The 57,671-nt window shown below is 64.4% G+C and carries 50 protein-coding genes; 17 read left to right on the forward strand and 33 right to left on the reverse strand.

All coding sequences use genetic code 11. The features are described from left to right. Nucleotides 1-74: 74 nt before the first annotated feature. Together ltrA and BM341_RS17250 are read right to left on the reverse strand one after the other, a co-directional pair. The gene (gene ltrA / locus BM341_RS17245) at nt 75-1,463 is read right to left on the reverse strand and encodes a group II intron reverse transcriptase/maturase (RefSeq protein ID WP_245784247.1); all 1,389 of its coding nucleotides are present in this window, start codon (nt 1,461-1,463) and stop codon (nt 75-77) included. Between the two features lie 605 nt (nt 1,464-2,068). After that, nucleotides 2,069-2,887, reverse strand: coding sequence for a PRC-barrel domain-containing protein (locus tag BM341_RS17250; protein ID WP_089797300.1), 819 nt, complete (start codon nt 2,885-2,887; stop codon nt 2,069-2,071). A gap of 274 nt (nt 2,888-3,161) precedes the next feature. Between BM341_RS17250 and BM341_RS17255 the strand changes: the two genes are divergently transcribed. Next, nucleotides 3,162-3,803 carry a hypothetical protein gene (locus tag BM341_RS17255; RefSeq protein WP_089797301.1) on the forward strand — a complete coding sequence of 214 codons (642 nt, stop codon included), beginning with the start codon at nt 3,162-3,164 and terminating at the stop codon, nt 3,801-3,803. Next, nucleotides 3,800-4,552 carry a DUF3307 domain-containing protein gene (locus BM341_RS17260; protein WP_089797302.1) on the forward strand — a complete coding sequence of 251 codons (753 nt, stop codon included), beginning with the start codon at nt 3,800-3,802 and terminating at the stop codon, nt 4,550-4,552. The genes BM341_RS17255 and BM341_RS17260 overlap by 4 nt, the downstream gene beginning before the upstream one ends. Before the next feature lie 151 nt (nt 4,553-4,703). Here the strand turns inward: BM341_RS17260 and BM341_RS17265 are convergent, their stop codons facing one another. Beyond that, nucleotides 4,704-5,030: a four-helix bundle copper-binding protein gene (locus BM341_RS17265; RefSeq protein WP_089797303.1), complete on the reverse strand. Its 327-nt coding sequence runs from the start codon at nt 5,028-5,030 to the stop codon at nt 4,704-4,706. 274 nt (nt 5,031-5,304) lie between these two features. On the opposite strand from BM341_RS17265, the gene BM341_RS17270 reads away from it, so the two are divergent. Both BM341_RS17270 and BM341_RS17275 read left to right on the forward strand, forming a co-directional pair. Further along, nucleotides 5,305-7,026, forward strand: coding sequence for a proline--tRNA ligase (locus BM341_RS17270; RefSeq protein ID WP_089797304.1), 1,722 nt, complete (start codon nt 5,305-5,307; stop codon nt 7,024-7,026). A 73-nt stretch (nt 7,027-7,099) separates the two neighbouring features. Continuing rightward, nucleotides 7,100-7,672, forward strand: a complete 573-nt coding sequence (locus tag BM341_RS17275; protein WP_425432010.1) for a lytic transglycosylase domain-containing protein — start codon at nt 7,100-7,102, stop codon at nt 7,670-7,672. Nucleotides 7,673-7,786: 114 nt separating this feature from the next. On the opposite strand, the gene ccoM is transcribed toward BM341_RS17275, so the two are convergent. The 3 genes from ccoM to rfaH all read right to left on the reverse strand — a co-directional run bounded on the left by ccoM (nt 7,787) and on the right by rfaH (nt 9,214). After that, the gene (gene ccoM / locus BM341_RS19690) at nt 7,787-7,900 is read right to left on the reverse strand and encodes a cytochrome c oxidase subunit CcoM (RefSeq protein WP_281246506.1); all 114 of its coding nucleotides are present in this window, start codon (nt 7,898-7,900) and stop codon (nt 7,787-7,789) included. A 191-nt stretch (nt 7,901-8,091) separates the two neighbouring features. Beyond that, nucleotides 8,092-8,598, reverse strand: coding sequence for an FKBP-type peptidyl-prolyl cis-trans isomerase (locus BM341_RS17280; protein ID WP_089797305.1), 507 nt, complete (start codon nt 8,596-8,598; stop codon nt 8,092-8,094). Nucleotides 8,599-8,671: 73 nt separating this feature from the next. Then, a complete protein-coding gene (rfaH, locus tag BM341_RS17285; RefSeq protein WP_089797306.1) occupies nt 8,672-9,214 on the reverse strand; it encodes a transcription/translation regulatory transformer protein RfaH in 543 nt (180 codons plus the stop codon). A 181-nt stretch (nt 9,215-9,395) separates the two neighbouring features. On the opposite strand from rfaH, the gene BM341_RS17290 reads away from it, so the two are divergent. Next, on the forward strand, nt 9,396-10,763 hold the full coding sequence (locus BM341_RS17290) for an AmpG family muropeptide MFS transporter (RefSeq protein WP_089797307.1): 1,368 nt from the start codon (nt 9,396-9,398) through the stop codon (nt 10,761-10,763). A gap of 57 nt (nt 10,764-10,820) precedes the next feature. Here the strand turns inward: BM341_RS17290 and BM341_RS17295 are convergent, their stop codons facing one another. Together BM341_RS17295 and BM341_RS17300 are read right to left on the reverse strand one after the other, a co-directional pair. After that, nucleotides 10,821-12,665, reverse strand: a complete 1,845-nt coding sequence (locus BM341_RS17295) for an SEC-C domain-containing protein (RefSeq protein ID WP_089797308.1) — start codon at nt 12,663-12,665, stop codon at nt 10,821-10,823. Nucleotides 12,666-12,731: 66 nt separating this feature from the next. After that, nucleotides 12,732-13,979: an ABC1 kinase family protein gene (locus tag BM341_RS17300; RefSeq protein ID WP_089797309.1), complete on the reverse strand. Its 1,248-nt coding sequence runs from the start codon at nt 13,977-13,979 to the stop codon at nt 12,732-12,734. A gap of 118 nt (nt 13,980-14,097) precedes the next feature. Between BM341_RS17300 and BM341_RS17305 the strand changes: the two genes are divergently transcribed. From BM341_RS17305 to BM341_RS17320, 4 genes are all read left to right on the forward strand, one after another. Beyond that, nucleotides 14,098-16,050, forward strand: a complete 1,953-nt coding sequence (locus tag BM341_RS17305; RefSeq protein ID WP_089797310.1) for a DNA topoisomerase III — start codon at nt 14,098-14,100, stop codon at nt 16,048-16,050. Between the two features lie 73 nt (nt 16,051-16,123). Then, the gene (locus BM341_RS17310) at nt 16,124-17,035 is read left to right on the forward strand and encodes a ketopantoate reductase family protein (protein ID WP_089797311.1); all 912 of its coding nucleotides are present in this window, start codon (nt 16,124-16,126) and stop codon (nt 17,033-17,035) included. A 107-nt stretch (nt 17,036-17,142) separates the two neighbouring features. After that, on the forward strand, nt 17,143-17,802 hold the full coding sequence (locus BM341_RS17315) for a peroxiredoxin (RefSeq protein WP_089797312.1): 660 nt from the start codon (nt 17,143-17,145) through the stop codon (nt 17,800-17,802). Nucleotides 17,803-18,085: 283 nt separating this feature from the next. Next, nucleotides 18,086-18,664, forward strand: a complete 579-nt coding sequence (locus tag BM341_RS17320; RefSeq protein ID WP_245784314.1) for a hypothetical protein — start codon at nt 18,086-18,088, stop codon at nt 18,662-18,664. A gap of 103 nt (nt 18,665-18,767) precedes the next feature. Here BM341_RS17320 and ppc read toward each other — a convergent pair whose 3' ends face one another. Genes ppc through cysM form a run of 5 tightly spaced genes read right to left on the reverse strand, consistent with a single transcriptional unit; the run spans nt 18,768 to nt 26,966 of the window. Then, the gene (gene ppc / locus BM341_RS17325) at nt 18,768-21,416 is read right to left on the reverse strand and encodes a phosphoenolpyruvate carboxylase (protein ID WP_089797313.1); all 2,649 of its coding nucleotides are present in this window, start codon (nt 21,414-21,416) and stop codon (nt 18,768-18,770) included. Further along, nucleotides 21,413-22,330, reverse strand: a complete 918-nt coding sequence (gene mazG, locus BM341_RS17330; RefSeq protein WP_089797314.1) for a nucleoside triphosphate pyrophosphohydrolase — start codon at nt 22,328-22,330, stop codon at nt 21,413-21,415. The genes ppc and mazG overlap by 4 nt, the downstream gene beginning before the upstream one ends. Then, nucleotides 22,327-24,603 (reverse strand): GTP diphosphokinase, encoded by a 2,277-nt coding sequence (gene relA / locus BM341_RS17335; RefSeq protein ID WP_089797315.1) that lies wholly within the window; start codon nt 24,601-24,603, stop codon nt 22,327-22,329. The genes mazG and relA overlap by 4 nt, the downstream gene beginning before the upstream one ends. Continuing rightward, nucleotides 24,596-26,068, reverse strand: coding sequence for a 23S rRNA (uracil(1939)-C(5))-methyltransferase RlmD (gene rlmD, locus BM341_RS17340; protein ID WP_089797316.1), 1,473 nt, complete (start codon nt 26,066-26,068; stop codon nt 24,596-24,598). Before rlmD ends, relA begins: the two co-directional genes overlap by 8 nt. A 1-nt stretch (nt 26,069) precedes the next feature. Further along, entirely contained in the window at nt 26,070-26,966 is an 897-nt protein-coding gene (cysM, locus tag BM341_RS17345; protein ID WP_089797317.1) for a cysteine synthase CysM, read from the reverse strand. Between the two features lie 115 nt (nt 26,967-27,081). Here cysM and BM341_RS17350 point away from each other — a divergent pair, with 115 nt between their 5' ends. Then, entirely contained in the window at nt 27,082-29,823 is a 2,742-nt protein-coding gene (locus BM341_RS17350; protein WP_089797318.1) for an ATP-binding protein, read from the forward strand. Here the strand turns inward: BM341_RS17350 and acpS are convergent. The 11 genes from acpS to rpoE all read right to left on the reverse strand — a co-directional run bounded on the left by acpS (nt 29,763) and on the right by rpoE (nt 40,322). Beyond that, entirely contained in the window at nt 29,763-30,140 is a 378-nt protein-coding gene (gene acpS / locus BM341_RS17355; protein WP_089797319.1) for a holo-ACP synthase, read from the reverse strand. The genes BM341_RS17350 and acpS overlap by 61 nt on opposite strands. 3 nt (nt 30,141-30,143) lie before the next feature. After that, a complete protein-coding gene (gene pdxJ, locus BM341_RS17360) occupies nt 30,144-30,950 on the reverse strand; it encodes a pyridoxine 5'-phosphate synthase (protein ID WP_089797320.1) in 807 nt (268 codons plus the stop codon). Between the two features lie 49 nt (nt 30,951-30,999). Beyond that, nucleotides 31,000-31,701, reverse strand: coding sequence for a DNA repair protein RecO (recO, locus tag BM341_RS17365; RefSeq protein ID WP_089797321.1), 702 nt, complete (start codon nt 31,699-31,701; stop codon nt 31,000-31,002). Between the two features lies 1 nt (nt 31,702). Beyond that, complete coding sequence (gene era / locus BM341_RS17370) at nt 31,703-32,599, reverse strand: GTPase Era (RefSeq protein ID WP_089797322.1); 897 nt, start codon at nt 32,597-32,599, stop codon at nt 31,703-31,705. Beyond that, nucleotides 32,596-33,285: a ribonuclease III gene (gene rnc, locus BM341_RS17375; RefSeq protein ID WP_089797324.1), complete on the reverse strand. Its 690-nt coding sequence runs from the start codon at nt 33,283-33,285 to the stop codon at nt 32,596-32,598. Before rnc ends, era begins: the two co-directional genes overlap by 4 nt. A gap of 46 nt (nt 33,286-33,331) precedes the next feature. Continuing rightward, on the reverse strand, nt 33,332-34,135 hold the full coding sequence (lepB, locus tag BM341_RS17380; protein WP_089797326.1) for a signal peptidase I: 804 nt from the start codon (nt 34,133-34,135) through the stop codon (nt 33,332-33,334). A 14-nt stretch (nt 34,136-34,149) separates the two neighbouring features. Continuing rightward, a complete protein-coding gene (gene lepA / locus BM341_RS17385; RefSeq protein ID WP_089797328.1) occupies nt 34,150-35,967 on the reverse strand; it encodes a translation elongation factor 4 in 1,818 nt (605 codons plus the stop codon). Nucleotides 35,968-36,119: 152 nt separating this feature from the next. Further along, entirely contained in the window at nt 36,120-37,544 is a 1,425-nt protein-coding gene (locus BM341_RS17390) for a DegQ family serine endoprotease (protein ID WP_089797329.1), read from the reverse strand. A gap of 142 nt (nt 37,545-37,686) precedes the next feature. Further along, nucleotides 37,687-38,709 carry a MucB/RseB C-terminal domain-containing protein gene (locus BM341_RS17395; protein WP_175507900.1) on the reverse strand — a complete coding sequence of 341 codons (1,023 nt, stop codon included), beginning with the start codon at nt 38,707-38,709 and terminating at the stop codon, nt 37,687-37,689. Between the two features lie 45 nt (nt 38,710-38,754). Then, nucleotides 38,755-39,522: a sigma-E factor negative regulatory protein gene (locus BM341_RS17400; protein WP_089797332.1), complete on the reverse strand. Its 768-nt coding sequence runs from the start codon at nt 39,520-39,522 to the stop codon at nt 38,755-38,757. A gap of 194 nt (nt 39,523-39,716) precedes the next feature. Further along, nucleotides 39,717-40,322 (reverse strand): RNA polymerase sigma factor RpoE, encoded by a 606-nt coding sequence (gene rpoE, locus BM341_RS17405; RefSeq protein WP_089797334.1) that lies wholly within the window; start codon nt 40,320-40,322, stop codon nt 39,717-39,719. A gap of 309 nt (nt 40,323-40,631) precedes the next feature. Between rpoE and BM341_RS17410 the strand changes: the two genes are divergently transcribed. Then, nucleotides 40,632-41,708 carry a 3-deoxy-7-phosphoheptulonate synthase gene (locus BM341_RS17410; RefSeq protein ID WP_089797336.1) on the forward strand — a complete coding sequence of 359 codons (1,077 nt, stop codon included), beginning with the start codon at nt 40,632-40,634 and terminating at the stop codon, nt 41,706-41,708. A 180-nt stretch (nt 41,709-41,888) separates the two neighbouring features. On the opposite strand, the gene dinG is transcribed toward BM341_RS17410, so the two are convergent. Together dinG and rhlB are read right to left on the reverse strand one after the other, a co-directional pair. Continuing rightward, on the reverse strand, nt 41,889-44,033 hold the full coding sequence (dinG, locus tag BM341_RS17415; RefSeq protein ID WP_089797338.1) for an ATP-dependent DNA helicase DinG: 2,145 nt from the start codon (nt 44,031-44,033) through the stop codon (nt 41,889-41,891). Nucleotides 44,034-44,039: 6 nt separating this feature from the next. After that, nucleotides 44,040-45,323, reverse strand: a complete 1,284-nt coding sequence (gene rhlB, locus BM341_RS17420; protein WP_089797340.1) for an ATP-dependent RNA helicase RhlB — start codon at nt 45,321-45,323, stop codon at nt 44,040-44,042. A 171-nt stretch (nt 45,324-45,494) separates the two neighbouring features. Here rhlB and BM341_RS17425 point away from each other — a divergent pair, with 171 nt between their 5' ends. Then, on the forward strand, nt 45,495-45,755 hold the full coding sequence (locus BM341_RS17425) for a hypothetical protein (protein ID WP_089797341.1): 261 nt from the start codon (nt 45,495-45,497) through the stop codon (nt 45,753-45,755). Beyond that, entirely contained in the window at nt 45,755-46,585 is an 831-nt protein-coding gene (xthA, locus tag BM341_RS17430) for an exodeoxyribonuclease III (protein ID WP_089797343.1), read from the forward strand. The genes BM341_RS17425 and xthA overlap by 1 nt, the downstream gene beginning before the upstream one ends. Here the strand turns inward: xthA and BM341_RS17435 are convergent. The 7 genes from BM341_RS17435 to BM341_RS17465 form a co-directional block, all read right to left on the reverse strand. Then, nucleotides 46,582-47,475, reverse strand: a complete 894-nt coding sequence (locus BM341_RS17435; protein WP_089797345.1) for a hypothetical protein — start codon at nt 47,473-47,475, stop codon at nt 46,582-46,584. The genes xthA and BM341_RS17435 overlap by 4 nt on opposite strands. Nucleotides 47,476-47,480: 5 nt before the next feature. Next, nucleotides 47,481-48,248 (reverse strand): energy transducer TonB, encoded by a 768-nt coding sequence (locus BM341_RS17440; RefSeq protein WP_089797347.1) that lies wholly within the window; start codon nt 48,246-48,248, stop codon nt 47,481-47,483. After that, nucleotides 48,245-48,652 (reverse strand): ExbD/TolR family protein, encoded by a 408-nt coding sequence (locus BM341_RS17445; RefSeq protein WP_089797349.1) that lies wholly within the window; start codon nt 48,650-48,652, stop codon nt 48,245-48,247. Before BM341_RS17445 ends, BM341_RS17440 begins: the two co-directional genes overlap by 4 nt. Further along, complete coding sequence (locus BM341_RS17450) at nt 48,645-49,217, reverse strand: MotA/TolQ/ExbB proton channel family protein (RefSeq protein WP_245784315.1); 573 nt, start codon at nt 49,215-49,217, stop codon at nt 48,645-48,647. Before BM341_RS17450 ends, BM341_RS17445 begins: the two co-directional genes overlap by 8 nt. Further along, nucleotides 49,198-50,598, reverse strand: a complete 1,401-nt coding sequence (locus BM341_RS17455) for a MotA/TolQ/ExbB proton channel family protein (protein ID WP_089797351.1) — start codon at nt 50,596-50,598, stop codon at nt 49,198-49,200. The genes BM341_RS17450 and BM341_RS17455 overlap by 20 nt, the downstream gene beginning before the upstream one ends. Next, nucleotides 50,595-51,371, reverse strand: coding sequence for a DUF3450 domain-containing protein (locus BM341_RS17460; protein ID WP_245784316.1), 777 nt, complete (start codon nt 51,369-51,371; stop codon nt 50,595-50,597). Before BM341_RS17460 ends, BM341_RS17455 begins: the two co-directional genes overlap by 4 nt. A gap of 120 nt (nt 51,372-51,491) precedes the next feature. Next, the gene (locus tag BM341_RS17465; protein WP_425432011.1) at nt 51,492-53,315 is read right to left on the reverse strand and encodes an ABC transporter ATP-binding protein; all 1,824 of its coding nucleotides are present in this window, start codon (nt 53,313-53,315) and stop codon (nt 51,492-51,494) included. 164 nt (nt 53,316-53,479) lie between these two features. On the opposite strand from BM341_RS17465, the gene BM341_RS17470 reads away from it, so the two are divergent. From BM341_RS17470 to fhuB, 4 genes are all read left to right on the forward strand, one after another. Next, entirely contained in the window at nt 53,480-53,887 is a 408-nt protein-coding gene (locus BM341_RS17470) for a hypothetical protein (protein WP_089797357.1), read from the forward strand. Nucleotides 53,888-53,980: 93 nt separating this feature from the next. Then, nucleotides 53,981-54,748, forward strand: a complete 768-nt coding sequence (locus tag BM341_RS17475) for an ATP-binding cassette domain-containing protein (protein ID WP_089797359.1) — start codon at nt 53,981-53,983, stop codon at nt 54,746-54,748. Nucleotides 54,749-54,862: 114 nt separating this feature from the next. Then, nucleotides 54,863-55,708 carry an ABC transporter substrate-binding protein gene (locus tag BM341_RS17480; RefSeq protein ID WP_217646252.1) on the forward strand — a complete coding sequence of 282 codons (846 nt, stop codon included), beginning with the start codon at nt 54,863-54,865 and terminating at the stop codon, nt 55,706-55,708. Continuing rightward, nucleotides 55,695-57,668 carry a Fe(3+)-hydroxamate ABC transporter permease FhuB gene (gene fhuB / locus BM341_RS17485; protein WP_089797361.1) on the forward strand — a complete coding sequence of 658 codons (1,974 nt, stop codon included), beginning with the start codon at nt 55,695-55,697 and terminating at the stop codon, nt 57,666-57,668. The genes BM341_RS17480 and fhuB overlap by 14 nt, the downstream gene beginning before the upstream one ends. Nucleotides 57,669-57,671: the final 3 nt, after the last annotated feature.

The raw sequence follows: 57,671 nt of genomic DNA on the forward strand, positions 1-57,671 counted from the left end.
AGAATCGAGTAGGAGGGGGAATTGCTTCCCCCGTCCTCTCACACCACCGTACGTACGGTTCCGTATACGGCGGTTCATGAAGAACGAGTAAGCCCTCTCACCGTTTCGAGTACCGAGATCAGGCCCCACTGGTCAAACCACTTCCGCGGCAAGGCCTGATTCATGTGCGAGGCACCCGCATTCCACCAAGGGCCTCGCCCGTTTCCCGCTGACTTCCACGCACGGTGTGCCTCCAGACCTAGCGCCTGTAGTTTGCGGCGTCGGGTCCCCGGACGTTTCCACTGCCGCCAGAGCAGGCAGCGCAGCCGGCGGCGTATCCATCGATCCAGCACTTCCAGTGGGCGTTTCACATCGACGAGGGAGAAGTAGCTGGCCCAGCCCCTCAGGACCGGGGTCAGCGCTTCGATGACCCGTCGGAGGTGACGCCCCCTGCCGCGCCTCAGGATCTCGCGGACACGCTGCATCAGGCGCCGCAGACTGGTCTTGGCCAGGCTCAGCCGTGGCTGTTTGTGCCGGGTCAGCGTGTAGCCCAGATACCCTCGGTGCCAGGGGCGAGCCACTGCACTCTTGGCACGATTGACCGTGAGCCGAAGTGAGTTCTCGAGAAAAGCACTCAGGCTGGCCATGACGCGCTCGCCCGCCCGCCGACTCCTGACATACACCTGCACGTCATCGGCGTAGCGGCAGAAGCGGTGGCCCCGACGTTCCAGTTCCTTGTCCACGTCGTCCAGCAGGATATTCGCCAGTAGCGGACTCAGCGGTCCGCCCTGGGGCGTTCCCTGCCGGCGTGGCGCGGCCAGACCCTCCTGGAACATCCCGGCTTCCAGATAGCGGCGGATCAAGCGCAGCACCCGCTTGTCACGGACGCGGCACGCGACCCGCGCCATCAGCAGGTCATGGTTCACCCGGTCGAAGAAGGCTTTCAGGTCGAGGTCGACCACCCAGCGGTGGCCGGCGCCAACATGGGCCTTCATGGCCGAGACGGCCTGCTGGGCGCTGCGCTTCGGGCGGTAGCCATAGCTCGATTCGGAAAAGTCCGGATCGAAGATCGGCGTCAGCACCTGCAGCAGCGCCTGCTGGATCAGCCGGTCGGTGACCGTGGGAATGCCGAGCTGCCGCGTCCCGCCTTTTGGCTTGGGGATCGCGACGGCTCGGACCGGGCTGGGGTGGTACTCACCGGCCAACAGCCGCTCGCGCAGCGTCGGCCATTGCTGTTTCAGGTGGTCAGCCAACTGGTGCACCGTCATGCCGTCGGCACCCGGTGCACCTTTATTGGCGACCACCCGATGGTAAGCCCGCGCCATGTTGGCCTTCTCTACCACGGTCTCCATGAGCGGGGCGGGCTCCGCTTTCGTCCACGATGCCGACGCCGGGACCGTCTCGACGCCCACCGGCCGGGACTCGGGGTTCCGCCCCTGCCCCTCTGGGTGGGTGACGGTATCAGCGTCACTTGCTGTCTTCACGATCGATCCTCGAGACGTCATCGCCTACTCGCGGTTCTTCATGTTCGGCCCTTGGTGCCGCGGTGAACCGGCACTTACTATGGCCTCTGCTGACGTCTGGTGGCCCATCCCGTCGCCTCTCGACGTCGGTAGCACCATGGCAGACCACCAGACCTCCCAGGGTAAGACGCGCGACCTTCCCGCTTATGCCTGTCGGATTTACGTCACGACGTTCCGTGCAAGTATCGGGCTTTGGTGATCAATGCCACCTCGCCCCGCCATGCCGCCTCGTATCCGCTTCCTGTTCGTCAGGCCAGCGTTTTGCCTCGGGCTGCCTTCAGATTCCCCCTCGCGGGAGACACCCTTGCCGTCGGCTAGCACTTCCCCTTGCCGGGCGTGCAGGGGACTTTCACCCCCAAGTCATCCCGAGGCACCACCCTCGGGAACAGCGCCGTCAGGCGCCACGCGCCATGCCTGGCGCACATATAAAAAGGGCAAGGTATCCACCCTGCCCTTAGGAGATAAATGCACGGTTTACTTTGCTTCGCTAGCCTCGCTAGCCGTTAAGTCATACGGTTCCCTATTGCCTTTAACTCATTACATAGAGAACCGACAAGCAAGCAGGATTACTGTGAAGACGCTTCGGACAGTGTCATATCACTATCTACTTGAGTGTAATCGTCTTCATTGTAATCTTCAGATGATTGTTCGATTTCATCCTGAGTGCGGTTCGTCTTGAGTACCAAGTCCTCACCCTGCATTTCCATTTCGTCGAGGGCCATGGCAATTTCCGTCCGGCCGATACCCAGGAATCCGCCTACCCCGACGATGACGTAAAGATCCCCGCTCTGGTTGTGTTGCGAGATCTGCGAGACCTCACCGATCTCCTCGCCATCCTGATTGTTGACGGTCATGCCTTCAAGGTCGCTGACCTGCATAGACATCAGGGCGCTGTCTGAGCTGGATGTCGTCTCTTGCTGCTGCTGCGCCTGATCCTGCTGGTCTTGTTGCTGCTGATCTTGTTGCTGCTGGTCCTGCGACTCTTCCTCGACGGTCACCTCGGGCTCACCGGAACTCTCGACAGTCACCTCGGGCTCGCCGGTGTCTTCCACCGTAACCTCGGGTTCGGCTTCCTGGATTTCTACATTAGGTTCGGGTTGATCAATCGTCACTTCCGGCTCGGGTTGTTCAATCGTCACTTCCGGCGGCTCTTGTTCCACCGTGACATCCGGCGCTTCCTGATCTACCTGGACATCGGCGGGCTGTTCTTCGACTTGAACCTCCATATCGTTCTCTTGATCAGGAGATGCCTGCCCGGAAGAGGGTTGTTGCGTTTGCGTTTGGTTTTCTTGGTTTTCCGCGTCAGGTGGGTCCTGCGCCCAGGTACCCATTGACAAACCGGCAGAAATTGCACCGATGGCAATCGCTAGTGCTGTCCTTTTCATAATGCTCTCCAATTAAGCCGTGCCTCCTAAAGCTAGACCACTCTCGCGGATAAGGGAAAGGAGCCGAGATTATTTTTATATATCCCAAATAACGCTTATTTAGCATATAAGGTGGCTCAGCTTTAGTTGCGTACGAATATGCATTGCCGGTCCTCCTCGTCATGTCAGTCATGGGACGATTACCCTTTCTCACCTGATAGCCTTTAAACGCTATTTAGTTGATAAATGCCTCTAAAAGGCTATGATGAAGCGTTTGCCAGCCAGGAGAGACTCCATGTCTCGACGTATCGCCGTGCTCACCGGCGACGTGATCGACTCGCGCCGGGTGACTGACGCAGCGCATCTCTACCACGTGCTGGATGCTACCCTGGCCACGCTTGCCAAGCGCCATGCAGGCCGCGGCCAACGCTACCGGGGTGACGGCTTCCAGCTGGTTCTGGCCGATGCCGGCCAGGCCATGACAGCCGCTATCCAGCTGCGTGCCGAGTTGATCCGCCACTCCGAGCCGCATCAGCGCTGGGATGCGCGTATCGCCATCGCAATCGGAGAGGACAACTGGCAGGCCACCCAGGCCATCACCGATGCCGATGGAGAGGTCTTCGTACGCTCGGGCCAGGCGCTGGACGCCATGGAAACGCATCACTTGACGCTCTCGCTGATCGAAGCAGAGCAAGATGATTGCCTGAGCCTGATAACGCGGTTCGTTGACGACCTGGTTGACGGCTGGTCGCGTTATTCCGCCGAGATCGTCTTCCTGAGTCTGCAACAGTCGGTCACGCAACAAGCGCTGGCCGAGCAACTCGGTATCCGCCAGCCAAGCGTTCACAAGCGCCTGCGTGCCGCCCGCTGGGCACTGCTTGCCGACACTCTCGCCTGTTTCGAAAAGCGTCTTGCCGATCCGGATTTCCGCTCATGAACGCCGCCGACTTATCGTTATTGTTTGGACTTGTCCTCGCCCACCTGGTCGGTGATTTTGTGCTCCAGCCCGGCGGCTGGGTCGAGGAGCGCTACCGACTCAAACAGCGCTCGCGCAAACTGGCCCAACACGCGTTAGTGCATGGGCTGCTCGCCGCCGGGGTACTGATGATCGCCGTCCTCAACGCACCCACCCGCGGCCCCTTCGCGATATTGCTGGCAAGCCTGGCCCTCGCGGCAAGCCATTGGCTGATCGACGTGGCCAAGGCCCACGTCAATCCGCAGCAGTTGCGCTGGTTCCTGCTCGATCAAGCGCTGCACCTGCTGGTGATCGTCACCCTCTGGCTGAGCTGGATCGCTAGCGGGCAACCACTAGTCGTCGCCACGGTGTGGTTAATGACGCCCCAGATACTGGGACTCGCCACGGCCTATCTGCTGGTCACGCGGCCAATGTCAATCGCCATCGCCTTGGTGATGCGGCGCTGGAACCACCAGCTCGAGGATACCGGCACGCTCGCCGATGCCGGCGCCCGCATCGGGATGCTGGAGCGTTTCCTAGTCCTGACGCTGGTCCTGCTCGATCAGTTGATCGCCGTGGGCTTTTTGCTCGCAGCCAAATCAGTGCTGCGCTTCGGCGACCTGCGCGAGGCGCAGGACCGCAAGCTGACCGAGTACGTACTGCTGGGCACCCTGCTGAGCGTGTCGGCGACTCTGATCCTCGGCATGTGCGTGCGCCAGCTGCTCGAGTGACCAGGCACGAGCGAGCAAGGCATGGAGAAAAATCTGAGAATAGAGGCGTGGGCGAAGTGTGCCCCAAACAAACGCAAACCCGCCAGGCGTCGGCATTGACGGTTCCGGGCGGGCTTGGCATCGGTTTGTGGATGTGCAAAATCTCGGCTTGTTATGCCATGGCGCGACACTCTTCCGCGCAGCGCTTGCAGGCCTTGGCGCACTCTTGGCAGTGGTTGGCGTCATGCTTGGCGCACTCATCGCCGCACTTCTGGCAGATGTCGGCGCAGACACGGCAGAGATCGCCGGCAAACTCGCTGCCCTGCGCCATGAAGGAGGCGGCTAAACGACAGATCTGTGCGCACTGCATGTCCAGCCGAATACACTCCGCCATTTTCTGGACGTCGTCTTCCTGCAGGCAGGATGCCGCGCACCGGTCGCAATAGGCAGCGCAGATATGACAGGCTTCGATACATGATTGATATTTTCCAAAATCCATTTCGGACCTCCTGAGCTGTTTCGCGATGAATGGCTCGCGATCGATAGCTCGTAGTGATGGCTTTACATAGAGTGATGTCTTTACCTGCGAGGAACAACACCTGTTCCTGCATCTTAACCAGTAGTCAGCCAACAAGACTGCGTCAAGACGCAGCGGGCTCGGCGATGGCAAGCTTTTGCTGCCATCGGTACCTGCCCGTACAATGCGCTCACTGCCGCCGCGCCACGACCTGCGCGGCCCTACCTCAAGAAGAGCTCAAGGAAACGCCGGAACCATGCGCGCCACCCAACTGTTGATCGCCACCCTGAAGGAAACGCCTGCCGACGCGGAAGTCATCAGCCATCAGTTGATGCTGCGCTCGGGCATGATCCGCCGTGTCACGTCGGGGCTGTATACCTGGTTGCCGCTGGGCCTGAAAACCCTGCGCAAGGTAGAGCGCATCGTACGCGAGGAAATGGATCGCGCCGGCGCCCAGGAAGTGCTGATGCCGGCGGTCCAGCCCGCCGAGCTGTGGCAGGAATCGGGACGCTGGGAGCAGTATGGCCCCGAGCTGTTGCGCCTGAAGGACCGCCACGACCGCGACTACTGTGTTGGTCCCACCCATGAAGAGGTGATCACCGACCTGGTGCGCAAGGAAATCGCCAGCTACAAGCAACTGCCCACTAACTTCTACCAGATCCAGACCAAGTTTCGCGACGAGATCCGCCCCCGCTTCGGGGTGATGCGCTCGCGCGAGTTCATCATGAAGGATGCTTACTCGTTCCACGTCGACGAGGCCTCGCTCGGCGAGACCTACCAGATCATGTACGACGCCTATACGCGCATCTTCACCCGCCTGGGCCTGGATTTCCGCCCGGTGATTGCCGACAACGGTGCGATCGGCGGCACCGGGTCGCACGAGTTCCACGTGCTGGCCGACTCCGGCGAGGACGCCATCATCTTCTCCACCGAGTCCGACTACGCCGCCAACATGGAGAAGGCCGAGGCCCTGCCGGCACCCGCGGGAAGCCACCCCGAGCGCCCCGCGCCGGGCGAGGAAATGCGCCTGGTCGACACCCCCGATGCCCGGACGATTGCCGCGCTGGTCGAGCAGCACGGCCTGCCCATCGAGAAGACCCTCAAGACCTTGATGGTGCATGGCGAAGAAGGCGGCTTGGTCGCCCTGCTGGTGCGCGGTGATCATGAGCTTAACGAGGTCAAGGCCGAGAACCTCAGCGGTGTCGCGACGCCGTTGACCATGGCCACCGAAGCGGAGATTCGCGCCGCGGTGGGCGCCGGCCCCGGCTCGCTCGGCCCGGTGGACCTCGAGATGCCGATCATCATCGATCGCAGCGTGGCCTTGATGGGCGACTTCGGCGCCGGTGCCAACGTCGACGGTAAGCATTACTTCGGCATCAACTGGGAGCGCGACGTGGCGCTGCCCCGGGTCGCCGACATTCGCAACGTGGTCGAAGGCGACCCCTCGCCGGACGGCAAGGGTGTGCTGGCGATCAAGCGCGGCATCGAAGTGGGCCATGTGTTCCAGCTGGGCAAGAAGTATTCCGAGGCGATGAACGCCACGGTCCTCGGCGACGAGGGCCGCGAAATCCATCCGTGGATGGGCTGCTATGGCATCGGCATCACCCGGGTAGTGGCTGCGGCGATCGAGCAGAACCACGACGCCGCCGGCATCATCTGGCCCGATGCGCTGGCACCCTTCCACATCGCGCTGGTACCGATGAACGCGCACAAGTCGCAGCGGGTGCGCGAGGAGTCCGAACGGCTCTACCAGGCGCTGACGGCCGCCGGCTTCGAGGTGCTGCTGGACGACCGCGACCTGCGTCCCGGCGCCAAGTTTGCCGACCATGAGCTGATGGGCCTGCCCCATCGCCTGGTGGTCGGCGACCGCAGCCTCGACAAGGGGGAACTCGAATACAAGGGACGCCGCGACAGTGAAGCCACCATGGTGCCAGCCGAGCAGATCCTCGACTTCCTGGGGGAACGCGTCGCGCGCTAGTCGCGTCGCAGCCATCGTCCTGGCGACGCTGACCGCGCTGGCGGCCGGTCAGGCGCTCGCCAGCGACACGACCTTGACGGATAGCGCGTACGACGAACAGACCCAGGCGCCGCGGGTGCGCGTATTACCCGAGGCGCCCGCCTCCTTGCGCACCACGTTGGAGGCCTCGTTATCCGCGCCGCGCTCGCCGGCCAACGTCTGGGCCGCGCGTCAATGGCTCAACGACATGGAACCGCGCCTGGCCCGCTTCGTGAAGGACCCGGCATTGCGCGTCGCCCTGCTGCGGCGTGTCTATCACGAGGCGCAGCTCGCTCGGCTCCCCCCCGAACTGGTGCTCGCGGTCATCCAGGTGGAGAGCGCCTTTCAGCAGGAAGCCGTCTCTTCGGCCGGCGCCGTGGGCCTGATGCAGATCATGCCGTTCTGGATTCGCGAGCTGGGCCTGCCCGCCGACGATCTCAAGGATGCCTGGCGCAACCTGCGCTACGGCTGCACGATACTTGCCCACTACCTGGCCATTGAAGAGGGCGATTTCACCCGCGCCCTGGCCCGCTACAACGGCAGCCTGGGCAAGACCTGGTATCCCGAGAAGGTGATGAGCGCCTGGCAACGCCACTGGCGCTCGCCGGTAACGGGCTCGCCATGGTGATACCAGCTCGTCATGTCGACGGCATCACAAAAAAAAGCCGACCCAATTGGGTCGGCTACCGGGGGAATAACTCCCCCACCCCTGACGACTGATTCGCCGGTCGAGTGACTCGGCTCAATGTTTCTTCTTGCGGTGGTCGCGGACGATGAAGGTGACCCAACCGCCTAGAAAGGCAATCATCATCGCGACGGTGACCAACCCGAAAATAACGGCGTCGTCCCAATACATGTATGTTCTCCCGTCTCGATGTGGTGGAAGAACAATAACGCTGTATGGCGGGAGCGTTTCTGACCTGAATCAAGTTTATCGCCAGGCGGCCAGGCAACCCACCACGCACCTTGATCCAGAGCAATTTCTTGCACTTTCACCTCATTCACGACGCCAGAAAATGGCTTCGACAGAGAGCGGCCGCGCCAGGCTTAAAGCACCTTGCGATCCTCCACCTCACCGGGCTCGGTGCCCGGCGGCAAGGGGTGACCCTTGGCCAGTTCGGCGCGAGTTGCCTCACGCACTTCGAGAACCTGCAGCCGGTAACGCAGAGTATGGCCGGCCAGTGGATGATTACTGTCGATCAGCACGGCGTCGTCGCGAACCTCCAACACGGTGATCACTTCCGGCCCGGCGTCCCCCGGTGTCTGAAACCGCATCCCCGCGCTCAGATCGTCTACCGGGAAGGCATCGCGCCCCACCTCGCGCACCAGTGATTCGTTACGCAGACCATAGGCCTCGACCGGCATCAGAGTGACGGACAGCTCAGCACCTTCGTCCTGGCCAGCGAGGGCGCGCTCGAGACCGGCGACGATGTTGTGATGGCCGTGAAGGTATTCCAGTGGCTGCTCGCGGGCGCGGGAGTCGTCGAGGACCTGGCCGTCGGTGCCACTGAGGGCATAGTGGAGTGTCACGACTCGCTGGGGAGCGATACGCATCGTAGTCTCCTGAAACGTGAAAGGGAGAATTAACATCTACTTGACGCTGGATATTGCGATAAGGAAAAGAGCTTCAGTCCCGCCGCCGCAGGTGTTCGACGGGAATATCCAGGCGCTGTTGCTGGTGGAGCATATTGAGCAGCACGATGGCACGCTCTTCTCCCTTGTGGCTGGTGAACACGCCCTGCAGGTCCTTGAAGGGTCCCTCGGTGATCTCCACCATCTCGCCGGCACGAAAATACAGATTGACCGACGAGTCCTGGCGCTCGTTGCCGTGAACGCGCAACGTCTCGATCAGCGCATCACCCACCGGCACCGGGGTGCCGAAGCCGAAGGTGACGATCTTGAGCACGCCGCGAGTGGAGCGGATGGGCCGCCAATTGCTGGCCAGGCGATCGAGCCGAATAAACAGATAGTAGGGAAAGAGCGGCTCGGTGATCCATTCGAGCTTGCCGCGACGCTTCTTCTGCACCTCCAGCACCGGATGAAAGACCTCGTAGCCCTGATAGCCGAGGTGGTCTGCCGCGCGAAAGGATTCGCCGCCCTTGCACTGGATCACATACCAGCGCGGGATAGCGTCCTGATCATTCTCCGGATTGTCGTCGACTACGCTCATGTGGCTCCTTGTCGGGTTTCCTGCTGGCATCACTGTCGGGGCTCTGCAACAATCCAGGCGCACGCCAGGGTGACTGGCCCTGTGGGACGACACGCGTCCCGGCGACCAGCCCTTCAAGTTTATCATCCGAGCGGGCAGCCTGCGTGCCCCTCGTGACACGCCGCAAGGAGAGTCATCCGACATGCCGATTCCCATCGCCCGCCGCAGCTGGCGCGAGGCCCTGGCCATCTATCTGCGCGCGCCGGTCATCACCATGCTGTTTCTCGGCTTCTCGGCGGGCCTGCCCTTCCTGCTGGTCTTCTCGACACTGTCGGCCTGGTTGCGCAGCGATGGCGTCGAGGTGGCGGCCATCGGCTTCTTTTCATGGATCGGGATTCTCTATTCGATCAAATTCTTCTGGGCACCGGTCGTTGATCGCACGGCGCTGCCATTGCTCACCCGCCTGCTTGGTCAACGCCGCGGCTGGATGCTGCTCGCCCAGGCCATCATTGCCACCGGTCTGGTCGGGTTGGCCAGCCTCGACCCGCAGGACAACCTGGCGCTGGTGGCAGCCTTCTCGCTGATGGTGGCCTTCGGCTCGGCCACCCAGGACATCTCGATCGACGCCTTTCGCATCGAGTCGGCGCCCGACGACATGCAGGCGGCCATGGCCTCGACCTACATCATCGGTTATCGCGGCGGCTTGCTGGCCGCCGGCGCCGGCGCCCTCTATGTGGCCTCGTGGATTTCCTGGGAAGCGGCCTACCTGAGCATGGCGGCGCTGGTGGGTATTGGCGTGATCACGGTATTGGTACGCCCCGAACCGCAGAGGTTGTCGCTGACCACGCACTTGATTCACGAGCCGCGGGTGCGGGCTTTCCTGCGCGCCAGCCGCGGCAAGCCACGCTGGCTGCGCCGGTTGGGCGCCTGGCTGATCGGCGCGGTGGTCTGTCCGTTCACCGACTTCTTTACTCGCCATCGGCGCAAGGCGCTGTGGCTGCTGCTGTTCGTGGCGGTGTATCGCATCAGCGACCTGGCCATGGCTTCGATGGCCAACCCGCTGTACATCGACCTGGGCTTTTCGCTGGCGACCATTGCCAATATCACCAACATCTTCGGCATCGCCATGAGTATTGGCGGAGGCATTCTCGGCGGCCTGCTGGTGGCGCGTTACGGCATCGGGCCGATACTCATCCTGGGGGCGACGGCGGCCACACTGACCAACCTGCTGTTCGCGGCCCTGGCCCTCGCCGGGGCCCACCTGCCGATGCTGGTGATGACCATCGTCGGCGACAATCTCTCCAACGGCCTGGCCAGCGCGGTCTTTATCGCCTTCCTGTCGAGCCTGACCTCGCGGGCCTATACCGCCACGCAATATGCACTTTTCTCGTCACTGATGACGCTGCCGGGCAAGTTTCTCAGCGGTTTCGGCGGCCTGGTGGTTGCCGCGGATGGCTACGCCACTTTCTTCGTGATAGCCACGGCGCTGGGCCTGCCGGCGATTGCCCTGGCGATCTGGATCAGCCGCGACCACAACCTGGTGCCGCCACCTATGCCTCGCGCGGCCTGAGCCTGCCTGAACCTTCCTGAGCCGGCCGGGTCGCCTCGATGCCGTAACGGGCGAGACTCAGCGGCGGCGCGTCGTCTCGGCGAGGCGCGAGTTCAGCCAGGCCAGCGCCCCCGGCGTCACGCGCCACTGATCGCGCATCAAGGTACGGTACTGCCAGGCCTCGTCGCGGCTGCCAGGCTCGGCGGCGTCATCGTCCCCCATCGGCGTCGTGCGGGCTTTCTCGCTGCACAGGATGCCCAGCGCATGCGCATTGTGGCTCACCGCCTCGTCCAGCGCGGCCTCAGCGTCCTCGCGACGCTCGAGACGAAACAGTGCCAGCACGCGACCCATCAAGAGTCCCAGCGGGGGTTCGTCGGTATCGTCGTTGGCAAGCTCGCTCTCGCTCATCTCGAGCGCCTCGAGATCACGCCCTTCACGCAGCAGCTGGTCGAGCACCAGTTCGCGCAGCCCCAGGCTATCCTGATCGTCCAGTGACAGCAGGTGTTCGGCAAGCTCGCGCGAGCGCTGACGCGCGCCGCGCTCCATGCCGACTACCAGGGCGAGACCGGTGCGCAACAGCACGGCGTTATCGGCATCGTCCCAGCTGAGCGAGCCGTCACCTTCGGCGCGGGCCTGCTCGAGCCAGCGCTCCAGACGGTCGGCCAGCGGCGCGAAGAGACTCGGCGCCATCCACGGCAGGCTGCCGAAGCGGCTGGTCAGCGCCAGCGAAAGCCCCTGCAGCACCCGCGGCGAATCCAGCCATTCGGGATGGCGGCAGAGCTCATTCAGCCAATCACCGGCACGTTGCCAGGGGTCGTCATCGAAGCCCATCGGCGCATCGCCCAGCACCTCGGACTGGAACTGCGCGTGCCAGGCGGCGAACAGCGTGTCTTCGCGAGCGCTGGCATGGTACTCGAGTGACCCCGTTTCGCCCTGGTGGATGCCCAATCGTGGGGCGACCGGCAACACCTCGAGCAAGGCCTGCAGCGCCGCCAGGGGCCCAGCCAAGTCTTCCTCGGCATTGAGCAGCTGCTCGGCCAGGGTAGCACCGGGATTCTCGGCCAGATCGGCGAGGAACTGCAGCTGGTCGGGGTCCAGATCACCCTGGCGCGACAGGCGACGGAACCAGAAACCGGCACGCTCGGCGGCTTCGCGTTCATGCCCTTCATGGAGCAGCAGCATCGCCTCGATATAGGCAAGCGTGGGAGAGTCCGGCAGGGCCTGCTGGGCACGCACGAAGGCCTCGCGCGCGCTGTCCAGGTCGTCGTTGTCCAGATGCATCAGGCACAGCCGCTCGAGGGCCACGCCGCGCAGAAACAGCGGTCCACGATCGAGAATGTCATCGAGCAGCGCCGTGCGCTTGCGATGAAAACCGCGTTCCTGGTAGAGATCGACGAGGATCTCGAAGGCCGGCTCGGCCTGTTCGGGCAGCGCCGACCAGTCACCGTGCGCGAACAGCGATTCGAGGATTCGCTGGGCGCGCCCTCGCTGGCCGCTTTCGGCGGCAATCAGGCCGGCCTCGAGCAGCGCCTGAGCCGGCGCCCGACCGCTTGCGAGCGCCGCCTTGAACACCGGCCCCTTCCAGTCGCTGAGCGAGAGCATCCACATCAGATGATCGGGAATATGCCCGGGCAGGGTCACGGCGCCGCAACAATCCTTGGTCATGCGGCCTGAATCACACCAGCACGGTTCGAGGCGCCCCGGACGAGCCAGGGTTTCGCAGGCAAAGTCGAGCCTCGCCAGCGGGGTCTGTGACCACAGTTCCGGCGCCAGCGCCTGGGCCAGTGCCGGATTGCCTCCGACTAGGGCCGGGCCTTCGCGTCGCGCCCAGGCCATCAGGCTCGGGTAACGCTCGTCTTCGCGAATGGCTACCAGCGCCCCCGAGGCAAAGCCAAGCAGTTGTTCCACCCAAACTGCCAGCATCGCAGCCTCCGCAATCCACAAAACGCCATAGTCTACCAGTCCGCGGCGGCGCTGGGCAGGCGGCAGTCAGCGACGTTGGATCGCCGCCAGCAGGGGCTGGGTACGCGCGTGCATGTCGAGCCGAGCGCCGAGGCGCACCAGGTTCCAGTAATGGCCGTTGAGCGTACGCGACATTAACAGGGTATCCGCCGGCGGCTGCAGACGATCCATGGCGGCCCAGACCTTGGGGCTCAGGTCGCGCAGGCGGCGATGGACCCGGACGTCGCCGAAATCCTGCTCGCCTGGCTGGAACAGCGCTGAGATAGCTTCGGCGGCCTCGCGATAAAGCGACAAGGGCGCCCCCTGCCCTTGTCGCCCGCCCAGTTCGAGCATGGCGGTATCCATGGCCATGGGATCGCCTTCAAGCGTGGCCTCGAGCAGGTGCATCATCGCCACCAGACGCGCCTCGGGCACGCGAATCACCGCGCCGAGGTCGTAGATCACCAACCGCCCCTGGTCGTCGGCGGCGAAGTTGCCGGCGTGGGGGTCGGCGTGCAGCTCACCATGGGTGAAGAGCTCCTCGGTGAGCCAGTCGGCCAGCGTGGTGGCGACGGCCTGACGCCGGGCATCGTCGGCCGATTCCAGGTCGCGAAGTGGCGTGCCGGCCACGTAACGCATGGCCAGCACCCGCGGGCCAGAGACCTCGGGCAGCGGTTCGGGAATCACCAGGTCGTCTCGATGCACGTAGCGCTCGCGATAGCGCGCCAACGCCTCGGCTTCGGCGTGATAGTCGAGCTCGCCGCGCAGGCTGGCCGCGAGTTCCTCGAACAAGGCGTCGAGCCGCGCCTGGGGTACCTTGAACCAGCGCCCGAGCCGCAGCAGGCGACGCACCTGGACCAGGTCGCTTTCCAGTACCTCGGCGAGCCCGGGATACTGCACCTTGAGCACCAGCGTCGCGCCGTCGTGTGTAACGGCACGATGCACCTGGCCCATGGACGCGCTGGCGAAGGGACGCGGTTCGATCTCGCGAAAATGCGTGTCGAGACTACCGTACTGCTCGATCAGGGTGCGACGTATGCTTTCCCACGGCATCGGCTCGGCCTGGCGCTGCAGGCGCGCGAGCTCCTCGGCGAGGTCCGGTGGCAGGAGGTCGTCCCATTGCGACATGATCTGCGCCAGCTTCATGGCCGGTCCCTTGAGCTCCGAGAGCCCTTCGAACAACGCCTCGCCCAAGGCTCGCCAGTCGGCCTGGCCACCCAGGCGGGTACGAATCATCGCCCCGCCGGTACGGGCACCGAGCCCCATCAGGCGTCGCGTCCGGCCACGTTCGCGCATGGCATCTCTCCTGCTGTTATCGATACAAATATTGTACAACAAGTAAGCCAGGTTACACCTGGCGATACGCGATTATTACTGGAAGAATATCCATGCCATTCATCGCCTGCGAGATACGATGCGCCTGATCATCGCCGAGAAACCCAGCCTGGCCCGCGCCATTGCCGAGGCGCTGCCGGGTGCCCTGCGCCGCGAGGACGGCGCACTGGTCGCCGGCGACACCACGGTGACCTGGTGCCTGGGCCATTTGCTCGAACAGGCCCCGCCCGATGCGTACGACCCGGCGTTCAAGCAGTGGCGGCTCGATCACCTGCCGATCCTGCCCGACCGCTGGAAGCACACCCCGCGCCCCAAGGCGCGCGGACAGCTGACGGTGATACGTCGCTTGCTGAAAGGCGCACAGGAAGTGGTACATGCCGGGGACCCGGATCGTGAGGGCCAGCTGCTGGTGCAGGAAGTGATCGAGCACCTGGGCTGGAAGGGCCCGGTGTCGCGGTTGCTGGTCAACGATCTCAACCGGCCGGCGGTCCAGCGCTCGCTGGCCCGCCTTGAGGACAACGCGCGGTATCAGCCACTCTACCGGGCCGCCGAATCGCGCGCGCGGGCCGACTGGCTGTATGGCATCAATCTCACTAGAGCCTGGACGCTCACCGGTCGCCAGGCCGGACACGACGGCGTGCTGTCGGTGGGCCGGGTGCAGACGCCGGTGCTGGGGCTGGTGGTGCGTCGCGACAACGAGATCCGCGATTTCAAGCCGCGGCCCTTCTTCGTGCTCTGGGCCGATCTTACCGTCACCCACGGCATGCTGCGCGCCTGGTGGGTGCCCGGCGAAACCCACCCGCTCGACGACCAGGGCCGCCTGCTGTCCCGCGAGCCGGCGGCGGCGCTGGCCGAGCGACTGCCCGGGGCCGAAGGGCGGCTTACCGCTCTGGAAAGCCGCGACCGGCGCCAGGCAGCCCCACTGCCCTACTCCCTTTCGGCCCTGCAGGTCGATGCCGCGCGGCGCTTCGGGCTTTCCGCCAAGGTGACGCTGGATGTGTGTCAGCGCCTGTACGAACGCCACAAGCTGATCACCTACCCGCGCTCGGACTGCCGCTATCTTCCCGAGGAGCATCTCGCCGGGGCACGTGCCACCCTGCAGGGCGCCTGCCAGGCCGACGACACCCTGCGCGGCTGGTTCGAGGGGGCGGATTTTTCGCGGCGCTCGAAGGCCTGGAACGACAAGCAGGTCGGCGCCCACCACGCCCTCGCGCCCACCGGCAAGCCTGCCGACCTTGCGCGGCTGGACAAGACCGAGGCGGATATCTTCCGCATGATCACCCGCAACGTCGTCGCCCAATTCTACCCGCCGCTGGTCACCCGCGAAGTGAAGGCCGAATTCAGCATCCTGGATAACCTGTTCCGCGCCCGCGGTCAGGAGGTCTTGGCCGCGGGCTGGAAGCCGCTCTTCACCACCCGCGACGAGGCTCCGCCGCTGCCGCCCCTGACCGAGGGCGAAGCATGCCGGGTCGCCGATGTCGGCGTGGAGGACCGCGAGACGCGCCCGCCGGAGCCCTTCACCGATGCCAGCCTGATCAAGGCGATGATGAACATCGCCCGCTACGTCGAGGACGCGGCGGTGCGCCGCACCCTTCGCGAGCACGACGGCCTGGGCACCGAGGCGACCCGCGCCGGCATCATCGAGACGCTGGTCGAGCGCGGCTATCTGGTGCGCCGCGGCAAGGCACTGCGCGCGACTCGAATCGGCAGCGCGTTGATCGCCTCCCTGCCCGAGGCGGTCGGCCAGCCCGAACGCACCGCACTGTGGGAGCAGCGCCTCGGCGCGATTGCCGAGGCGGGTGACGACCCGGCCCCGTTCCTGGCTGCGCTGATCGAGGATCTACATGGCCTGCTCAGCGCCGCCGATGCCGGCCGCCTCAGCCTGGCCCTGCGCGACGCCCGCGGTGAAGCGCCGCCCCCGCCAACGCGCGCCAGGTCGTCAAACGCCAAATCGTCGCGAGGAAAGTCGTCCAATAGCAAGGTCTCGCGACCCCGAAGAGGGACAGCACGCGGCAAGGCGACCAAACACTGAGGTAACCCTTCACCAGCCTCATGACCTATATCTGAAGCGATGAATTTGATGCGATGAACCCGAGCAGACTGCCATGACTCTGTTCTCCCACTGGATCGTCGGCCCCGGCGCGCTGGGCCGCTTGATCGCCCTACGGCTGGCCGACCATGCACGGGTCACCCTGGTCGGCCGGCGCCCGCCATCCCCCATTCAGCGGTTAATGACGCCGGAGGGCGAGACGCTGACCCGCCGGCTGGGCGTCGCCGTGATCGGCGCCCTGCCCGACGAGACGCCCTCGATCGTGCACCTGACCACCAAGGCCACCACGGCATTACCCGCCAGCGACGCCCTAGCGCGAGCGCTGCCCATGGATTCGCCATTGGTGCTGTGGCAGAACGGCGTCGGAAGCCAGCAGGCGATCACCCAACGCTGGCCGGGTCCGGTCCTCTGCGCCTCCACCACCGAGGGCGCTCATGTACAAGGCGACACTCAGGTCACCCACGCCGGGCATGGCAGGACCTTTATCGGCGCGCTGGATGGTCGCCACCGTGAACTCGCCTCGCAACTGGCAGGCGTCCTCACGCTTGCCGGGCTATCCAGCGAGCCGGTTGACGATATTGGCGTCAGGTTGTGGCGCAAGCTCGCGGTTAATGCTGCCATCAACCCGCTGGTAGCGCGCTTCGGTATTGCCAATGGCGAGCTTCGCGATCCGCCCTATCGCTCGCAGGTTGAGGCGCTGATCGAAGAAATCGCGGCGATCATGGCCGCCGAGGGTCTGAAGCCCCCCGAAGGCGAAGGCATCGACGGCTGGCGGCAGCTGGTCTGGCAGGTGATTGACGCCACGGCGGGTAACCTGGCCTCCATGCTGCAGGACGTGATGGCCGGACGCCCTACCGAACACGAGGCGATACTTGGGCCGCTGCTCGCAGCGGCACGGCGCCATAAGCTCCCGGCTGAGCATATCGAGATGCATTTTCGATATCTGGCGGCGCATCAATCGACTTGACGACGGATGCGGCGCTGGCGCTATGCTGGTGCCACCCGAGTCACGAGTGGCGAGACGTCACCCGCCTCGCCCGATGACCGACTTTTCTCACATAGGAGTGATAGGTAATGGGCTTACGAATTGGCGATACTGCGCCCGACTTCACCGCGCAAACCACCGAAGGCACGCTGAATTTCCACGACTGGATCGGCGATAGCTGGTGCGTGCTATTTTCCCACCCCAAGGATTTCACACCGGTCTGCACCACCGAACTCGGTTACATGGCCAAACTCAAGCCAGAGTTCGACAAGCGCAACACCAAGATCATCGGTCTGTCGGTCGATCCCGTCGAGAATCACGCAACCTGGTCCAAGGATATCGAGGAAACTCAGGGCGCCGCACCGAACTACCCGATGATCGGCGACACCGATCTTCAAGTGGCCAAGCTCTACGACATGCTACCAGCGGAGCTGGAGGGCAGTGCCGAGGGCCGCACCCCGGCCGACAACGCCACCGTGCGAGCGGTGTTCATGATCGGACCCGACAAGAAGATCAAGGCCATGCTGATCTACCCGATGACCTCGGGGCGTGATTTCAACGAGGTGCTACGCCTGCTCGATTCGATTCAGCTGAATGCCAAGCATACCGTGGCGACACCGGTGAACTGGCGCGACGGAGATGATGTGATCATCCCGCCCTCGGTCAGCGATGAAGAGGCGAAGCAAAAATATCCAGAGGGCTTTACCACCCTCAAGCCCTACCTGCGTACGGTCAAGCAGCCCCGCTGAGCGGTACGTCTTACGTCAGACCCCCCTCCTGCCCCTTGTAAGCCCGTCCCTGAAGGGGCGGGAGACGCGTGTGTTTCGCTTCATCTCGATCGGCGAAGATACACGACATTAGCGCCCCTTCCCTGAGCTTGCTATCTTGAGGCGAGGCAGAAGCGATTTGCTGTCCTTCGATGACGCTCTTTTCTGAGCTCCTGCTTGGTTTTTGCTCTTGATCAGCTATTGCTTAGGCATGGCAACTCTCACTAGGCCTTCCTCAGCACTTTCACGTGTAGGGACAGGGACCATGAAAATCGGACGCCCCCTTGCTGCTTTGCTGGCAACTCCGTTGGCGCTTCTTGCCGCCTCCAACGCGCTGGCCGATGCCCCGCCGCCTGCCTACGTCGCACACGCGAGTGACGTGATGCATCTGGACAATGGCGTAATGATCGAAGGTCAGGATCTCGAGACGCAGGATGGCTACACCTCCGGATTCCGGCTTACCGCCGGCTTTTCGCCGCTGCGGCTGCCGTTTCTAGACCTCGGCGCCGAGGTCAGTTATCGCGAGAGCGATGAGGTGCCCGCCCGCTTTGGCGGCCAGGCGTTGATCCTCGATACCATGAGCCTCGGCGGCAGCCTGGTCGCCGGCTTGCGCCTCGGCCAGTGGGGCCTATACGCGAAGTCGGGGTTTGCCGAGTGGGAAGGCGATCCGATCATTCCCAATGACGCGCTAGCCCTGGATACTGCCGGCACCACACGTGTGCAGGGCTTCGGGGTTCGACTGCAGTTCAACGGTCTGGTCAGCCGCGTGGAATACGAAGAATTCGACGCGCCGAGCATGGCACACCTCAATCTGGTGACCGCCTCCCTGCATATTCCCTTCTAGCAATGCCTGGCAGCAGCTCTGCTTGAGTAAGGCTTGAACAAGGGAGAAGCCTCTCTTCTCCCCATTTATTTCTTTACTCCTCTTCCTTGCTCTTCTTTTATGCTCAGCCGGTATTGCGCAGCCCCGTGGCGATCCCGGCCATGGTCACCATCAGGGCGCGGGAAAGATCGGCGCCGATGGCACCGTCGGCATCCCGGTTGCGCTGCAGGAGCTCCGCCTGAAGGCCGTGGAGTGGATCGATGTAGGGGTTGCGCACTTCGATCGCCTGGCGGATCAGCGGCGTCTTCTCCAGCAGCTCCTGCTGGTCGAGCACCTCCAGCACGACGTCGTTGAGACGCGCAAAGCGGCCCCGTAAACGTTCTCCCAGCGCCTTGAGTGCCGGTTCGTCGACCAGCCGATGCTCGTAATAGGTGGCGATGCCCACGTCGGCCTTGGCCAGCAGCATTTCCAGCATGTCCAGGTAGGTCCCGAAGAAGGGCCATTGGTCGCGCATCTCCCTGAGACTCTCGAGACCGCCCTCTTCTTCCAGGCGCTGGGCAAATGCCTCCCCGCTGCCCAGCCAGGCAGGCAGCATCAGGCGGATCTGGGTCCAGGCGAAGATCCAGGGAATCGCGCGCAGCGTCTCCACCCCACCATCCTGACGGCGCTTGGTCGGCCGTGACCCCAGCGGCAGCCGACCCAGCGCGCCTTCGGGCGTCACCGCCCGGAAATAAGGCACGAAGTCGGGATCCTCGCGTACCACGCCGACATAGGCGCCATGCGCGATCTCGGCCAGGCGGTCCATTTCCTCGCGCCATTCAGGCTTGGGCGCCGGAGGCGGCAACAACGACGCCTCGAGCACGGCGCAGGCATAGATCTCCATCGAGCGCAGGGCGATCTCCGGTTGCCCGAACTTGAAGCGAATCATCTCGCCCTGCTCGGTGACCCGCAGGCTGCCGTTCACCGAGCCCGGGGGCTGGGAGAGGATCGCCGCATGCGCCGGGCCGCCGCCACGACCTACGGTGCCGCCACGCCCGTGAAAGAGTGTCAGGTCGACACCATGCCGCTGGCATACTTCGACAAGCGACTCCTGAGCGCGATACTGGGCCCAGGCGGCGGCCAGTTGGCCCGCGTCCTTGGCGGAATCCGAATAACCGATCATCACTTCCTGGCGATCGCCCACCAGCGCCCGATAGCCGGGAAGCGCCAGCAGGCGATCGATGACTTCACCGGCATGGTTGAGATCGTCGAGGGTCTCGAACAGTGGCGCGATGGGCAGACTGACCCGACCGCCGACCTCCTTCATCAACAGCGCCACGGTCAGCACGTCCGACGGCTGGGCCGCCATGGAGATGATATAGGTTCCCAGCGCTTCGGGCTGCTCGCTGGCGATAACGCGGAAGGTATCGATCACCTCACGGGACTCGGTAGAACACTCCCAGCGGCGGGGAATCAGCGGCCGGCGGGACACCAGCTCCTCGAGCAGGAATTCCTGGCGTTGCGACTCGTTCCAGTCGCGGTAATGTCCGAGCCCCAGGCCGTCGGTGAGCTCCTCCATGACCTGGGCATGGCGGCTGGCCTCCTGGCGCAGGTCGAGCTTGGTCAGCGTCACGCCGAACACCGAAATGCGCCGCAGGGTGTCGAGCAGGACACCATTGGCGATGGTGTCCAGGCCCACGTCGCACAGCGAGCGATAACAGGCCAGCAGAGGTGCATACAGCTGGTCGCGGTTCTCGATGATCGCGCCGCCCTCGAAGACCTCGCCGTCCAGCTGCGCCTTCGCCCAGTCGCGTGTCGCCTCGACCCGGGCCAGCAGCCGACGCAAGAGTTCCCGGTAGGGCTCCGCGACGTCTCCCACTTCGGCCTTGAGCGCGCTGTTGGCCTTCCACATCGAGAGCTCGGCCTTGAGGGCTTCGAGATCGCGAAGATACAGATCGGCCGCCATCCAGCGTCCCAGCAGCAGTACTTCCCGGGTAACGCGGGCGGTGACGTGCGGGTTACCGTCGCGATCGCCCCCCATCCAGGAGGCAAATCGAATCGGCGCGGCGTCCAGCGGCAACCTTTCCCCCGCGGTTTCCAGCAAGAGGTTGTCCAGGTCGCGATGGAAATCCGGCACCGCCTGCCACAAGGAATTCTCGATCACGGCGAAGCCCCACTTGGCCTCGTCCACCGGCGTCGGGCGTTCATGTCGGATCTCGTCGGTGTGCCAGGCCTGGCTGATCAGCTCCTCCAGCCGGCCCTGGGCACGCACGCCGCGCTCGGGATAGTCATCGGAGGATTCGATCGCCGTCAGGCAGTCGTCGATGGCGTCATATTTCTGGATCAGCGTGCGGCGGATGACCTCGGTGGGATGCGCCGTCAGCACCAGCTCGACCTGCATGCCGGCCAGGGTTTCGACCAGGCGGCGTGGCGAATGGCCGGCGTCGCGAGCCCGCTGGAGAAGCTCGGAGAGTACCGGCTGTGAGCCGGGCCGGTAGTCCTCGACCCGCCGGAAGCGGGCGCGATAGTGCTGCTCGGCGATATTGGCCAGGTTGAGAAACTGGTTGAAGGCGCGGGTTACCGGCAGCAGATCGCGATCCGGCAACCGTCGCAAGTACTCGATCAGCTCGCCCCGGCTCTGAGTCTCGCCCTGGCGGCCTCGCTTGGCGAAGGCGCGGATGGTCTCGATCCGGTCGACGAACCCCGTGCCGAGGTCATCGGCGATGGTTCGGCCCAGGCTGTCGCCCAGAATGCGGACATTGTCGCGCAGCGACTCGTGCAGGTCATGGCTCATGGCCGATGATCTCCGGAAACAGAAGAAGTAAGTGAGCGGGAGGATGGCTCGATGGGGGCGCCCTGCGTTGCGTCGGCACGCTCCTGAACCTTGGCGGCGGTCCAGTGGTGCTCCATGGCCGCGAGCCCGGCATCCGGCAGCGAGACGCCCTCGGCCTCGAGCGCCGCTTCGACATGGCGGAATCGACGCTCGAACTTGGCGTTGGTCGCCCGCAGGCACTGCTCCGGGTCGGCCCTGAGGGTTCGCGCCAGGTTGGTCACCGCGAACAGCAGGTCACCAATTTCCTCGACGGCGTGGTCGTGATCGCCGTGGTCGAGGGCTTGCTCGACCTCCGCCAACTCCTCGCGGATCTTTTCGATCACGCCGCGCGAATCCGGCCAGTCGAAGCCGACCCGGGCGGCGCGCTTGGAGAGTTTCCCGGCCCGCGTCAGCGCCGGCAGCGTTCGCGGCACGTCATCGAGAACCGAGACTAGCTCGCTGCCTTCGGTGCGCTCGGCCCGCTCCTCGGCCTTGAGATGTTCCCAGCGGGAGTGCACCAGGCGCGCCTCGACTTGCTCGGTAGCGACACCCGGCGGGCGCCGCGAGGCCAGGGTACCGTCGGGGAAGACATGCGGATGACGGCGCAGCATCTTGGCGGTCAGGACGTCGATCACGTCGCGGAAATCGAAGCGCTCCTGCTCGGCACCGAACTGCGCGTAATAGACGACCTGGAACAGCAGGTCGCCGAGCTCCCCAGGCAACTCGTCGAAGGCACGGCGCTCGATGGCATCGGCTACCTCGTACGCCTCCTCGAGGGTATGCGGCACGATGCTGTCCCAGTCCTGCTTGACGTCCCAGGGACAGCCCTGCTGGGGATCGCGCAGCACGGCCATCAACGTCAGTAGGGCATCAAGATCGTAGCGGGTGTCGCTCATGCCGTCTTCCCCTTGCGTTTGCCGGGCTTGCCACCGCTGCGCAGCCGCCGCACTTCGATGACATTGGAGAGCTGCTGGATGCGGGAGAACAGGCGGCCCAGTGTCTCGAGGCCATCGACCTCGACCGTGATGGTCATGCGCGCGATACCGTCGTCGGTATCGGTGAGCGTGTTGACCGACAACACATTGACTCGGTCATTACTCAGTACGCCGGTCACATCGCGCAGCAGGCCGGAACGGTCCCAGGCCTGGATCTCGATGTCCACGGGATATTGGGTGCGGGCTCGCTCGCCCCACTCCACCTCGATGATGCGCTGGGGTTCATCCAGGCGCAGCTGCAGGATATTGGGGCAGTCCTGACGATGCACGGTGACCCCGCGACCCTGAGTGATGAAACCGACGATCGGCTCGCCAGGCACCGGATGGCAACAGTTGGCCATGCTGGTCTTGAGATTCCCCACCCCCAGCACGGTAATGTCGTCATCACCCCGCTTGCCTAGCGTCTTGCGTGGCTTGGTCAACAAACGGTCGAGCTGTTCCTGATCATCACTCTCGCCGAACAGATGCTGGGCCTGACGCAGCACCTGGCCGATGCGCAGATCGCCGGCGCCCAGTGCCGCGTACATATCATCCGGCGAGGTGTAGTTGACCTGTCGGGCCAGCTTGGAGAGATCCATACCCTCGACATCCAGACGCTTCATCTCGCGCTCGAAGAGCGCGCGGCCCTCCTCAAGGTTCTGGTCGCGGGCCTGATACTTGAACCAGGACTGGATCTTGGCCCGTGCGCGCGACGTGCGCACATAGCCGAGCCCGGGGTTGAGCCAGTCGCGGCTGGGTCCGCCCTTGCTGGCGGTCAAAATCTCGACCTGCTGGCCGGTCTTGAGCTTGTAGGTGAGCGGCACGATGCGACCGTTGACCTTGGCGCCACGACAGCGATGCCCCACCTCGGTATGGACGCGGTAGGCAAAATCGATCGGCGTCGCGATACGCGGCAGGTCGATGACGTGACCGTCGGGCGTAAAGACGTAGATGCGATCCGGCGCCACGTCGCTCGAAAGGCCCTCGCGCAGATCGCCGAATTCGCCGACCTCATCCTGCCATTCGAGGACCTGGCGCAACCAGGCGATCTTTTCCTCGTAGCTGGCGCTCTTGCCCTTGGTGTCATGCCCCTTGTAGCGCCAATGGGCGCAGACGCCCAGCTCGGCTTCGTCGTGCATGGCGAAGGTGCGAATCTGGATCTCCAGTACCTTGTTCTCGGGACCCAGCACCGCCGTATGCAACGACTGATAGCCGTTCTTCTTGGGATTGGCGATGTAGTCGTCGAATTCGTTGGGAACGTGGTGCCAGCGCGAGTGCACCAGGCCCAGCACCGTGTAGCAGTCGGTCACCTCGGGCACCAGGATGCGCACCGCCCGGATATCGTGCACCTGGGAGAAATCGATGCGCTTGCGCTTCATTTTTCGCCAGATCGAGAAGATATGCTTGGCGCGGCCGTCGACGGTGTAGCGCGCAATGCCCTGGGCCTCGAGCATTCCCTTGAGCGTCTCGACCACCTCGTGGATATAGCGGTCGCGATCGAGGCGCTTCTCCGCCAGTTGTTTGGCGATAGCCTTGTAATCATCTTCATGGAGATAGCGAAAGGATAGGTCCTCGAGCTCCCACTTGAGATGACCGATACCCAGCCGATGGGCCAGCGGGCCGTAGATGTCGAACACCTCACGCGCCACCCGCTGGCATTTCTCTCGCGGCGCATCCTTGACCTGGCGAAGCGCGCAGGTGCGCTCGGCGATCTTGATCAGGGCAACGCGCACGTCATCGATCATGGTGACCAGCATCTTGCGCAGATTATCCTGCTGATCGTGCTGATTCATGCCGTGACTGGGTAGCTGGGAGGCACTGATCGCCGCCATCTGCAGCACGCCCTCGATAAGGTTGGCGACTTCCTTGCCGAAGCGCTTGTCGACCGCCTCGATATCGATCAACCCTTCGCGCACGGCGCGGTAGAGGACTGCTGCCTCGAGGGTCGCCTGGTCGAGCCTGAGTTCGCCGAGAATATCGGCCATCTCGAGCCCCATGCGAAAGCTCGATCGGTTTCCCCGCCAGGTGCTCTGCGACTTGTCGGACTCCTGCTCTAACCGCTGGGCCAGTTCACAGGCCTCGCGCAGCTTGGCCGTATCGCGCAACTTGACGTCTTCCTGAAGCCGCTCGATCCATTGACCGATGTCGACAAGCCCCGCTTCGGTCAGAGGCTGGTCTTCACGGACTTTAACCATCGGGTCTCGCTCCTTGCGGCTGCCATTGCCTCCGTGGATGTTCTAACAGCAGCATGGATTCCAAATGCGAAGTGTGCACGAACATGTCGGCCACGGCGGCACGGACGATGCGGTAGCCACCATGCACGAGCCGTGCCGCATCCCGGGAAAGGGTCGCGGGATCGCAGGCGACGTACAGGATGCGCGCGACCGGATGCTCGACCAGTGCCTGGCAAACCCGCTCAGCGCCGGCGCGGGGCGGGTCGAGCAACACCGCCTGCGGTGCGTGCTCACTCAACAGTGCTTCTATGGTCCCGGCCGTTGTCAGGTCGGCCTGGCGGGCCGACACCTCGAGGCCGTTGACGCACGCGTTGTCGGCCAGCCGCTCGACCATCGCCGGGTTGCCTTCCACCGCGGTGACGCTGGCCCCACCGGCGGCCAGTGCCAGGCTGAAATTGCCGACTCCGGCGAAAAGATCCAGCCACGACCGGCCCTCGATATCGCCGAGCCAGGCCATGGCGGTCTCGATCATGCGGCGGTTGACCGCAGCATTGGCCTGCAGGAAATCGCCGGGGGCGAAGCCCAGCGTCAGCTCGTCACGCGTCTCTGTCCCCTGCCCCGGCCCCGGCCCCGGCCCCGGCCCCGGCAAACGATAGGTGAGCTCGAGCCGCGGTGTCAGCCAGTCGAGCGCTGGTGTGTCACGTCCCAGCCAGCGTACGAGGTGCAGGCCGTGCGTCTCGGCGAACGCCTGCCAGCGTCGCGTGTCGGCGGCATGCTCCTTCAATTGTCGCAGCACCAGCACCACACCCTGGTCGCTCTCCAGCATTTCCAGGTGGCCCAACTGCCGCGGCGCGTCGAGCGTTGCGACATGTCCGTGCAAAGGCCCCAGCAGCGCATTGAGAGTTGGCACCAGGATGGTGCAATCGCCGATATCGACCAGGCGCTGGCTGCGCCGGGCGCGAAAGCCTAGATGCACCCGGCCCTCGGCGTCGACCTTGACCCCGAGACGCGCACGGCGCCGATAGTGTGGGTCGTCGGTGGCGATGAGCGTGGGCGCCTGCGTCAGCTCGACGCCCTGCCGGGCGAGCATCTCTGGCAGCACCGCTAGCTTGTGCGCGCGCTGTGCCTCGATCGCCAGATGTTGAAGATCGCAGCCGCCGCATAGGGCATAGTGAACGCACGGCGGGGCCACCCGGTCCGGCGAGGCCTCGATCACGCGACGTACATGTGCCTCGTCATAGCGCTGGCGCGTGAGATGAGTTGCCGTCTCGACCCGCTCGCCGGGCAGCGCCCCGTCGACGAACTGCGACTTGCCATCGGCGCTGTGGGCGAGACCCCGCCCATCGTGCGCCAGGCGCTCGATAATCAGACCGTCTTCTACCGAACGCGTCGTCGCGGCATCGTGAGCTCGAGTGGTGCGACGGCCCTGAAGGCCGGACACACCCGAGCGCGCCCGCGAGGGACGCCGTTTGCCCAACCCGGCCATCTCAGACCTCCGGGGCGAACAGGCCGGTGGAAAGGTAACGATCTCCCCGGTCACAGACGATGAACACGATCACCGCATTCTCGACTTCCTCGGCGAGGCGCAAGGCTCCGGAAAGCGCGCCCCCCGAGGATACCCCGGCGAAGATCCCTTCTTCCCGCGCCAGGCGACGCATATGAGCCTCGGCCTCGTGCTGGCCGATGTCCAGCGTGCGATCCACGCGACTGGCATCGAAAATGCTTGGCAGATATTGCGGCGGCCAGCGACGAATTCCCGCGATACTCGCCCCATCTTCGGGCTGCAAGCCGATAATCTGCACATCGGGGTTGCGCTCCTTGAGATAGCGCGATACCCCCATGATGGTGCCGGTGGTGCCCATCGAACTGACGAAATGGGTGACGGTGCCGCCGGTCTGCTCCCAGATTTCAGGGCCGGTCCCCAGATAATGCGCGAGCGGATTATCGGCGTTGGCAAACTGGTCCAGCGGCTTGCCCTCCCCCCGGGCGATCATGGTTTCGGCAATGTCACGCGCCTCTTCCATGCCGCCGGACTTGCTGGCGCTGACCAGTTCGGCGCCGAAAGCGGCCATGGCCTGCTTGCGTTCCTCCGAGGCACTCTCGGGCATGATCAGAACCATACGGTAGCCCTTGATGGCCGCCGCCATGGCAAGCGCGATACCGGTGTTGCCGGAAGTCGCCTCGATCAGGGTATCGCCGGGAGCGATGTCGCCTCGCGCCTCGGCCTGCTCGATCATGGAAAGCGCCGGCCGATCCTTCACCGAGCCGGCGGGGTTGTTGCCCTCCAGCTTGGCCAGCAGGGTATTACCGCGCCCTGCGGTGATGCGCTTGAGACGCACCAGTGGCGTATGGCCAACGGTGTCCTCAATAGTCGGAAACTGCATGCAACCTTCCTTCTGGAAACGTCTTTTCGGCATTATATCCTTGCCACAGCGGGCTGGACAGGCATTCGCTCCGGCTGTGGCATACTGGGCTGCCATTCCTGTCGAAGGGCCGCCGATGACGATCAAGACCCGACTGCTGCTGTTGCTGCTGGGCCTGCCGATGCTCCTGCTCGTCATCGGAGCCACCGTCATGCTGATGGTGGAGGCCGAGCGAGGCGAGCAGCGACTTCGCGAGCGGCTGTCATTGGCCACCGACCTTATCGTCCCGGAACTCGCCTCGGCGGTGAACCGCGACGACCTCCCGGCGATGCAGGCGCTGGGCGGGCGGCTGCTCAACCTGCCGGAGGTCCGCGCGGTGGGCCTGCGTGACGCCGACGGAACCCCGTTGATGGAGCGCGGACGACTGCAAAACGGCCAATCGCTGCCCGACCAGGCGTCACGCCGACTGATCGCGAATGGCCGCCAGTGGCAGTTGCAGATGCCGCTCACGCCCAGCCCTGCGTCCCCTAGCGAGCCGATCTGGCTGGTCGTCGATGTCGATGCCCTGCCACTGGCCGTGGCGAATTATCGCCGTCTGGCCAGTGCCGGGCTCGGTCTGTTGATGCTCGGCCTGTTGCTGTGGTTGATCGCCTATACGGCCAGTCAGCGATTGGTGGGGCCCTTGAACGCCGCCAACCAGGCGCTCAGGCGGCTGTCGTCGGGCAAGGTGCCGCCTCGCCTCGCCGAGCCCTCCACGCCGGAGTTGCGCAAGCTGAGCGAGCGCGTCAACGCGCTGGGCGAGCATCTCGTGCAGGCACGCGAACAGATGCATCGCCAGGTCGAGCAGGCGACCGCCGAACTGCAGGAGTCGATGGAAACCATCGAGGTCCAGAACATCGAGCTCGACCTCGCCCATCGTCGGGCGCTGGATGCCAACCGAGTCAAGTCCGAGTTCATGGCCAACATGAGCCACGAGATACGCACGCCCTTGAACGGCATCGTGGGCTTCTGCCGCCTGCTGGGGCGCTCGCGACTCGAACCACGTCAGCGCGAATGGCTCGACCATGTGCAACGAGCCTGCGACAACCTGTTGATGCTGGTCAACGACGTACTCGATTTTTCCAAGCTCGAGGCCGGCCGCCTGGAACTGGAGCACCTGCCGCTCGACATGGTCGGCCTGGTCGATGAAGTGCTGGGACTGCAGGCGCCCCAGGCCCACCAGAAGCGTCTGGCGTTGCTGGGACTGGTCTATGACGACGTGCCCACGACCCTGACCGGCGATCCGCTGCGCATCCGCCAGGTCTTGACCAACCTCGTCAACAACGCCATCAAGTTTACCGAACGCGGCGAGGTACTGGTGCGTGTGATGGTCGAGCAGGCCGAGCATGGCCGCGTGACCCTGAGGATCAGTGTCAGCGACACCGGCATCGGCATGTCGCTGGAAAGCCGCCAAGGGCTCTTTCAGGCCTTTCATCAGGCGGCCCCCAGCCATTCCCGGCAGTTCGGCGGAACCGGCCTGGGCCTGACCATCTGCCGGCAGCTGGTCGAGCAGATGGGCGGCCAGATCGAGGTGGACAGCGCGCCAGAACAAGGCTCCACTTTCGCCTTCACGCTACCCCTGCAGGGCGACGAGCATCTCGAACGGCCGCCGGAACTCACGCTGGCCGGCGAGACCGTGCTGCTGGATGAGCCGCACCTGGCGACCCGCCACGCGCTTCGCCATCTCCTCACGCGTTGGGGCGCTCGGGTGATCGACGCGCAAACGGCTGCCGCCGAGGACTATCCGGCGTCGCTGTTGATTGCCGGGCTTCCTCACGAGCCCCTGAACGAGGGCGATATTGCGACCTGGCAGCGTTGGCTGGGAGCATTCTCCTGCCCCGCCCTGTTGCTGATCAATGCCAGCCCACTCGACCATCCGATGCCGACCCTGCCCCACGGCGGCGAACTGTTGAGCAAGCCGGTTCCCCGCTCGGCACTGGTGGAAGCCGTTAAGCGCTGGCTGGCCTCGGACACGGCCCCGCCCCCTCTCCTGTTGCCCCGGCAGCCACCGCCAAGGAAAGCCGACAAGGACGCGGTGCGCTTGCTGGTGGTGGATGACACCGAGTCCAATCGTCTGCTGCTGAGAGAGTTGATTGCCCAGCCCGGCATCGACATCGAGCTCGCCGCCAGCGGTGAGGAGGCACTCGCCATGGCGCAGGGGCAACGCTATGACCTGGTGCTGATGGATATCCGCATGCCGGGCATGGACGGCGTGGAAACCACACGGGCACTGCGTCGGCTGGGGGGCGACTGGCAAGAACTGCCGATCGTGGCGGTCACCGCCCATGTCCTCGACGCCGAACGGCAGCGTCTGCTGGCTAACGGTCTTAACGACATTCTGGTCAAACCGGTAGACGCGAACCGCTTGGCCGAAACCTTGCAGCGCCATCTGGCGCGACCGGTAGACATGCTGCTAGGGCCGCCGCTAGAGCCGCTTAGCGATGATGAACAGGAGCTTGCAGACGTCGATATGGCCCTGGGCACACAGCTTGCCGGCGGGCGCGAGACCTTGGCGCGCGATCTTCTAGCGCGCCTGGCCGCCTGGCTGCCCGAGAGCGAGCTTAACATTCAAGACGCGATCGACCATCAGGATGACGAGGCACTACTCGATGCCATACATGCGCTGAACGGGGCCTGTCGCTACTGCGGAGTGCCGCGGTTGGCCTTGCTGGTCGAAACCCTGGAAACGCGGCTTCGCTCGCGGGGACGAACGGCTGTTTTACCACTACTCGATGAGCTCTTCGCTAGTATGGCCAGCGTCATGAGCTGGACAACCCCTCACCCCTCGAGCACCACGAACGCCACGGCCATGTCCGCCTCGTCGGAAAGCGACAGGTGAACCGCCTTGACGCCAGCAGCCTCGGCCAGCGCCTGCGCCCTGCCCGACAGGCGCAGTGAGGGTCGTCCCAGCGCATCGTTGTGCACCTGGACCTCGGTCCAGCGCATGCCATGGCGCAGTCCGGTACCCAGCGCCTTGACAAAGGCCTCCTTGGCGGCAAAGCGCTTGGCCAGGAACGCCGCCGGGGCGGCGCGGTCGTGGAATTGCACCAGCTCGGCGTCGCCCAGCAGGCGCCGCGAGAAGCGCTGCCCGTGGCGCTGCTGGGCACGCGCGAAGCGCTCGACCCGGGCCAGGTCGGTGCCGATACCGAGGATCATGGGCTAATGTACCGCGCCGGGTCCATGCGTGTGATCGTGGTCATGGTCGTGTTCTTCGAGGGAGGCCACGAATCCCGCCTCCTGGCCGGCGATGGCCAGACGCTTCATTTCGATGACCGCCTCCTTGAGCCCGACGAACAGGGCGCGGGCGATGATCGCGTGGCCGATATTGAGTTCGTGGAGACCGGGAATCGCCGCGACCGCCTCGACATTGTGGTAGTTGAGGCCGTGGCCGGCATTGACGACGAGACCCCGCTCGAGCGCCATTTCGGCGGCGACACCGAGCCTGGTATGCTCCCGGCGCGCCAACTCACCCACGGCCTCGGCATAGGCACCGGTATGCAGCTCGATGACCGGGGCGCCGGCCCTGGCGGCTGCCTCGATCTGGACGGGATCGGGGTCGATGAACAACGAGACCTCGCAACCCGCCGCGGCGAGTCGGCGGCATGCCGCCGATACGGCGTCGAGATTGCCTGCCACCTCGAGCCCGCCCTCGGTGGTCAGCTCCGCGCGCTTTTCCGGCACCAGACAGACGTGCGCCGGACGCACCGCCTCGGCCAGGGCGAGCATCTCCTCGGTGAGCGCCATCTCGAGATTCATGCGCGTGTTGAGCACTTCCATCAGCAGCCGCACGTCACGCTCCTGGATATGCCGACGATCCTCACGCAGGTGCACGGTGATGCCGTCGGCGCCGGCTTCCTCGGCCAGCAGGGCGGCCTGAACCGGGTCCGGGTAGCGGGTGCCGCGCGCCTGGCGCAGGGTAGCGACATGATCGATGTTGACGCCGAGCAGAATGCGGGGGGGATGCATGATGTCTCTCCAGCAGTAAGCTTTTCGAGGAAAACAGTTTTCGAGGGAATCAGTTTGGTGGGGGGCGACGGCGCGCCGCAAGCTGGCGCATTAAATCGCGCGAGCGCAGCGGGCGACTCCCCAGCAGCGGCGCCAGGGCGGCGCGGGTCACGGCCTTGGCCGGGCCACCGAGCCCCGGGTCGCCCCAATCGCCGCCGGCCAGCAGGCGCAGCGTACGACCGTCGATGCCCGGCTCGCCGGGAATGAAGGCGCGGGACGCGGCATCGAAGCGATAGCGCCGCTGAGGGTCCAGCGCCAGCCCGTCGGGATCGGTGAAGCGGGGCTGGCAGTCCAGCGCCTCAAGAACCGCCACTTCCAGCCGGCGCAGCGAGGCCGCTCGCTTGTCGGGACGCGGCAGGTCTTCAAGCAGGGAAGCGTAGAAGGCAAAGACCTCGCCGACCGGGAATTCGATCGGCAGCACCCGGGTCAGCAGCTCGTTGGCATAGAGGCCACAGAGCAGGCCTTCACCTGCCAACAGGGCCGCCGACCCGCGGCTCTCCATCAGCCGCAGGCGCTTGAGCTCGCCTTGGCCGACCCAGGTCAGATGCAGCGGCGCAAACGGTTGCAGCCGCCCTCGCGAGCGGCTGCCGGGGCGCTGCACGCCCTGGGCCACGGCGCGCACGCGCCCATGCTCCAGGGTCAGCAGGTCCACCAGGGCACTGGTTTCGCGATAGGGCCGCTTGTGGAGCAGGAAGGCCGGCTGGGGCTGCATATCAATCGAGGTCGTAGCCCAGGCTCTTCAACGCTCTCTCGTCGTCGGACCAGCCACGCTTGACCTTGACCCAGAGGTTGAGCATCACCTTGGCATCGAGCGCGCGCTCCATGTCGAGGCGCGCCTCACGGCCGATGCTCTTGATTCGCTCGCCGTTCTCGCCGATCAGGATCTTCTTCTGACCCTGTCGCTCCACCAGCATCAGGGCGCTGATGTGAATGACCCGCCCCTCGTCGCGAAACTCCTCGATCTCGACGGTCATCTGATAGGGCAGCTCGTCGCCGAGCTGGCGCATCACTTTCTCGCGTACCAGCTCGGCGGCGAGGAAACGCTGGCTCTTGTCGGTGATCTGCTCTTCGGGGAAATAGTGGACACTTTCGGGCAGGTGCCGGGCCACCTCGGCCTCGAGCTCGGTCACATTGGTGCCGTGCTTGGCCGAGATGGGCACGATGGCGGCGAACTCACGGCGCGCCCCGATCGACTCGAGCCAGGGCAGCAGGCTGGCCTTGTCCTGGAGGCGATCGACCTTGTTGACGGCCAGGATCACCGGCGCCTTGACATGCTCGAGGCGCTGGAGCACCACCTCGTCCTCCTCGGTCCAACGCGTGCGATCGACAAGGAACACCACCGCGTTGACATCGCGCAGCGCTTGGGTGGCGGCCTGATTCATGAAACGGTTGATGGCCTTGTTGCGATCGCGGGTCTGGATATGGATGCCGGGCGTATCGACATAGATGGTCTGTGCCTCGCCCTCGGTCTTGATGCCCGTCACCTGGTGGCGGGTGGTCTGGGGGCGGCGCGAGGTGATGGAAATCTTCTGCCCCAGAATACGATTCATCAGCGTCGACTTGCCAACATTGGGACGGCCAACGATGGCCACGAAACCACAGCGTGTCATGGACGGGCTCCCTTGGGTTCCAGTTGGACAAGCGCCTGCTCGGCGGCTTGTTGCTCGGCATGGCGGCGACTCGCCCCCACCCCGATGGTATGGGTGTCGAGGATCTCGACATGGCAATTGACGGTGAATGTCTGCGAGTGCGCCTCGCCATCCACCATGACCACCTCATAGGCGGGCAGCGGAACCTGGCGTGACTGCAGGAATTCCTGCAGCCGCGTCTTGGGATCCTTCTGGGTATCCTGCAGGCTGATGGCCTCCAGCCGTTCGGCATACCACGCGAGCACACGTACCCGTACCGCCTCCATGCCGGCATCGAGATAGATCGCGCCGATGACCGCCTCGACGGAATCGGCGAGAATCGACTCACGACGATGGCCGCCGCTCTTCATTTCCCCCGACCCCAGGCGCAGGTGTTCGCCGAATCCCATCTCGCGCGCCAGTTCGGCCAGGGTCTGGCCCTTGACCAGTCTGGCCCGCAGCCGTGACAACTGCCCCTCCCGCGCCTGGGGAAAGCGCTGGAAGAGGGCTTCGGCGATCACGAAGTTGACGATGGAGTCACCCAGGAACTCGAGGCGTTCGTTATTCTGCCCACCGAAGCTGCGATGGGTCATGGCCAGCTCCAGCAGGTTCGCATCGGCGAAGGAGTGACCGAGTAGACGGCTGAAGGTATGCAGGGAAGTGCTCACGAAGCTCCTGGAAATGTCGTTGACGAGGGCATGCGGAAGAGGCAGCTCAGTGGATGAGGCGAATGCTGCTGAAGCTGGGCAATCCGCCGTCCCAGCGCATCCATACCGCAAAGGCACGGCCAACGATATTTTCCTCGGGGACGAAGCCCCAATAGCGGCTGTCGTTGGAATGGTCACGGTTGTCGCCCATGGTGAAATAGTGGCCTTCCGGCACCACGAGTTCACGCATCTGCGGCCCGAGCGCGCGAGGACTGTTGTAGATGCGATGCTCAACCTCACCGAGCGATTCGCTTAACAGCAGCTCGTCGGGCGCCTCTGGCGGCCCTTCCTCGATCAGTTGCTTGGGTACCGGGTCGCCGTTGACATAGAGCTGCTTGTCCTCGTAGCGAATACTATCGCCCGGCAGCCCCACCACGCGCTTGATGAAGTTGACCGAGGGCTCATCGGGGAAGCGAAACACCATGACGTCACCGCGCTCGGGGTCGTTCATGTCCACGAACTTGGTATTGATGACCGGCAGGCGCAGTCCGTAGGTGAACTTGTTGACCAGGATGAAATCGCCGATCTCAAGCGTCGGCCGCATGGACCCCGAGGGAATCTGGAAAGGTTCGACCAGAAAACTGCGCAGCACCAGCACCACCAGCAGCACCGGAAAGAAGGAACGCGCATAGTCGACCGGCCAAGGTTCCTTCAAGGCCTTTTCGCGGGCATGCTCGTCGACCCCCTCCGTCGTGCCCGCTTCGGTGGCGGCAAGCCGCTGCCGGCGGAGGCCACGCAACCAGACCAGGTCCAGCAGCCACACAAGCCCAGTGACGGCAACCGCCAGCACCAGCATCAAAGAAAAGTCCATGCAGTCGTCCGCCCCTAGTCATTCACCTTTAGCACGGCAAGGAAGGCGTCCTGGGGGATTTCCACTCGGCCGACCTGCTTCATGCGTTTCTTGCCCGCTTTCTGCTTCTCGAGCAGCTTCTTCTTGCGGGTGATGTCGCCGCCGTAGCACTTGGCGGTGACGTTCTTGCGTAGTGCCTTGACCGTCGAGCGGGCCACGACCTGGCCGCCGATCGCCGCCTGGATAGCGACATCGAACATCTGGCGGGGAATCAGCTCCTTCATCTTTTCCACCAGTGAACGGCCGCGGGCGTGGGCGTGGTCGCGATGGATGATGACCGCCAGAGCGTCGACCCGATCGCCATTGATCAACACATCAAGGCGCACGAGCTTCGCCGCCTCGAAACGCTCGAAATTGTACTCGAGCGAGGCATAGCCCTTGGAAATCGACTTCAGGCGATCGAAGAAGTCCATGACCACCTCGGACATCGGCAGCTCATAGGTGAGCTGGATCTGGCTGCCGAGGAACTGCATGTCGAGCTGGGTGCCGCGGCGCTGCTCGCACTCGGTGATCACGTTGCCCACGTAGTCCTGAGGCACCAGGATGCTGGCCCGCACCACCGGCTCGCGCATCTCTTCTACATCCGCCATGTCGGGCAGCTTGGAGGGGTTGGAGACATAGCGCACCTCTCCATCCTTCATGGCGAGCTCGTAGACGACCGTTGGCGCAGTGGTCAGCAGGTCCAGGTCGTATTCGCGCTCCAGGCGCTCCTGGACGATCTCCATGTGCAGGGTGCCGAGAAAGCCGACCCGGAAGCCGAAGCCCAGCGCGTCGGAATTCTCCGGCTCGTAGCCCAGGGAGGCATCGTTGAGCGCGAGCTTTTCCAAGGCGTCGCGGAAGTCCTCGTAGTCGTCGGCGCTGACCGGGAACATGCCGGCATAGACCTGCGGCTTGACCTTCTGGAAGCCGGGCAGGCGCTTGACGTCGGCGGTCTTGGCATGGGTAATGGTATCCCCCACCGGCGCCCCGTGGATGTCCTTGATGCCGGCGACCACGAACCCGACTTCGCCGGCGCGCAGGATATCGGTTTCCTTGCGCGCCGGCGTAAAGATGCCGACCTCGTTGGCTTGCCAGTCACGGCCGGTCGAGACGATGCGAATCTTCTCGCCCTTCTTCAAGGTGCCCTCGAACAGGCGTACCAGCGAAACGACACCCAGATAGTTGTCGAACCAGGAGTCGATGATCAACGCCTGCAGCGGCCCACCCGGATCGCCCCTGGGAGGGGGAATGTCACGCACCAGACGCTCGAGCAGGGCATCGATGCCGATACCGGTCTTGGCCGAGACCTGGCAGGCATCGGTGGCATCGAGGCCGATAATGTCCTCGATCTCCTGGGCCACCTTGTCTGGGTCAGCCTGAGGCAGGTCGATCTTGTTGAGTACCGGCAGCACCTCGAGCCCCTGCTCGATGGCGGTATAGCAATTGGCGACGGACTGCGCCTCGACGCCCTGACCGGCATCGACGACCAGCAAGGCCCCCTCGCAGGCATACAGCGAGCGCGACACTTCGTAGGAGAAGTCCACGTGCCCCGGGGTATCGATGAAGTTGAGCTGGTAGGTATGGCCATCCTTGGCCTGGTAATCCAATGTCACCGACTGCGCCTTGATCGTGATGCCACGCTCGCGCTCGAGATCCATCGAGTCGAGCACCTGCTCCTTGAGCTCACGATTGCTCAGTCCCCCGCAGGTCTGGATCAAGCGGTCGGCCAGCGTCGACTTGCCATGGTCGATGTGGGCGATGATCGAGAAATTGCGAATGTATTGGAGCTGTTCGGCGGGAGAGAGTTGGGACATCGAATTGCTTCTGCCTGATAGGTTCGAGCCACGGCCGGACAATGCTGACCGGCGGGCCATGAATGCGCGCCATTGTAGCGGGATGCGCCGGCCAGATACAGCGACCCGGCGACAAATGCCGCCGGGTCGCGATGTGCCAGCCTTGTACGTGCTCAGTCTTCGGCGAGACGCAAGGCAACGAACAGGGAGCGGCCCTCACGATACAGACGCACCGGGATGGCCCGATCGGTGGGTAGTGATGTGGCCAGTTCGGCAAGCTGCTCCGGCGTCTCTACGGCACGATTGTCGAGGCTGACCAGCACGTCGCCGGGCTGGATACCGGCCTTGGCGGCAGCCCCTTGCGGGTTGACTTCACGCACCCGGACGCCATGCTCGATACCCAGCTGCTCGCGCTCGGCAGGCTCGAGGTCACTCACCGCCAGCCCCAGGCGTGCCTGATGGCCGGGACCTTCCTGGGCACTGGCCATCATGCCCTCGCCCTCGGGCCAGTCGCCCACGGTCACGCTCTCCTGGCGCTCTTCACCATCGCGCAGCACCAGCATTTCTACTTCAGTGCCCGGCGTGGTGCGCCCGATCAGCCGCGGCAACGTGCTGGAGCGGTCGACCTCTTCACCGGCGACCTCAAGGATGACATCACCGGCCTGCAGGCCTCCCTGGGCAGCGGGTCCTTCGGGATCAAGGTCGGCGATCAGCGCGCCGCGAGGGCTTTCCATACCGAAGGATTCGGCAAGATCGCGCGATACCGGCTGAATCATCACCCCCAGCCAGCCCCGGCTCACACGGCCGTCTTCACGCAACTGGTCGGCCACTTCCATCGCCACGTTCAGGGGAATGGCGAAGGAGAGCCCCATGAAACCACCACTGCGGGTGAAAATCTGCGAATTGATACCCACGACTTCCCCGTCGAGATTGAACAACGGGCCGCCGGAATTCCCGGGGTTGATGGCCACGTCGGTCTGGATGAAGGGAACGTAGGCATCGCGTGGCAGGGTGCGATTGATGGCACTGACAATACCGGCGGTTACCGAGGAATCGAAACCGAAAGGCGAGCCGATGGCGGCCACCCATTCGCCCACTTCCAACGTGTCGGAGTCACCCATCGTCAGCGTAGGCAGGTCTTCCGCCTCTACCTTGAGCAGGGCCACATCGGTACGCACGTCGGCGCCGACCAACTCGGCTGGGAGTTCGCGACGATCATTGAGGCGAACGAGGATCTCATCAGCCTCATGAACCACATGGGCATTGGTCAGGATGTAGCCGTCCTCGCTGATGATGAAGCCTGACCCCAGCGACTGACGCTCCTCGGAGCGCCCCGGACCCGGCGCACCGCCGGGGGGCGCCGGCAGACGATCACCAAAGAAATGTCGGAAAATCTCGGGAATTTCCTGGCCGCCGAACCCCTGAAGCGGGTCCGGGCGTTCAATCGTGCGCGAAGTGGAAATATTGACCACGCCCGGCGCGGCCTCCTGCACCAGCTGCGTGAAATCGGGTAGCTCACGCGCCATGATCGCTGTTGAGGTCAACCATACGGCCGACAGCAGCATCCAGAAGGAGAGATAGCGAGTCATGCGTTTCATCAAGAACTCCTGCGAAGATGAGAAATAAGGTTGCGTCACAAGTCGTCGTTCATCTCTAGTTCTACCAACGTGACGCCAAAAGGTTCAGGTCGCCATTGGTGTGGAAGCCGAAAGGGTGCAGCAGCAGCGAGATGCCGGCGTATCAATCGGCTCGAACGATCTTCTCGTCGGCTCGAGGCTCGACCTGAGCCTGATCGTCGCCTTTCCATTGCAGCGTGTCGGCGACACGCAACAGGACGCGGGGGGGAAGCTCTCCCATCACCACCACCTGACGACGCTGCCCACCGAGGTCACGGTGACGCACGGCAGCGTGGGAAATACCCAGGCGATGCATGCCGGGAGAGAGAAAAGGGGCGTCATCAAGCGGCTCGACGAACAGGCTCAGGGTCGATAGTCCGTCGCTGAACAGGCGGTGCACGACATCCTCGTCATGCCGTGGGCTGTTTGTTTCCACCGCCTGGGGCAAGAAACCCTTCGGTAACCAGCCGATACGCCAGTCATCTGCTGGTGGCACGCGGGGGATATCCATTACCAGCTCCCCCTGGTAGAGACGAGGGTTAACCAGTTCAGTCAACTGGAAGGTTTCTATCGCCCTGCCCGTCTCGTCCACCAATACCTGCTTGAGCGGCAGACCGGTATCGGTATCGACCCAGAGGCGATGACCGAATCGCAGACTATCCAAGGGATCGATATCGATGCGCAGAGTGCGACGGTTGGCGATCCGCTCCGGCTCTCCCAGTTGGAGACGGTAGTACTCGTCGAGATGATCGATGATGTCGAAAGGCGACACGGAATCATCCGTCACATCGGCTGCCTTCAGGCGCCCGATGCGGCCACTGCGCTCGACCGCCACCGGAGGGCCATCGAGAAAAGTGATTTCCTCGCGCTGAACCCCATCCTGAACGTCATGGCTGAGCGACAGTGACCGGACACCGTCGTAGCCGATGCGCACCGCTCGGGCCTCGAAGATGTAGCAATTATTGGCCCAAAGACTGCGCTCGAACCACTCCAGGGCTGACGTCGGGGCGGGTAACGTCTCAAGCTCACGGCAGTCGACGTGATCGACAACGGACGTTTCCTGCGCGAAAGCCTGGGCGGCAAAGAACATGCCAAACCCACCTATCACACCGGCCAGGATGGCGGGAAATAATTGCTGATGCCTCATGGGGTCATCCGACGGATCCATGCAATGCCGGGGTCAATACCGAGTTCAATGCTCACCTAGGGACTCGCTGCCGGAGGCTCTTAACAGCGGCATCCAGGTGTCGCCGCTACGATATGCGGACCCTTCGGCATGGCGATCGAGATAAGACTGAAGCAGCCTTGCCTGTTCCTCGTCGGCACGCTGTGACTGACGTGGGCTCGGGGCCATGAACAGTGGGTTATCGAGCCCGGCATTGCCAAAGAAGGCGCCATTGTTCGTTCCCCCTGTAGTCCCTGGGCCTTGCCCCACCCCGACGGTCATCAGCCCCTGACCGCCATTACTGCTTCCGGCAGGGGACTGGAAAAGCGGCAAATCAACCAAAGACGGACGTGTCGGGTTGTTGACGCTGGCCCCTTCACCTGCGCCCAGCGATACGGGCGCCGCCTGAGTACTCTCGCCCTCAGCGGCGAACGAGGGTTCGGAACTGTTCGAGCCGGCGCCGTTGTAGAATTGGGCGCCGCCTATCACGATCAGCGAGACAGCCGCAGCGATACCAGCACTCCGACCGAACGGAATCGTACGACGCTCCAGGGGATGGTCGACACGCTCGGGTGGCTGTTCGCTATCGAGTCGTGTCATGATGCCCGCCGAAAGATCCGTGGCCACGTCGACACCTGGCTCACGTCGCATCATGCTTCGCATCAGATGATAGCGTCGCCAGGTCTCGGCAGCGTCCGGGGAGTCGTCAAGCGACTTGAGGACCCGGCGTAGCTCGAGTTCATCACCTTCATTATCCATCAGGGCAGAAAGCGATTCCCGTGCGTTCTGACTCATTCTTAACACCTCGCACTCACAAGGCGCCCCGCCTTGTATCCAATGACAACCTGGGAACCGACATAACCACGACAATTCGTAAGTGTCGGCACACTCTGACCCGCCTCGGCAGATCGACTACCCATCTGACGCCGATCGGGCCTGACAGTTCAGCCATTCATCAAAATTATTGCACTTTCCGTTGATGCCTCTACTCATTCGGGAACCGGCTCACGGTTACGCGCCGTGGTCACCAGGGGCTGTATATGTTGATCGACCGCCTCCCGGGCTCGAAATATGCGCGAACGCACGGTACCGACCGGGCACTGCATGATGTTGGCGATGTCTTCGTAGGAAAGGCCATCGAGCTCACGCAGGGTGATGGCGGTTCGCAGATCGTCGGGCAGGTTTTCGATGGCCTCGAAGACGGCTGCCTCGAGCTGATCGCGAGCGATCGCCGCCTCCGGCGTCTCGGTATCGGCAAGGCGGCCACTGTGATCGAGGATTTCGGCGTCGACGATATCGAGATCGTTACCCGGGGGTCGTCGTCCCTTGGACACCAAATGATTCTTGGCCGTATTGATGGCGATCCGATACATCCAGGTATAGAAGGCGCTTTCGGAGCGAAACTTGCCCAGTGCCCGATAGGCCTTGATGAACGCCTCCTGGGCGACATCCTGGACTTCGGCGTGATCGTGAATGTATCGACTGATCAGCCCCAGAATCTTGTGCTGGTATTTTCTTACCAGCAGATCGAATGCACGGTTATCGCCCTGCTGAGCACGCTCAACGAGCTGTTGGTCGGTCTCCCGGTTGCCCATTCATTCCCTCCCTGGCAAACGCTGGGGAATGGATGTCTCAAATTGTCGTCGCGACCGGACCAATGAAAATTGCATAGTGTCAACCTGAAGCCCTGAGGCAGCTGATAGTCGAAGGCTGGAGTCTGGAATGCTCCAAGTGTTCCCGTTTCTCGCGCATCCATCAAGCCGACCGCCTGCCGGAGATGACCGCGCTCGGACCACAGGGGGTTGGGGCGAGTTCCTGATGATTGATTTTTGCCGCTGCCGCGGGTGATAGTAGGCGTATTGACTCACATTCGCCATCCGCGCAGATACCACACAGGTAGCACAATGTCCGAGCAGCAAGTCAACAATCTCAACGTTCTCGCCCAGGACGTCCTGATCAGCCCCGAAGACCTGAAGCAAGCCGTCCCGCTCACTGCGTCGGCGGAGCGCACCGTGATCGAAGGACGCGAGACGATACAGCGGATTCTCGATGGACGTGATCCGCGCCTGTTGATGGTGGTCGGCCCCTGCTCCATCCACGATGTCGATGCGGCACTGGACTACGCCCGCCGTCTGCGCCGTCTGGCCGACGAGGTCCAGGACAGCCTCTACATCGTCATGCGCGTCTACTTCGAGAAGCCACGCACCACGGTCGGCTGGAAAGGGTTGATCAACGACCCTCATATCAATGATTCCTTCGAGATCGAGGAAGGCCTGCACATTGCCCGCCGGCTGTTGGTGGAGCTGGCAGAAATGGGCCTGCCGCTGGCGACCGAGGCCCTCGACCCCATCTCTCCGCAGTATCTGCAGGACTGCATCAGCTGGTCGGCGATCGGCGCGCGCACCACCGAGTCCCAGACTCACCGCGAGATGGCCTCTGGCCTCTCCTGCCCGGTCGGGTTCAAGAACGGCACCGACGGCAGCCTCGATGTCGCGGTCAACGCCCTGCAGTCGGTCGCCCATCCGCATAATTTTCTCGGAATCAACCAGACCGGACAGGTCGCCATCATCCGCACCCGTGGCAACGCCTACGGCCACGTGGTGCTGCGTGGCGGTAGTGGCAAACCCAACTACGATAGCGTCAGCGTGGCGCTTGCCGAGCAGGAACTCAAGAAAGCGGGCGTCACGCCTAACATCATGATCGACTGCTCGCACGCCAACTCCAACAAGGATGCCGCACTGCAGCCGTTGGTGCTGGAAAACGTCACCAATCAGATCCTCGAAGGCAACCGCTCCATTATCGGCTTGATGATCGAATCGAATATCGGCTGGGGCAATCAGAAGATCCCCGAGGATCGCAGCCAGCTCAAGTATGGCGTCTCGATCACCGATGCTTGCATCGACTGGGAAACCACCGATGAGGCCTTCAAGGCCATGAATGACAAGCTGGCCTCCATGCTGGCCAAGCGCGCGGCGGCCTGAGCCGGCTGTCGTCCCTCGTGCCCGCTCTCCCGCGGCATCCTGTCGAAGGACAACGATACGACCCGCCCGACGGCGGGTCTTTCGTTTGCCTTGTACTATCATTTCAAGCCATCGGCTTATTCCCTGAGTCCTGACCATGGGGCCTCCTCTCACAAGGCGGGCTATCACAGGATAGAATTCCTAGACGTCCTGGCGCACCCCATCGATCTCCCTCACGAATGGCGGTAGCGCATCGAGCAATGCCCGGCCATAGCGACGCGTCAGCACTCGGCGGTCGAGCAGCGTGATGCGCCCCGTATCGGACTCTTTGCGTATCAGCCGGCCGCATGCCTGCACCAGCTTGATCGAGGCGTCCGGGACACTGATCCGCATGAACGGGTTGCCGCCCCGGCTCTCGATCCACTCGGCAAGCGTCGCCCCTACCGGGTCGTCGGGTACCGAAAACGGCAGCCGGGTGATCACCACGTGGGTTAGATACTCGCCGGGCAGGTCGATGCCCTCGGCAAAGCTCGCCAGGCCGAAGATGATGCTGCCCTCATCGGCATCAATCCGTGCCCGGTGGCGCGTGATCAGCTCGCGCTTGGGCAAACGATCTTGGGCCAGCACCCGCTCGCGCCGCGCCGGGGAGAGCGCCTTCTCCACCCCTCGCAGCTGGGCACGCGACGAGAACAGCATGAGTACCGCCTCGCGCTCCCCCAGATCCTCCACGAAGGTCACGATGGCGCGCTCATGCCCCTCGCGATCGGCGGGGTCGGCGGCTTCGCGCGGCACGCTCAATACTGCCCGGGAGTAATCGAAGGGACTCGGCAGGCGCTGATAGCGATAGCGATTGGCCAGTCCCGCGCGCTCCTGTAAACGCTCGAAGCGCCCCAGCGCGGTCAGCGTCGCCGAGGTGATCACTGCGCCATAGCAGCTGCCCCACAGGGTCTTGGCCAGGGTGTGTGCCGCCGAGACGGGGCTCGCCGAGAAGGTCAGCTCCGGCTCGCTGCCGAACCGCTCGAGGGTCAGCCAGCGGGCGCGCGGCGGCTCTTGTGGGTCATCCACCTCGGTGTAGGCACGCCACAGCGCGTGCGCCTCCACCGCCCTGCCGTGCAGCAGGGCGATAAGAGGCAACCAGGCCTCGGCCTGCTCACGCGGCAGTCCGGTGTGCTTATCCGGGTCCAGGCTCTCGCGCATGATATCGGCCATGCTCTCCAGGGTGCGCGAGAGCTCGGCGACGATGGTGACCAGCGCTTCGGAGAGCGCCCGCAGCGGCTCGGGGATGCGCCCCATCTCGAAGCGCTGGTGACGGCTTGCCTCGTCATCGACGAGGCCGTCGGGACGACCGGCCAGCTGGTGGCCCATGGCCAAGGCTTCGGAAAGCCTTGGCTCGAACGCATCGATGGCCTGCGGCAGGCCGGCCAGCAGACGCGCCAGGGTCGGCTGCACCGCGAGGGCGGTATTGAGCTCGGTCAGCGATTTCTTGAGCGTGCGCAGCCAGCGCAGCGCCCCGCCCACGGCAAAGCGGTGCGTGAAGTGCTGCAGCGCCTTCTCGGGCAGATGATGGCCTTCATCGAAGACGTAGATGCAGTCGCTGGGGGATGGCAGCACCACCCCGCCGCCCAGAGCGAGATCGGCCAGCACTAGGTCATGATTGGCGACGATCACATCGGCGCTGTCGAGGTGGCGGCGCGAGCGGAAGAACGCACAGGCGCCGAAGTGACCACAGCGACGATTGGTGCACTGGCGATGGTCGACGGTCAGGCGGCGCCAGTGGCTGTCCTCGATGGCATCGGGCCAACTGTCGCGATCGCCCTCCCAGCGGCCGTTGCCGTAGGCCTCACCGAGCGAGTGCACGAGCGCCTGGAAGTCGTCACCGCCGCTGGCCAAGGACTGCTCGAAGAGCGACAGGGTGGGATTCTCCTCGCCACCCTCCATCGCCTGATCGAGGCGTGCCACGCACACATAGCGCCCGCGCCCCTTGGCGAGGGCATAGTCGAAATCGAGCCCGCTGTGTGCCTTCAGGGAAGGCAGGTCCTGATGCAATACCTGCTCCTGCAAGGCCACAGTGGCGGTGGCGATCACCAAGCGCTTGCCGCGCGCCTTGGCCACCGGCAAGGCGGCCAGCAAGTAAGCCAGCGTCTTGCCGGTGCCGGTACCGGCCTCGAGCACGCAGACATGCTCGTTGCTGGTGCGTCGACCGGCATCGTCGGCCTCGATCCCCGCGAGAGTGCGAGCGATTTCGGCGATCATCAGCCGCTGCCCATAGCGCGGCGTCAGCTCGAGACCCTCGAGCACGCGGCGATAGGCCGTCTGGATCTCGTCCCTCAGCGACTCGTCAAGCATGGGCCGTCAGAGCAAGCCTTCCGGCGGATGCTCGCAGGGCAGCTTGTCGTTGATGTAGCGCTCGATTTCCGGCAATGAGAAGGCATCCTCTTCGCCGACGAAGCTGATCGACACACCCTTGGCCCCCGCACGCCCCGTACGGCCGATGCGATGCACGTAGTCTTCCGGATCTTCGGGCAGGGTGTAGTTGACGACGTGGCTGACATCTTCGATATGAATGCCGCGCCCTGCCACATCGGTGGCGACCAATACCTGGATCTCGCCCTCGCGGAAGCTCTCCAGCGTCTTGATACGCTGACTTTGCGGTACGTCACCGGAGAGCATGGCGACACTGACGCCGGCCTTCCTGAGCAGGTCGTCGAGCTTGCGCACCAGGTCACGGCGGTTGCCGAAGACCATCACGCGATCGAAGCTCTCCTGCTTGAGCAGGTTGACCAGCAGTCGCTGCTTGTCCTCATCGCCGACCAGGTAGACGCGCTGATCGATGTCGGCGGCATTCTCGACCGTGACCTCGATCTCGACATGTGCCGGATTGTGCGTCCACTGGCTTGCCAGCTCGAGGATGTCCTCGGTGAAGGTTGCCGAGAACAGGAAGGTCTGACGCTCTTCCTTCTTCGGGGTATGGCGGATGATGCGCTTGACGTCGGGGATGAAGCCCATCGACAACATGCGATCGGCCTCATCGAGGACCAGCACCTCGACCTGAGTCAGATCGATATCGCGCTTCTCGTGAAAGTCCAGCAGCCGACCCGGCGTCGCCACCAGGATATCGAGATTCTTGCCCAGGTTGTCGCGCTGCTTCTGGTAGTCCATGCCGCCGACCACGCTGGCCACATTCAACGAAGTGAAGCGCGCCAGGGCCTTGGCATCCTTCTCGATCTGCAGCGCCAGCTCGCGGGTCGGCGCCACGATCAACGCACGCGGCGCGCCCGGCTTCTGGGCATTCGGCGCGTCTTCCTCGAGGAAGTAGGCGAGAATCGAGATCAGGAACGCGGCCGTCTTGCCGGTACCGGTCTGGGCCTTGCCGACCACGTCGCCACCCAGCAGGGTGTGAATCAGCGCCTCGGCCTGGATCGGCGTGCAATATTCGAATCCCAGGGCATGGATGGCCCGCATCAACGGCAGCGGCAGATCGAAGTCATGAAAGCGCCACTTGCCTGCCACGGCGGGTACCTGAAACTGGCGAAGATCCCAGCCGGAGGACTGGCGACGGCGCGGTTTGCGACGACGACGCTTGGGTTTGCGGTCCTGGGCCTGGGCCGGTGCGGTGGTCTGTTCCGACTCGCTCATAGGCTTGCTGTCTAGTCCGTTTCAGTGGATAGGATGTTAGGCATAAACCGCCATTGTACCAGCCAATCCAGTCGAGGGCGCCCCTGACACCGTGTCGTCACGACGGATAACTGTCGAATCACGGGGCCCGGCTGGTAGAATGCGCGCCAGACACGCAAGGAGTCATGCGTCATGACACGCCGCAAGAAGACCCGTTCGCTGGCCGACAAGGTGACTATCCGCACCGGCAAGCGCAAGGATTTCAAGAAGTGGCGCCACGAGAATCCCGATCAGGTGACCTCGTCGCGCCGCTTCACCCAGAAGAAACGCCAGCAGCGCAAACTGCAGGCGGCGCGTAAGCTGGCCCGTCAGGAAACCGAGGGCCAGGCAATTCCCATCCACCCAGACGCATCCGCGAGTACCCCTTCCCACGACGAGGAGTCCGACCGCTGATGCGTCTCGTCTCATTCAACATCAACGGTATCCGCGCCCGCCTGCATCAACTGCGGGCGCTGATCGACGTGCACCGCCCCGCGGTGATCGGCCTTCAGGAAACCAAGGTCCAGGACAGCGAGTTTCCTCGTGCCGCCGTGGAGGCGATGGGCTATCGCGTTTATTTTCTTGGGCAGAAGGGACACTACGGCGTCGCCCTGCTGTGCCATCCCTCGTTGTGCCCCGACGCGCCCGAAGCCATCTGTTACGGCATGCCCGACGATGACGCAGAGGCCCAGTGCCGGATGATCGGGGTGCGCCTGACGTTGACGGACGGCGAGTCGTTGATGGTATGGAACGGCTACTTCCCGCAGGGCGAGAATGTCGAACACCCGACCAAGTTCCCCAACAAGCGCCGTTTCTACGCCCAGCTGCAACGGCTGCTCGAGGAAAAGCACCGGCCCGACGAGCGACTGGCGATCATGGGCGATTTCAATATTTCGCCCCAAGACATCGATATCGGGATCGGCGAGGCCAACCGCCGACGCTGGCTGCGCGAGGGCAAGACGAGCTTTCAGCCAGTGGAGCGCGAATGGCTCGACGGCATCAAGGCCTGGGGGCTCAGCGACAGCTATCGGCTGCGCTACCCCGAGACCGACGATTGTTTCAGCTGGTTCGACTATCGCTCGCGGGGGTTCGAGCGCGACCCCAAGCGCGGCCTGCGCATCGACCATATTCTGGTCAGCGCCCCGCTGGCAGGCCATGTCATCGATGCCGGGATCGACTACAACCTGCGCGGCATGGAAAAGCCCTCGGACCATGCCCCCGTATGGACGGAGCTTGCGATCTAGTCGCGCTTCGCCCCTTGGTTTAGCGAGGCCAGCAATTGGTCGGCGCGCTCGGCACCGCGCGCCTTCGCTTCCTGCAGCGCCCGCTGGGCGAGTTCCGACGCGCCCCAGGTCAATGCCAACTGGCCGAGATGCAGCCAGTCCTGACCGTCGTCGCTACGCTGGGCCAGGCTCTGCCACGCCTCGAGCGCCGCGCTGCGGTCACGGGCGGCCTGCCATGCCTGGGCGAGCAGGCGGCGATTGGCCAGGTCATCGGCAAGCTCGCCGCTGGTGATCGCCTCTTCCAGCCACTCGGCGCCCCTGGCCGGCGTGCCGCCCGCGAGGTGAAGCCGGACCAGCGTCAACAGATCCTCCTTCCCCTGCAGCACACCCAGACGCCAGCCGGCGTCCCAGATCGCCGCCGCACGACCGATCTCATCCGCACGCTGCGCCACCAAGGCGGCACGCCGCCAGATACCGGCCTCCGCGCTGGCATCGAGACCCTCCTCCAGCAAGGCCAAGGCGCGCTCCCACTGCCCTGCCGTCTGGCGCAGGCCGATTTCCTCCTGCAGGCGACGACGGCGCCACTCTGCCGGGGCAGCCTCGATGGCGCGCGCCTTGGCCAGCAGGTCAGCGGCCTGGGCGGGCTGGTCGTCACGGACGGCGGCGCGGGCGGCCAGGTGCAGGTAGAGGGCACGCGCCCAGCGATCGGCTTGATTGCCACCGGCCAGGCGCTCGGCCTGAGTCGCGGCGCGCTCGCTAACGGAGGCCGTATCGCCATTCTCCAGCCGTGTCTGCAGGGTCTTCAGGTCGGCAATGAAACTCCCGGGCAGCGCCGGCTGGGCCAGCCCGGCCGTGGGCATCAGGAGGCCGAGCAACAGCGTGGCGAGTGCAGTCCGGTAGATCATGGCCATGGTACTTATCTCAACTGGAATTCCAGGCGCTGGCGGGCCTGGCGGAGGCGCTCGGCGGTATCGAAGCGCCACTGCCTGACCGCGTCTAGCGCCGCCTTGTCGAAAATATTGCGGGGGTTGGCGCTCACGACCCTGATCGACTCCGGGTCTACGCGGCCGTCGCGCTGGATGACGAATTCGAGCTCGACGAAGCCTTCCATGCCCCGTCGCTGGGCGCGTGACGGGTATTCCGGCGGCACCTGGCTCGTCGGCGTCACCCGCCCCACGTCGACCGGGACATCGGCTGCCTCGGACGTTTCGCCATCGTTCGAGGCGATATCACCTGCCGGCAGCGCGGTCGCCGCGTCCGGCGTCGCCTCGGGGGCGGGCTCGGGAGTCGGCTCAGGCGCGGGATCGGGCGCCGGCTCGGGTTCTGGTTCGGGCTGCGGCTCCGGTGGTTGTTCGGTCAGTGGCGGCAACGGCTCGTCGAGCTCCATCGCCGGCATGTCGATATCGGCAAGCTCCGGCTCGGGCAGTGTCAGCTGGCTATCGGGCAAGGGTGACGGCTCGGGCGCTGGCGACGGTTCCGCGGGCGGTTCGGGAAGCGGCTCGGACTGAGGGGCTGGCTCGGAGGGGGCATCCTGGGCCTGTGGCGCCTCGACCATGGCGAGTGGCATGGCCATCTCCAGCATCTCGATATTCTCCTGCGGCGGCGCGACGAGCAGTGCCAGCAACCAGAACAGCAACAATGCCAGCCCTACGCCACCCGCCACCGCGAACAGCAGTCGGCTCATGAACCGCCTCGCCTGGCCGCCACGGCGACGTCCTCGACGCCGGCCTCGCGCAGCCGATCCATGACATCGACCAGCAGGCCGGTCGTCGAATCGCGGTCGGCCTGGATGACCACGCCACCCTCTTCGCTGACCAGTTCTCCGACGACATCACCGATACGATGGATATCCACGACGTCGCCATCGACCCAAACCGAGCCCTCCGGCGTCAGGGCGACCATCACTTGGGCGCTGGGCCGGGGAGTCGCATCGCTGGACTCGGGCCGGTTGATCTCCACGCCGCTCTCCTTGATGAAGCTGGTGGTGACGATAAAGAAAATCAGCATGATGAAGACGACATCCAACATCGGCGTGAGATTAATCTCGCTGGCCTCGCCGCTGTCGGCGCTGAGACGGCGTCTACGCATTGACGTCCTCCGCGGCACGGGCCATGCGGTCGTGCAGCCGCTGATCCTCGCGCCGGATGATGAATTCGAGTCGCGTGGTGAACAATAGCCCGACGACGGCCACGGCCATGCCGGCGAGGGTCGGCAACGTGGCGCGTGCCACCCCATCGGCCATGGCGCGGGCCTGGCTGGTCTCGCTGGCGGAGAGCCCGTCGAAGACGGCGATCATGCCGGTCACGGTGCCCAGCAGCCCCAGCAGCGGGCAGAGCCCCACCAGCAGTTTCAACCAGGGCAAGGGGCGTCTCAGCCGGGCGATCAGCTCGCGGGTCCAGACCTCGCGCAGCGTACGGGCGCTCCAGCTCACCTGGTCGTGGCGCGCCGCCCAGCGCTTCACCAGGCTGTGCCGGTCGCGCCGCCACACGAAGCGGAAATACCACCAGCGCTCCAGTGCCAGCGTGAACAGCAGCATGGCCACGCCGAGGATCGCCACCAATACCGGTCCGCCGGACTCGGCCAGTCGCGTCAGCGGCTCGAGCCAGCTGCGGGCGTCCATCCCGACCGCCGTCTCAAGCCATGACAGGCGCATGGTGAGTTCCTTGCGGTGAAACCCGTGACGGCTGGCGCTCGAGATGTTCGGCGAGGGTGGCGCTGGCGCGCCCTTCCAGCAGCCCGATGAGGTGACGGCTGCGGCTGGCCAGTGCGGTATGCGCAAACAGCAGCGGCACCGCGGTGATCAGGCCCAGCACCGTGGTGACCAGCGCCTGACTGATGCCGCCGGCCATCAGTTGCGGGTCGCCGGTGCCATAGACGGTGATCGCCTGAAACGTCACGATCATGCCCGTCACCGTGCCCAACAATCCCAGCAGCGGCGCCACGGCGGCGAGCAGCTTGACGAGCGCCTGCCCCCGCTCGAGCCTCGGCAATTCGGCCAGCAGCGCTTCATCGAGGCGGGCCTCGAGTACCTCGGGCGCATGGCCCTGGCCGAGCGACTGGAACTTGCCAAGCACGCGTCCAAGAGGATTGTTGACGCGATGAACGCTCAGATCGTTTAGCTGTCGCTTCACGCGCAGGGATACCACCCACAGGTAGACGTACTGAAGCAGGGCGGCCAACAGCCCCAGCGCGCCGAGCGCCATCACCACATAGCCGACGACGCCGCCCTGGTGGAAGCGCTCGGCTAGCGAGGGCTGCTGCGCCAAGGCCTCGAGCACCTCGCCCTGGGTCGGGTCGATGACCAGCTGATCGCGCTCGCCGCGGGCAAAGGCTTCGAGCGCTGCCATCGCCTGGTCAGGCGTATGCTCGGCCATCGCCGGAGGCATGTCGTTGTCGTCGCGCTGCAGGAAGACGCCATCGCTGTAGGCGGCGAGATCGCCGGCGCGAATGACCTCGCGAGGCTGGACATCGCCATCGAGACCGGCCACCGGCGCGGTGATGCGCGCGATCTGCCCGGTCTGCTGGGTCAGCGCCAGCAGGCTGTCGGCAAGGGATTCGAGATGAGCGGGCATCACCAGCTCCCCGGCATCGCGACGCGCGGGAAGTGCAGGTCCATCGAGCGTCAGCCAGCTTTGCGAGACGTCATCGCGCAGGTCGCCGACATAGCGATCCACGACGGCACCCACGGCGTCCAGGTCGGCGTTCTGTTCGCCGCGACGCTCGGCCAGCGTCTCGAGCCGTTGCCGTTGTTCGGCTTGACGCGACTCCAGCGCCTCACGGCGTTCACGCGCGGCCGTGTGGCGTTCGCGGGCCTCGGCGAGGGCGGCCTCAAGCGCGTCGCGGTCTTCGACCAGCTCGGCGAGACGCGCCGTGTCGCGCTGGTTGGCGGCGTCGCGCTCGGCGCTGAACGAGCTCATCGTCGAATCCTGCTGGGCCAATGACGATACGGGGCCGCCCAGCAGACACAAGGCCATCAGCGCGGCGATCCAATGGCTTCGGCGGCTGCGGCGGATGCGAGAGAGGCAAGCGATCATGAACGGCCCTCCTGCTGGCGTTGATCACGCAGCGGTTGCGATACGGGGAGGGTCAGCAATTCCGGTGCGCGTCGGTCACGCGCCATGTTCAGCCCTTTCTGCAGCTCTCGTCGCGCGGCATCGTCCAACGGTTGCCAGGCCTGCTCGGCCACTCGCCAGACGCCGCCCTCGCGCCCATCGGTGGCCAGAAAATAGAGGCCAACGCGGCCCAGGCGCAGAAAATCCACCTCATGCTCGCCGTCGAGCATGCCCCGCCAGGCATCCATCTCGCGGCCGTAGTCGAGTTCGGCACGCCACGCCGAGAGCGTACGGTCCAGCCGCTCGGCGTCATCCAGCGCAGGGTCGCTCAGCATTGACTCGAGGCTAGCAACCCGCGCGCGGCGCTGCTCCTGAAGAAACGGCATATCGGCGGCGATCCAGTCGTCCAGTCGCTCGACCATGGCCCGCGTCAGGGCCGGCAACGTCTCGCGCGTCGCCTGCGCCGACTCGAGTGCCGCCTGGCGCTGCGACAGCGTCACGGCCTGGCGATCCACGACCGGCTCGAGCTCGGCGTTGTACGCGGCGATTCGGCGCGTGTCGCTTTCCAGGCGGCGCAGCTCTTGAACCATGCGGCGGGTCTGGTCATCGACGGCATCGATGTCTGCCTGTTGCTCGGCCTGGCGGAGCTGGGCCTCGATGCTCTCGTCGATCAGCGCCTCCTGAGCCTGGGCGCCCGGCATCAGCAGAAGCCACGTCACGAGGGCCAACAGACCACGAATGCTAAACCTTTCCACGAACATTCTCCGGCGTGTGCAATACGAAAAGCGAACCCTGCCACTAATGCAAACAGTTATCAATACCAAAATACACCGGTTTCATCGTTTGCCGCCCGTATGAAAGCCATATCGCCCCGCTCACTCTATGGCCAGGGCCCCGCTTTCCACGGCGCCGGTCTGGACTCGCCACTGCGCGGCGTAGCGCCCGTCATGTGCCAACAGCTCGGCATGGCGTCCTTGCTCGACCACACGACCGCCATGGATGACCGCGATCTCGTCGGCATGGACGATGGTCGAGAGGCGATGGGCGATCATGATCACGGTGCGACCATGGCCGATCTTGGCCAGCGAGCGCTGGATCGCCGCCTCGGTCTCGTTATCCACGGCGCTGGTGGCTTCGTCCAGCACCAGGATCGGCGGGTCCTTGAGGAGCGCCCGGGCCAACGACAACCGCTGGCGCTGGCCGCCGGAAAGGCGCACGCCACGCTCACCCACCGCCGTCTGCAGCCCGTCAGGCAAAGCCTGAATGAACGACCAGGCCTCCGCCGTCTGGGCCGCCTTGATGACGTCCTCTTCGCTGGCGTCCGGCCGGCCGTAGGCGATGTTGTCACGCACCGTGCCTTCGAACAGATAGACGTCCTGGCTGACCAGGCCGATGGCGCCACGCAACGAGGCCAGGTTCAGCTCGCGAATCGACTGCCCGTCGACACGGATATCCCCCGACTGGGCATCGTGGAAACGCAGCAACAGCTTGATCAGGGTCGACTTGCCCGACCCGGTGGCGCCCACCAATGCCAGCGTATGCCCGGCCGGCACGAGCAGTTGGACATCGCTTACCCCTTCCCCGCTGTTGGCATAGCGAAAACTCACCTTGGCGAACTCGACTTCGCCCCGCACCGTTTCCGCCAGGTCGCGTCCGCCGCGATCATGCACCTGAACCGGCGTGGCCAGCAGGTCGAGAATCCGGCGGGTGCTGGCCATGGCACGCTCGAACAGGTCGATCACCTGCGCCAGACCGGTCAACGGCCACAACAGCCGCTGGGTCAGGAACACCAGCACGCCATAGGCCCCGACGTTCAGATCGCCGCGCAGCGCCATCATCCCACCCACGGTGAAGGTCGCGAGGAAGCCGCTGAGGATCGCCATGCGGATCACCGGAATGAACGCCGAGCTGATCCGTATGGCACGCCGATTGGCCGTCACGTAGGCTTCGCTGGCCTCACGCAACCGCTCGGCCTCGCGGGTCTCGGCGGTGAAGCTCTTGATGGTGGCGATGCCCGCCAGGTTGTTGGAAAGCCGGCTCGACAGATCGCCAACCTTCTCGCGCACATCGGCGTAAAGCGGTCCGGCCTTGCGCTGGAAGTAGAACGCGCCCCAGACGATCAGGGGAATCGGCGTGAAGGCCAGCAGCGCGATCAACGGCGACAGCACGAAGAACACCGCGCCCACGGCCAGCACCGTGACCACGACCTGGATCATGGCGTTGGCGCCGCCATCGAGAAAGCGCTCGAGCTGGTTGACGTCGTCGTTCATGGTGGCCACCAGCTGGCCGGAGCTTCGCGACTCGAAGAAGCTCATGTCCAGGCGCTGGGCATGCTCGTAGGCGTCCTGCCGCAGATCGGACTGCAGACGCTGGGCCAGGTTGCGCCACAGCACCTGAAACAGATACTCGAATATGGATTCTCCCGCCCAGATGAAGAATGTCAGCACGCCCAGCATCACGATCTGTTCCTGGGCTGACTCGAAGCCCAGGCGCGCCACGAAGCTGGTTTCCTGGTTGACCACCACGTCGATGGCGACCCCGATCAATATCTCCGGGGCGATATCGAACAGCTTGTTGATGATCGAGCAGGCACTGGCGGCAATGATGCGTCGGCGATACCCCCGCGCGTATTTCAATAACCTGACGAGAGCACCAAAACTCGAGGTGCTCGAACGGAAATGATCGGGTTCAGTACTCACGAGAATCCTTATGAGACGCATTTATATCGGCTATCCAGCATACCGTAATCCGACCATGGCCCAAAGCGGCCGAGGAAACGAGAAGATATTGACAGCCTCGTTGCTAACACTTTATATTCGAGAATGAATTTCATTAACATTGGCGATCGCGAGCCCACGACAACATGAACGCCGAACGTTCCCGGCTTTACTACACGACCGTGTTCCTGCACGTGTCTTTCCAAGCCATCAAGCACTCCTTGGCAGGCAAGGAGAGTGACGCCCTGCCCTGCTGGCTGGATACCCGAATGCTCATGATGTTGTCAGCCGAACTCAAGGGCTGTCGTGATCGCGCCATAGCACTCGGCGAGGTACGGCGGCCTCTGGACGCCGCCTGCGATCACTGCGAGATTCTGCTCGCCCAGTGTCCGGGGGCGCTCACCAGCACGATCTGCCATCGGCACCTCAATGCGATCCTGGCGCCGCTTCATGACGTCATGGACATACTGTCAGCGCCAACGCCGCTGTCTCCCACCAGCGTCTGGCAGGCCGCAACTCGGCGTCTCAGGCAACGCTGGGAGCGCCAGGCCTGAAAAGCCTGAGGCGAAACGATGAGCAGTCTTGAGTTGTAAACGATAAAACTTATCGTTTATATTGTTGATCGTTTTCACTGCGTGGAGTCGATCATGTTCGAGGTCCGGGGCGCCACCTTCGACATTCATCAGAAACGCCTGCTCCACTCCACCGATTTGACCTTTGGCGAGGGCGAGATATACGGCCTGATCGGCCACAACGGCTCGGGCAAGTCGACCCTGCTCAAGCTGCTGGCCCAGCAGCAACCGGCCAGTCAGGGAGAAATACGCTTCGACGACCGCCCTCTCCACGATTGGGGCCAACGCGAGTTCGCCAGGCAGGTGGCCTACCTACCCCAGCATCTGCCCAGTGCCGAGAACCTGACCTGCCGGGAACTGGTCGGCTTCGGCCGCTATCCCTGGCATGGCCTGTTGGGCCGGCATACCCAAGCGGATAGGGCCGCCATCGAGCGCGCCATTGCCCTGACCCATACCGCGATGTTTGCCGACCGCCTGGTGGACACCCTCTCGGGAGGCGAGCGCCAACGGGTATGGCTCGCCATGCTGCTCGCCCAGGGCAGCCGCTTCCTGCTGCTCGACGAGCCCCTGGCGGCGCTGGATATCGCCCATCAGGTCGAGGTCCTGGCCCTGGTGCGACGCCTGTCCCACGAAATCGGCCTGGGGGTGGTCATCGTCTTGCATGACGTCAACATGGCCTCGCGTTACTGCGACCAGCTGGTGGCGCTGCACAGCGGACGGGTATTGTCGCGGGGCACACCGGCAAGGATGATGCGTGGCGATACCCTTGAGGCCATCTACGGTGTGCCGATGCAGGTGATGCCCCACCCCCAAACCGGCCATGCCATCGCCGTGGTGCAATAGCCCACGACCGACGCTTGACGCCAGCCACGCCACCAACCGTCGGTCGTAACGGAGGTTTTCTTGTCATCACCAGGACTGCCAGCTCATCCCGTCAGAACCCGGGGTGTCCTCGTCTTGCTGGCGACATTTCTGCTCTCGGCACCGCTCGATGCCGAATCCGACCCGCCCTCCATCGTCACCCTGGACTGGACGCAGGCCGAGACCCTGGTCGCACTGGGTATCGCCCCGCTGGGGGTGGCCCAGATCGCGGCCTATCACGACTGGGTGGGCGAGCCCCGGCTACCCGAGTCGGTGGTGGACCTGGGGTTGCGCAGCCAGCCCAACCTCGAACTGCTGGCCAGCCTATCGCCGGACCATATCCTGATTTCGCCGATGTTCGCCAATCTGTCGCCTCGACTGGCGCGCATCGCCCCGGTGAGCAATCTCGCGCTTTACATGCCGCAAGGCGACACCTGGCAACAGATACACCAGTTGACGCGCGAGATCGGCGCACTGGTCGATCGTGACGGTGAGGCCGAGGCATTGATCGAGACGACCGAGAACCGGCTGGAGGAGCTGCAAGACCGCCTTCCGGACGATCCTGCCCCGCTACTGATGGTCCAATTTATGGACGCCCGCCATGTGCGAGTGTTCGGCGACAACGGCCTCTACCAGGCTGTACTGGAACGCCTCGGGCTCACCAATGCCTGGACCGGCACTACCAACCCCTGGGGATTTTCGCTCGTCGCCATTGAAAGGCTCGCCGGTATCGAGGCACGCCTGGTAGTCATTGAGCCCTATCCCGCCGGCGTCCCGGCCGAACTACGGGAGAGCGGCCTATGGCAGCATCAAGCCAGCGTACGCGACGAGTCCCTGATCACCCTGCCACCCGTATGGAGCTTTGGCGCCCTGCCATCGGCACGCCGCTTTGCCGAACAACTGGTTGCCGCACTCGGTGAAGCCACTCATGTCGACGACTAGCCGACAGCGCCTCTCGCCAGCGGCGGTCTGCCTGCTGCTGGGCATGGTATGCATCTCAGCGGCCGTCACCCACCTGACCGCTGCGGACCTCGGCGACGGCCTGCGCTCGCTATGGACAGTCATGCCGGGAAATGTCGAGTCCTTGACGCTGCACTACAGTTGGTGGCCCCGCCTGGGCATGGCGCTACTGGCCGGTGGCGGCCTGGCGCTGGCTGGTGTCCTGATGCAACAGGTGCTGCGCAATCCGCTGGCCGCACCCACCACGCTGGGAGTGGCCAGCGGCGCCAACCTGGCCCTGATGCTGGCGTCCCTAATGGCGCCGGGACTGCTGGTGCTAGGGCGTGAATGGGTCGCGCTGGCGGGCGGCGGCGGCGCCATGGCGCTAGTCATGGCGCTGGCGTGGCAACGCGGCCTGGCCCCGGTGGTGGTGGTCCTCGCCGGCCTGGTCGTTAACCTCTACGCCGGGGCACTGGGCATGGCGCTATTGCTCTTCCACCAGGAGGCGCTCAAGGGCCTGCTGATCTGGGGGGCGGGATCGCTGGCCCAGAACGGCTGGGGCGATGTCGCGTTCCTGTCCCCCCGCGTGATGCTCGGCGCCCTCGCGGCCTGGCTGCTGCTACGTCCGTTGTCGGTGCTTGAACTCGACGATGCCAGTGCCCGCAGCCTGGGCGTGTCGCTGAAATATCTGCGCCTGGGGGGGCTCGGGCTTGCGGTCTTCATCACCGGCTGCGTGGTCAGCGTGGTTGGCGTCGTGGGATTCATCGGCCTGGCCGCGCCCAACATTGTGCGGCTGGCGGGCGCGCGGCGGCTGGGGGCGCGCCTGGCCTGGTCGACGCTGCTCGGCGCGCTGATGCTGGCTACGACCGATCTGCTGCTACAGCATTTTTCCGGGGCACTGCCGACCCTGATCCCTACCGGCGCCACCACGGCCGCCCTGGGCGCCCCGCTGCTGCTGTGGCTGATACCCCGGCTGCGCCTGGGTGGCCGGCAGCCCACCGCGTCGCGACTCGAGGTCAAGCGCCATCCTCGGCCGACCCGCCTGGCCTTGGGCCTGGCGATGCTGTTGAGCGTTGCGGTCATCCTGGCCGTGACCCTGGGCCAGACCGCTGACGGCTGGTTCGCCAGCCTGGAGGGAGACGTGCTGCAATGGCGGGTCCCTCGCCTGATCGCCGCGGCCGCCAGCGGCGTCATGCTGGCTATCGCCGGCACCCTGATCCAGCGCATCACCGCCAACCCCATGGCGAGCCCAGAAATCCTCGGCATCAGCGGCGGCAGCGCCATCGCCCTGATCGCCGCCATCTATTTGCTTCCGGCGCCTGGCAACCTGACGCTGGTCGGCATCGGCACCCTCGGGGCGCTGACGACGCTGGCCGTCCTGGTGATACTCAACCACCGTAGCGGCTTCGTTCCTGAGCGCTTGCTGCTGACCGGCGTGGCAATCACCGCCGGCGTCGATGCGGTACGTTCCATCGTGCTCGCCGGCGGCGACCCCCGCGGCCAGCAGATCATCGCCTGGCTGTCCGGTTCGACCTATTACGTGGATCTGCCCAGTGCCGTGATTGTCGGCGTGCTCGCCGTGGCCCTGGGGCTTGCCGCCCGACCCTTTATTCGTTGGCTGGACATATTGCCATTGGGAGCGGCCACCGCCACCGCATTGGGAGTGAGCGTCGACCGTGCCCGATTGAGCTTGCTCTTGCTGGTAGCGCTGCTGACCGCCAGCGCCACGCTGATCGTGGGGCCACTCTCCTTCGTCGGGCTGCTCGCGCCGCATATGGCGAGGCTGGCGGGTTTTGCCCGTGCGCGCGATCACCTGCTCGGTGCCGCGCTGATCGGGGCATTGCTGATGGTGCTGGCCGACTGGCTGGGCCGACAGTTGCTGTTTCCCCAGGAGATACCCGCCGGCCTGATGGCCTCGCTGCTGGGAGGTGCCTACTTCCTGTGGGGATTGCGGCGGCTGTAAGCC

The sequence above is a fragment of the Halomonas korlensis genome (assembly GCF_900116705.1).
GTDB lineage: Bacteria > Pseudomonadota > Gammaproteobacteria > Pseudomonadales > Halomonadaceae > Halomonas > Halomonas korlensis.

Excerpts from the sequence above, each read along its gene's own strand:
- acpS (WP_089797319.1), bottom strand. The coding sequence starts at position 30,140 with ATGATCCTCGGTATCGGCACCGACCTGGCCCGGGTCGAGCGCTTCGCG.
- cysM (WP_089797317.1), bottom strand. The coding sequence starts at position 26,966 with ATGCAGTTTCCGACTATTGAGGACACCGTTGGCCATACGCCACTGGTG.
- BM341_RS17435 (WP_089797345.1), bottom strand. The coding sequence starts at position 47,475 with ATGGCCATGATCTACCGGACTGCACTCGCCACGCTGTTGCTCGGCCTC.
- BM341_RS17455 (WP_089797351.1), bottom strand. The coding sequence starts at position 50,598 with ATGATCGCTTGCCTCTCTCGCATCCGCCGCAGCCGCCGAAGCCATTGG.
- BM341_RS17390 (WP_089797329.1), bottom strand. The coding sequence starts at position 37,544 with ATGAAACGCATGACTCGCTATCTCTCCTTCTGGATGCTGCTGTCGGCC.
- BM341_RS17395 (WP_175507900.1), bottom strand. The coding sequence starts at position 38,709 with ATGAGGCATCAGCAATTATTTCCCGCCATCCTGGCCGGTGTGATAGGT.
- BM341_RS17255 (WP_089797301.1), top strand. The coding sequence starts at position 3,162 with ATGTCTCGACGTATCGCCGTGCTCACCGGCGACGTGATCGACTCGCGC.
- rfaH (WP_089797306.1), bottom strand. The coding sequence starts at position 9,214 with ATGAGCGTAGTCGACGACAATCCGGAGAATGATCAGGACGCTATCCCG.
- rpoE (WP_089797334.1), bottom strand. The coding sequence starts at position 40,322 with ATGGGCAACCGGGAGACCGACCAACAGCTCGTTGAGCGTGCTCAGCAG.
- rlmD (WP_089797316.1), bottom strand. The coding sequence starts at position 26,068 with ATGGCCGGGTTGGGCAAACGGCGTCCCTCGCGGGCGCGCTCGGGTGTG.
- BM341_RS17320 (WP_245784314.1), top strand. The coding sequence starts at position 18,086 with ATGAAAATCGGACGCCCCCTTGCTGCTTTGCTGGCAACTCCGTTGGCG.
- BM341_RS17470 (WP_089797357.1), top strand. The coding sequence starts at position 53,480 with ATGAACGCCGAACGTTCCCGGCTTTACTACACGACCGTGTTCCTGCAC.
- BM341_RS17450 (WP_245784315.1), bottom strand. The coding sequence starts at position 49,217 with ATGCGCCTGTCATGGCTTGAGACGGCGGTCGGGATGGACGCCCGCAGC.
- rhlB (WP_089797340.1), bottom strand. The coding sequence starts at position 45,323 with ATGAGCGAGTCGGAACAGACCACCGCACCGGCCCAGGCCCAGGACCGC.
- relA (WP_089797315.1), bottom strand. The coding sequence starts at position 24,603 with ATGGTTAAAGTCCGTGAAGACCAGCCTCTGACCGAAGCGGGGCTTGTC.
- BM341_RS17300 (WP_089797309.1), bottom strand. The coding sequence starts at position 13,979 with ATGCGCGAACGTGGCCGGACGCGACGCCTGATGGGGCTCGGTGCCCGT.
- lepA (WP_089797328.1), bottom strand. The coding sequence starts at position 35,967 with ATGTCCCAACTCTCTCCCGCCGAACAGCTCCAATACATTCGCAATTTC.
- BM341_RS17280 (WP_089797305.1), bottom strand. The coding sequence starts at position 8,598 with ATGCGTATCGCTCCCCAGCGAGTCGTGACACTCCACTATGCCCTCAGT.
- BM341_RS17310 (WP_089797311.1), top strand. The coding sequence starts at position 16,124 with ATGACTCTGTTCTCCCACTGGATCGTCGGCCCCGGCGCGCTGGGCCGC.
- BM341_RS17400 (WP_089797332.1), bottom strand. The coding sequence starts at position 39,522 with ATGAGTCAGAACGCACGGGAATCGCTTTCTGCCCTGATGGATAATGAA.
- lepB (WP_089797326.1), bottom strand. The coding sequence starts at position 34,135 with ATGGACTTTTCTTTGATGCTGGTGCTGGCGGTTGCCGTCACTGGGCTT.
- mazG (WP_089797314.1), bottom strand. The coding sequence starts at position 22,330 with ATGAGCGACACCCGCTACGATCTTGATGCCCTACTGACGTTGATGGCC.
- BM341_RS17265 (WP_089797303.1), bottom strand. The coding sequence starts at position 5,030 with ATGGATTTTGGAAAATATCAATCATGTATCGAAGCCTGTCATATCTGC.
- BM341_RS17295 (WP_089797308.1), bottom strand. The coding sequence starts at position 12,665 with ATGCTGGCAGTTTGGGTGGAACAACTGCTTGGCTTTGCCTCGGGGGCG.
- pdxJ (WP_089797320.1), bottom strand. The coding sequence starts at position 30,950 with ATGCATCCCCCCCGCATTCTGCTCGGCGTCAACATCGATCATGTCGCT.
- dinG (WP_089797338.1), bottom strand. The coding sequence starts at position 44,033 with ATGCTTGACGAGTCGCTGAGGGACGAGATCCAGACGGCCTATCGCCGC.
- BM341_RS17305 (WP_089797310.1), top strand. The coding sequence starts at position 14,098 with ATGCGCCTGATCATCGCCGAGAAACCCAGCCTGGCCCGCGCCATTGCC.
- BM341_RS17425 (WP_089797341.1), top strand. The coding sequence starts at position 45,495 with ATGACACGCCGCAAGAAGACCCGTTCGCTGGCCGACAAGGTGACTATC.
- BM341_RS17350 (WP_089797318.1), top strand. The coding sequence starts at position 27,082 with ATGACGATCAAGACCCGACTGCTGCTGTTGCTGCTGGGCCTGCCGATG.
- BM341_RS17260 (WP_089797302.1), top strand. The coding sequence starts at position 3,800 with ATGAACGCCGCCGACTTATCGTTATTGTTTGGACTTGTCCTCGCCCAC.
- recO (WP_089797321.1), bottom strand. The coding sequence starts at position 31,701 with ATGCAGCCCCAGCCGGCCTTCCTGCTCCACAAGCGGCCCTATCGCGAA.
- BM341_RS17270 (WP_089797304.1), top strand. The coding sequence starts at position 5,305 with ATGCGCGCCACCCAACTGTTGATCGCCACCCTGAAGGAAACGCCTGCC.
- BM341_RS17410 (WP_089797336.1), top strand. The coding sequence starts at position 40,632 with ATGTCCGAGCAGCAAGTCAACAATCTCAACGTTCTCGCCCAGGACGTC.
- xthA (WP_089797343.1), top strand. The coding sequence starts at position 45,755 with ATGCGTCTCGTCTCATTCAACATCAACGGTATCCGCGCCCGCCTGCAT.
- BM341_RS17290 (WP_089797307.1), top strand. The coding sequence starts at position 9,396 with ATGCCGATTCCCATCGCCCGCCGCAGCTGGCGCGAGGCCCTGGCCATC.
- ppc (WP_089797313.1), bottom strand. The coding sequence starts at position 21,416 with ATGAGCCATGACCTGCACGAGTCGCTGCGCGACAATGTCCGCATTCTG.
- era (WP_089797322.1), bottom strand. The coding sequence starts at position 32,599 with ATGACACGCTGTGGTTTCGTGGCCATCGTTGGCCGTCCCAATGTTGGC.
- BM341_RS17315 (WP_089797312.1), top strand. The coding sequence starts at position 17,143 with ATGGGCTTACGAATTGGCGATACTGCGCCCGACTTCACCGCGCAAACC.
- BM341_RS17445 (WP_089797349.1), bottom strand. The coding sequence starts at position 48,652 with ATGCGTAGACGCCGTCTCAGCGCCGACAGCGGCGAGGCCAGCGAGATT.
- ccoM (WP_281246506.1), bottom strand. The coding sequence starts at position 7,900 with ATGTATTGGGACGACGCCGTTATTTTCGGGTTGGTCACCGTCGCGATG.
- fhuB (WP_089797361.1), top strand. The coding sequence starts at position 55,695 with ATGTCGACGACTAGCCGACAGCGCCTCTCGCCAGCGGCGGTCTGCCTG.
- BM341_RS17440 (WP_089797347.1), bottom strand. The coding sequence starts at position 48,248 with ATGAGCCGACTGCTGTTCGCGGTGGCGGGTGGCGTAGGGCTGGCATTG.
- BM341_RS17475 (WP_089797359.1), top strand. The coding sequence starts at position 53,981 with ATGTTCGAGGTCCGGGGCGCCACCTTCGACATTCATCAGAAACGCCTG.
- BM341_RS17250 (WP_089797300.1), bottom strand. The coding sequence starts at position 2,887 with ATGAAAAGGACAGCACTAGCGATTGCCATCGGTGCAATTTCTGCCGGT.